This window comes from Bradyrhizobium niftali, assembly GCF_004571025.1.
In the GTDB taxonomy this organism is placed as follows: Bacteria; Pseudomonadota; Alphaproteobacteria; order Rhizobiales; family Xanthobacteraceae; genus Bradyrhizobium; species Bradyrhizobium niftali.
Genome location: NZ_SPQT01000040.1, coordinates 1 through 57671 on the forward strand (window position 1 = coordinate 1; position 57671 = coordinate 57671).

General features: G+C 64.0%; 49 protein-coding genes, 1 tRNA gene, 1 other RNA gene and 2 pseudogenes (1 of these 53 running past the window's edge). 23 read left to right on the forward strand and 30 right to left on the reverse strand.

Annotation, left to right across the window (positions count from 1 at the left end; genetic code table 11):
• Positions 1–494, forward strand: a pseudogene (locus E4K65_RS47915) (hypothetical protein); the annotation flags it as partial.
• 356 nt (positions 495–850) lie between these two features.
• On the forward strand, positions 851–1093 hold the full coding sequence (locus E4K65_RS41530) for a hypothetical protein (RefSeq protein WP_135179025.1): 243 nt from the start codon (positions 851–853) through the stop codon (positions 1091–1093).
• 370 nt (positions 1094–1463) lie between these two features.
• On the opposite strand, the gene E4K65_RS41540 is transcribed toward E4K65_RS41530, so the two are convergent.
• On the reverse strand, positions 1464–2579 hold the full coding sequence (locus E4K65_RS41540) for a hypothetical protein (protein WP_135179027.1): 1116 nt from the start codon (positions 2577–2579) through the stop codon (positions 1464–1466).
• Positions 2580–2597: 18 nt separating this feature from the next.
• Here E4K65_RS41540 and E4K65_RS49120 point away from each other — a divergent pair, with 18 nt between their 5' ends.
• Both E4K65_RS49120 and E4K65_RS41555 read left to right on the forward strand, forming a co-directional pair.
• A complete protein-coding gene (locus E4K65_RS49120; RefSeq protein WP_235885958.1) occupies positions 2598–2963 on the forward strand; it encodes a hypothetical protein in 366 nt (121 codons plus the stop codon).
• Between the two features lie 1929 nt (positions 2964–4892).
• Positions 4893–5306 (forward strand): hypothetical protein, encoded by a 414-nt coding sequence (locus E4K65_RS41555; RefSeq protein ID WP_135179028.1) that lies wholly within the window; start codon positions 4893–4895, stop codon positions 5304–5306.
• 878 nt (positions 5307–6184) lie between these two features.
• Here the strand turns inward: E4K65_RS41555 and E4K65_RS41560 are convergent.
• Positions 6185–7813 (reverse strand): glycoside hydrolase family 26 protein, encoded by a 1629-nt coding sequence (locus tag E4K65_RS41560; RefSeq protein ID WP_135179029.1) that lies wholly within the window; start codon positions 7811–7813, stop codon positions 6185–6187.
• Positions 7814–9102: 1289 nt separating this feature from the next.
• Between E4K65_RS41560 and E4K65_RS41570 the strand changes: the two genes are divergently transcribed.
• The 6 genes from E4K65_RS41570 to E4K65_RS41595 all read left to right on the forward strand — a co-directional run bounded on the left by E4K65_RS41570 (position 9103) and on the right by E4K65_RS41595 (position 18005).
• The gene (locus tag E4K65_RS41570) at positions 9103–10122 is read left to right on the forward strand and encodes an NAD-dependent epimerase (protein WP_135179031.1); all 1020 of its coding nucleotides are present in this window, start codon (positions 9103–9105) and stop codon (positions 10120–10122) included.
• 23 nt (positions 10123–10145) lie between these two features.
• A complete protein-coding gene (locus E4K65_RS41575) occupies positions 10146–11558 on the forward strand; it encodes a mannose-1-phosphate guanylyltransferase/mannose-6-phosphate isomerase (RefSeq protein ID WP_167771578.1) in 1413 nt (470 codons plus the stop codon).
• A 198-nt stretch (positions 11559–11756) separates the two neighbouring features.
• Positions 11757–13073, forward strand: a complete 1317-nt coding sequence (locus tag E4K65_RS41580) for a UDP-glucose dehydrogenase family protein (protein ID WP_135179033.1) — start codon at positions 11757–11759, stop codon at positions 13071–13073.
• Positions 13074–13196: 123 nt separating this feature from the next.
• Positions 13197–15671: an ATP-dependent helicase HrpB gene (gene hrpB, locus E4K65_RS41585; protein WP_167771579.1), complete on the forward strand. Its 2475-nt coding sequence runs from the start codon at positions 13197–13199 to the stop codon at positions 15669–15671.
• A 129-nt stretch (positions 15672–15800) separates the two neighbouring features.
• On the forward strand, positions 15801–16313 hold the full coding sequence (locus tag E4K65_RS41590; RefSeq protein WP_027547491.1) for a TIGR02281 family clan AA aspartic protease: 513 nt from the start codon (positions 15801–15803) through the stop codon (positions 16311–16313).
• A 192-nt stretch (positions 16314–16505) separates the two neighbouring features.
• The gene (locus E4K65_RS41595; RefSeq protein WP_135179034.1) at positions 16506–18005 is read left to right on the forward strand and encodes a phosphomannomutase/phosphoglucomutase; all 1500 of its coding nucleotides are present in this window, start codon (positions 16506–16508) and stop codon (positions 18003–18005) included.
• A 71-nt stretch (positions 18006–18076) separates the two neighbouring features.
• On the opposite strand, the gene E4K65_RS41600 is transcribed toward E4K65_RS41595, so the two are convergent.
• The 9 genes from E4K65_RS41600 to E4K65_RS41640 form a co-directional block, all read right to left on the reverse strand.
• Positions 18077–18586 carry an Lrp/AsnC family transcriptional regulator gene (locus tag E4K65_RS41600; protein ID WP_027547489.1) on the reverse strand — a complete coding sequence of 170 codons (510 nt, stop codon included), beginning with the start codon at positions 18584–18586 and terminating at the stop codon, positions 18077–18079.
• Positions 18587–18653: 67 nt separating this feature from the next.
• On the reverse strand, positions 18654–19601 hold the full coding sequence (locus E4K65_RS41605) for a sugar kinase (protein ID WP_135179035.1): 948 nt from the start codon (positions 19599–19601) through the stop codon (positions 18654–18656).
• A gap of 13 nt (positions 19602–19614) precedes the next feature.
• Positions 19615–20559 carry an NAD(+) diphosphatase gene (gene nudC / locus E4K65_RS41610; protein WP_027547487.1) on the reverse strand — a complete coding sequence of 315 codons (945 nt, stop codon included), beginning with the start codon at positions 20557–20559 and terminating at the stop codon, positions 19615–19617.
• Positions 20560–20570: 11 nt separating this feature from the next.
• The gene (locus E4K65_RS41615) at positions 20571–20990 is read right to left on the reverse strand and encodes an HIT domain-containing protein (protein ID WP_092187180.1); all 420 of its coding nucleotides are present in this window, start codon (positions 20988–20990) and stop codon (positions 20571–20573) included.
• Between the two features lie 267 nt (positions 20991–21257).
• On the reverse strand, positions 21258–22385 hold the full coding sequence (locus E4K65_RS41620; protein ID WP_135179036.1) for a muconate cycloisomerase family protein: 1128 nt from the start codon (positions 22383–22385) through the stop codon (positions 21258–21260).
• Complete coding sequence (locus E4K65_RS41625; RefSeq protein ID WP_135179037.1) at positions 22382–23137, reverse strand: SDR family NAD(P)-dependent oxidoreductase; 756 nt, start codon at positions 23135–23137, stop codon at positions 22382–22384. The genes E4K65_RS41620 and E4K65_RS41625 overlap by 4 nt, the downstream gene beginning before the upstream one ends.
• Positions 23137–23931: an amino acid ABC transporter ATP-binding protein gene (locus tag E4K65_RS41630; protein WP_135179038.1), complete on the reverse strand. Its 795-nt coding sequence runs from the start codon at positions 23929–23931 to the stop codon at positions 23137–23139. Before E4K65_RS41630 ends, E4K65_RS41625 begins: the two co-directional genes overlap by 1 nt.
• A complete protein-coding gene (locus tag E4K65_RS41635; protein WP_027547482.1) occupies positions 23928–24590 on the reverse strand; it encodes an amino acid ABC transporter permease in 663 nt (220 codons plus the stop codon). The genes E4K65_RS41630 and E4K65_RS41635 overlap by 4 nt, the downstream gene beginning before the upstream one ends.
• 125 nt (positions 24591–24715) lie before the next feature.
• Entirely contained in the window at positions 24716–25570 is an 855-nt protein-coding gene (locus E4K65_RS41640; RefSeq protein ID WP_135179039.1) for a transporter substrate-binding domain-containing protein, read from the reverse strand.
• Between the two features lie 184 nt (positions 25571–25754).
• Here E4K65_RS41640 and ffs point away from each other — a divergent pair.
• The 5 genes from ffs to E4K65_RS41665 all read left to right on the forward strand — a co-directional run bounded on the left by ffs (position 25755) and on the right by E4K65_RS41665 (position 29198).
• An RNA gene (gene ffs, locus E4K65_RS41645) (signal recognition particle sRNA small type) lies at positions 25755–25851 on the forward strand.
• Positions 25852–25945: 94 nt separating this feature from the next.
• Positions 25946–27778 carry a DNA polymerase III subunit gamma/tau gene (locus E4K65_RS41650; RefSeq protein ID WP_135179040.1) on the forward strand — a complete coding sequence of 611 codons (1833 nt, stop codon included), beginning with the start codon at positions 25946–25948 and terminating at the stop codon, positions 27776–27778.
• A gap of 27 nt (positions 27779–27805) precedes the next feature.
• Positions 27806–28126, forward strand: a complete 321-nt coding sequence (locus E4K65_RS41655; protein ID WP_011090837.1) for a YbaB/EbfC family nucleoid-associated protein — start codon at positions 27806–27808, stop codon at positions 28124–28126.
• A gap of 1 nt (position 28127) precedes the next feature.
• Complete coding sequence (gene recR, locus E4K65_RS41660) at positions 28128–28730, forward strand: recombination mediator RecR (RefSeq protein ID WP_025032504.1); 603 nt, start codon at positions 28128–28130, stop codon at positions 28728–28730.
• 30 nt (positions 28731–28760) lie between these two features.
• Positions 28761–29198, forward strand: a complete 438-nt coding sequence (locus E4K65_RS41665; protein ID WP_135179041.1) for a hypothetical protein — start codon at positions 28761–28763, stop codon at positions 29196–29198.
• Between the two features lie 116 nt (positions 29199–29314).
• On the opposite strand, the gene E4K65_RS41670 is transcribed toward E4K65_RS41665, so the two are convergent.
• The 3 genes from E4K65_RS41670 to E4K65_RS41680 all read right to left on the reverse strand — a co-directional run bounded on the left by E4K65_RS41670 (position 29315) and on the right by E4K65_RS41680 (position 32489).
• Positions 29315–30679: an AmpG family muropeptide MFS transporter gene (locus tag E4K65_RS41670; RefSeq protein ID WP_135179042.1), complete on the reverse strand. Its 1365-nt coding sequence runs from the start codon at positions 30677–30679 to the stop codon at positions 29315–29317.
• A gap of 170 nt (positions 30680–30849) precedes the next feature.
• Positions 30850–31152: a GIY-YIG nuclease family protein gene (locus tag E4K65_RS41675; RefSeq protein ID WP_167771584.1), complete on the reverse strand. Its 303-nt coding sequence runs from the start codon at positions 31150–31152 to the stop codon at positions 30850–30852.
• A 134-nt stretch (positions 31153–31286) separates the two neighbouring features.
• The gene (locus E4K65_RS41680) at positions 31287–32489 is read right to left on the reverse strand and encodes a DNA recombination protein RmuC (protein WP_167771580.1); all 1203 of its coding nucleotides are present in this window, start codon (positions 32487–32489) and stop codon (positions 31287–31289) included.
• 171 nt (positions 32490–32660) lie between these two features.
• Here E4K65_RS41680 and def point away from each other — a divergent pair, with 171 nt between their 5' ends.
• The 3 genes from def (at position 32661) to truA (ending at position 35112) form a co-directional block, all read left to right on the forward strand.
• On the forward strand, positions 32661–33185 hold the full coding sequence (gene def / locus E4K65_RS41685; RefSeq protein ID WP_135179045.1) for a peptide deformylase: 525 nt from the start codon (positions 32661–32663) through the stop codon (positions 33183–33185).
• A gap of 133 nt (positions 33186–33318) precedes the next feature.
• A complete protein-coding gene (gene fmt, locus E4K65_RS41695) occupies positions 33319–34254 on the forward strand; it encodes a methionyl-tRNA formyltransferase (protein ID WP_135179047.1) in 936 nt (311 codons plus the stop codon).
• 120 nt (positions 34255–34374) lie between these two features.
• A complete protein-coding gene (truA, locus tag E4K65_RS41700; RefSeq protein ID WP_167771581.1) occupies positions 34375–35112 on the forward strand; it encodes a tRNA pseudouridine(38-40) synthase TruA in 738 nt (245 codons plus the stop codon).
• Between the two features lie 206 nt (positions 35113–35318).
• Here truA and dapE read toward each other — a convergent pair whose 3' ends face one another.
• The 11 genes from dapE to rpmH form a co-directional block, all read right to left on the reverse strand.
• Positions 35319–36485 (reverse strand): succinyl-diaminopimelate desuccinylase, encoded by a 1167-nt coding sequence (gene dapE / locus E4K65_RS41705; protein ID WP_135179049.1) that lies wholly within the window; start codon positions 36483–36485, stop codon positions 35319–35321.
• Positions 36482–37120 carry a DUF805 domain-containing protein gene (locus E4K65_RS41710; RefSeq protein ID WP_135179050.1) on the reverse strand — a complete coding sequence of 213 codons (639 nt, stop codon included), beginning with the start codon at positions 37118–37120 and terminating at the stop codon, positions 36482–36484. Before E4K65_RS41710 ends, dapE begins: the two co-directional genes overlap by 4 nt.
• Before the next feature lie 223 nt (positions 37121–37343).
• Positions 37344–38189, reverse strand: a complete 846-nt coding sequence (gene dapD / locus E4K65_RS41715) for a 2,3,4,5-tetrahydropyridine-2,6-dicarboxylate N-succinyltransferase (protein ID WP_135179051.1) — start codon at positions 38187–38189, stop codon at positions 37344–37346.
• A 224-nt stretch (positions 38190–38413) separates the two neighbouring features.
• A complete protein-coding gene (locus E4K65_RS41720) occupies positions 38414–39106 on the reverse strand; it encodes a pyrimidine 5'-nucleotidase (RefSeq protein WP_135179052.1) in 693 nt (230 codons plus the stop codon).
• 187 nt (positions 39107–39293) lie between these two features.
• On the reverse strand, positions 39294–40280 hold the full coding sequence (locus E4K65_RS41725) for a DUF1036 domain-containing protein (RefSeq protein WP_167771585.1): 987 nt from the start codon (positions 40278–40280) through the stop codon (positions 39294–39296).
• Between the two features lie 221 nt (positions 40281–40501).
• Positions 40502–41389 (reverse strand): acetylglutamate kinase, encoded by an 888-nt coding sequence (gene argB / locus E4K65_RS41730; protein ID WP_011090823.1) that lies wholly within the window; start codon positions 41387–41389, stop codon positions 40502–40504.
• Between the two features lie 162 nt (positions 41390–41551).
• Positions 41552–41917 (reverse strand): DUF423 domain-containing protein, encoded by a 366-nt coding sequence (locus E4K65_RS41735; RefSeq protein ID WP_167771582.1) that lies wholly within the window; start codon positions 41915–41917, stop codon positions 41552–41554.
• A complete protein-coding gene (gene yihA, locus E4K65_RS41740) occupies positions 41917–42570 on the reverse strand; it encodes a ribosome biogenesis GTP-binding protein YihA/YsxC (protein ID WP_135179055.1) in 654 nt (217 codons plus the stop codon). Before yihA ends, E4K65_RS41735 begins: the two co-directional genes overlap by 1 nt.
• A gap of 153 nt (positions 42571–42723) precedes the next feature.
• Positions 42724–44571 carry a membrane protein insertase YidC gene (gene yidC, locus E4K65_RS41745; protein WP_167771586.1) on the reverse strand — a complete coding sequence of 616 codons (1848 nt, stop codon included), beginning with the start codon at positions 44569–44571 and terminating at the stop codon, positions 42724–42726.
• A 17-nt stretch (positions 44572–44588) separates the two neighbouring features.
• Positions 44589–45011, reverse strand: a complete 423-nt coding sequence (gene rnpA / locus E4K65_RS41750) for a ribonuclease P protein component (protein ID WP_135179057.1) — start codon at positions 45009–45011, stop codon at positions 44589–44591.
• A gap of 27 nt (positions 45012–45038) precedes the next feature.
• Entirely contained in the window at positions 45039–45173 is a 135-nt protein-coding gene (gene rpmH / locus E4K65_RS41755) for a 50S ribosomal protein L34 (protein ID WP_008542748.1), read from the reverse strand.
• Positions 45174–45551: 378 nt separating this feature from the next.
• On the opposite strand from rpmH, the gene E4K65_RS41760 reads away from it, so the two are divergent.
• From E4K65_RS41760 to E4K65_RS41775, 4 genes are all read left to right on the forward strand, one after another.
• Positions 45552–47051 carry a sensor histidine kinase gene (locus tag E4K65_RS41760; RefSeq protein WP_209312139.1) on the forward strand — a complete coding sequence of 500 codons (1500 nt, stop codon included), beginning with the start codon at positions 45552–45554 and terminating at the stop codon, positions 47049–47051.
• Between the two features lie 303 nt (positions 47052–47354).
• Positions 47355–47431, forward strand: a tRNA-Arg gene (locus E4K65_RS41765).
• 578 nt (positions 47432–48009) lie between these two features.
• Entirely contained in the window at positions 48010–49011 is a 1002-nt protein-coding gene (locus tag E4K65_RS41770) for an RNA polymerase subunit sigma-70 (protein ID WP_135179059.1), read from the forward strand.
• A gap of 92 nt (positions 49012–49103) precedes the next feature.
• The gene (locus E4K65_RS41775; protein ID WP_135179060.1) at positions 49104–49682 is read left to right on the forward strand and encodes a dihydrofolate reductase family protein; all 579 of its coding nucleotides are present in this window, start codon (positions 49104–49106) and stop codon (positions 49680–49682) included.
• A 224-nt stretch (positions 49683–49906) separates the two neighbouring features.
• Here E4K65_RS41775 and E4K65_RS41780 read toward each other — a convergent pair whose 3' ends face one another.
• On the reverse strand, positions 49907–52393 hold the full coding sequence (locus E4K65_RS41780; RefSeq protein ID WP_235885959.1) for a bifunctional diguanylate cyclase/phosphodiesterase: 2487 nt from the start codon (positions 52391–52393) through the stop codon (positions 49907–49909).
• A 375-nt stretch (positions 52394–52768) separates the two neighbouring features.
• Between E4K65_RS41780 and E4K65_RS41785 the strand changes: the two genes are divergently transcribed.
• On the forward strand, positions 52769–53572 hold the full coding sequence (locus tag E4K65_RS41785) for a substrate-binding domain-containing protein (protein ID WP_135179061.1): 804 nt from the start codon (positions 52769–52771) through the stop codon (positions 53570–53572).
• Between the two features lie 47 nt (positions 53573–53619).
• On the opposite strand, the gene E4K65_RS41790 is transcribed toward E4K65_RS41785, so the two are convergent.
• The 4 genes and pseudogenes from E4K65_RS41790 to E4K65_RS41805 all read right to left on the reverse strand — a co-directional run.
• The gene (locus E4K65_RS41790; RefSeq protein WP_135179062.1) at positions 53620–54630 is read right to left on the reverse strand and encodes a 2Fe-2S iron-sulfur cluster-binding protein; all 1011 of its coding nucleotides are present in this window, start codon (positions 54628–54630) and stop codon (positions 53620–53622) included.
• A gap of 147 nt (positions 54631–54777) precedes the next feature.
• Positions 54778–56484 (reverse strand): ethylbenzene dehydrogenase-related protein, encoded by a 1707-nt coding sequence (locus E4K65_RS41795; RefSeq protein ID WP_235885960.1) that lies wholly within the window; start codon positions 56482–56484, stop codon positions 54778–54780.
• Positions 56485–56759: 275 nt separating this feature from the next.
• Positions 56760–56971, reverse strand: a pseudogene (locus E4K65_RS41800) (transposase); the annotation flags it as partial.
• A 264-nt stretch (positions 56972–57235) separates the two neighbouring features.
• On the reverse strand, positions 57236–57671 hold the 3' portion of the coding sequence (locus E4K65_RS41805; protein WP_135179064.1) for a caspase family protein. 1448 nt of this gene lie beyond the right edge of the window; only the last 436 of its 1884 coding nucleotides appear in the window; the start codon falls outside the window, past its right edge; its stop codon occupies positions 57236–57238.

The following is a 57671-nucleotide window of genomic DNA, read 5'->3' on the forward strand; positions in this document are numbered from 1 at the left end:
GCGTCACCGGTACCTTCACTCTCGATCATTCCACGCAATTTACTGGCACGATTTACGGCCTTTCCGGCAACGGTGATCCGTCCAGCTCGGATATTCTCGATCTCAAGGACATCTCGTTCGGATCAGGCACGAAGTTCGCCTATTCAGGTGACACATCGGGCGGGGTACTCACCGTCTCGGACGCCCAGAACCATACCGCGCACATCACGCTAGCCGGCGACTACACCCATTCAACGTTCAATCTCTCAAGCGATGGAAACGGCGGCACCCTCGTCATCGATCCGCCAGTTGACGGATTCAACTTCTCCGCTGCCACTTCGCAATTCGGATCTACTGCGACCCCTCTGGGGCACGAACTAGTGCCCCGCTCGCAGGTGCTCGCGCAGGCATTGCACGACCTCCACGTTGACAGCAACGTTCAGCACGGCATAGAGAGTACGCATTTCACCCTGTCCCACGCCCCGCCGACTGATCTATTTCTGTTGCAGGTTTGAACGATGATTGCTCTTGGAAGAGGCTGTAATAGACTATTCGTCCGCGCGTGGCCGCGGTATCGGCGTCGGCGATTGCGGCCAACGGCGTGAGACGCTAGCGAGCGCATGCGGGATCGGAGCAGTGTTGGTAAGCGAGGTTTCACTGGTACCAAGCGGGTCAGACTAGTTTGGTTTTCACAAAAGAGCGTTGTCTGTAAGCAAGCAGGACCGTTGGGGGCCAGAGGCTTATGCGAAATCTTATAATCGCTGCGTTGTTGGTTCAAATTCTTGCGTGCTATCCGTTACCGGTGTCAGCCGGGGGCACTTGCATCCTGCATCCGCAACCCTTCAAGCTGCGATCGGACACCATTCAGTGGTTGATCAAAATCAAGCCCGGCGCTGAATGTATTCAGGGACTACGCTGGTCGACGATCATGATTGACGCGATCGCGGTTGTAGACCCGCCGAAATCGGGCCGCCTTGTCTTGCAAGGCCCTTCATTCCGCTATTTTTCGGATCCGGCCGCACAGGGGGCCGACCATTTCAAGATTGTGATCAAGGGAACCTCGCTGCATATAGGCGGAACCTCGGCGATTGAGGTAGACGTCGCCTCACAGTAAATTGCGGTCGGTGGCGACGAAGGCCCGTTCACAAATCCTAGCGAGGCGCAAAGGTACGATTGCTGTTGAGAGCGGGGTTGGCCGAGGCCGCCGGGGGCACGCCTTGCCCGATGGGGTTCTGGAATGGATTGTTGCTAGGTTGGGTCGCTACGGGGGAACGCGAACTCCGCACGTAATTCTGGGACGTATTACTCTGCTGTCGGCCATTCGCATTCTGCTGCGTGCCTTGAGCAAACGCTGGAACAGTCAGGAGCGAAATCAGAGCAGAGGTTAGCAACAGTTTAGCGGCACTCATAAGAGCCTCCACACGGGGCCGTATCAACCTAACGCCACCACTGGAGGTAGGTTGCATCCATTGCTTGGCAAGGGGTCATGGTTTCTTGCAGGCTGAATAAAAAGTGCCGCTGGTGATGATGACCCGCTCGATGCACTGCCGAGGATCCACAATGGCGCCTTCGACGCTGAAGTAATAGGACTGGCTTTTGAGGATCAGCGCGTACTGGCCGGGTGGAAGCTGCAGTGTCGGGTCCTCGCTATGGAGTCTGTACATCTCTGGACTATCTGGCACGGGAGAAGCCCGATATGGATAAGAGAAATTTCTGATGACCCAGGAGTCGTTATCGTCGAGCCGCTTGCCTGCCGACTCAGCCGAGAATTCGCGAGCAATCCTGGCGATTACGCGCACCTCGGCATGCTCCAATATGTTGGTAGTGGTTTCTCGCCGAAAGACAATGAACTCGGGATGTCCGTTTGGCAGGCTCACTTTGCCAGGCAGTCTGAATGCGGCAGAGACCGCGACCCTCGCATCTGGTGGCCGGCCGGGCAGCAGCCGAAGTTCGGTCAAGGAATCGTCTCCGAGCGCATAGACGCCGTAGTCGGTCGGCCGCGGGAATGAAGGAGGCGGTGGGGACCGGTTCAAGGCCGTATTGGCCGTTGCGGAGGCGGGTGTCCCGACTGCTTTATGGGTAACCGCCTGTCCCCCCTGACTCTGGAGGGGCTGTCCCAGCGTCCTCAGGCTTTCGCGTTGCAGCGCAACGGTAAAGACGGTTCCAACGATCAGCAGGACCACAGCGGTCCACGTCATGACAGTCCACAAGCGATGGCGGTCGGCTCCATTTGCCGGATGGCTCAGCCCGACGCCCGATTCGGGACCGGTTTCTCCTAGCGGCGGATTACGCGGCAAAGCCGAACTCAGCTGTGGTACCGGAGATGGTGCAGGCGGGCCGACTTGCTGCCGTGACAATTCCTCTACGCCGTGGATCGCAGTCTCAAGCGTACGTTTGGCGCGCTGGGTATCTGTCGGATTTGAATCAACGAGTTGTTCCTGAAGCTTATGGCGCGCCAGATCATAGACCGCCTGGCGCATAAGCTCAGGATCGGCCTTCACCGTTTCTATTATCCGAGCGATCACCAGCGCGAATTGAACCTCGTTAGAGGCCTGATTGGCGTCTTCTTCCTCGCGCTCCCGCAGCTCTTGCGAACTCATGCCGATTTGGGCGCTCCCGTGGCGGTTGGCCGCAACCTTATTTCAGTGTTCAAAATACCCCAAAAGAAACTAAAGTATTCGTCGGCGGCTTCAAGGAGCGGCTGTCTGTTCGGCAAGGAGAAGATGGTGACGTTCATACCGAGACGCGAAATCGCGGTGCTGGGCTTGGCTTACCTTGTCCTCGCTGCGACCGGAATTCCAGCATTTGCCGTCACCGCCGAGGTAGCCCGAAAGTGCAGCGCACTCATGGCCAAGCAGTTTCCGCCCCGCGAATCCGGCAACCCCGCAGCTGGAAGTACAAAGGGAAGCGGCCGCGATCAGCAAGCCTTTTTCAACAAGTGCGTTGCTAACGGGGGCAAGATCGACGATAGCAACGCGAAGTAAAGGGTATCCATTGGGAGCCGCTCGTTGCCCCTGGCAATAGCGCACTCACCCGTTCGGCGGTGGTGGCTCCGGGACGTTACCATCCTTTGCCATACATTCCCTGAAGTATGTTTGACGATCACCGCTTCCACGGACTGATCCCGGCCGCTTGTATGGATAGACAAGATAGGAATAGCGCATGCACTTCCTAGCAGTCTCGGCACTTGGGCTTGCAAACGCGTATTTACCCGGCAGGTCGAGAGTGACGGCGAGGCCTATCCCCGCTAGGAGCCAAATCAGTTTCAGGGAATACATGTTTGCCATATCGCAGCCTGGAGAAGTGTCGGTCAATTTGAGGACTACGTGCTAGTGTGGAATCAGGACATTTCCGGTCAAGTGGGTGTACTTCGAGGTGATATCGGAATTGAGCCAGAAGGACCCTACGCGATAGTGCTCGCAACGAGCGCGAAGCAGGGGACACCAAGAGATCTAAGTCAGACAATGTCGTCGCGTGACGACGAGTTAGTCCAACTCCGCCAACGTCGTCGACGCGACAAGTGCTCGCGCAATGCAAACATTCTTGTTCTGCAGCAATTCGATAGCCGCTCCAGAAAAACATGGACCACTGAGATTTCAAGAAACTCTTGCGCATGGAAAACGCCAAGGCGCTCAGCGCCCTGTACCTATATCGCCAAGCTACGGAGCCCTCAGTGTGGTGAGCAAGTTTAGGAAATCGCTCAACCTTAAGGCCCTGAGCGACGATACCCGCGGTACGGTCAAAAGGATTTTTGCGTAACGGCGGGCTCTCACCCGGATGACCTCGCGCGATCGCCTGAAACATCAATCTGGATCAACGAAACGCAAAACCAGCAAGACAGCCGCGCCGCCTGCAATAGCGGCCAGTACGACTAGCGGTAGAAATCTTTGTAGCCTTCGGAAGCTCGCGCGACTACCGCCGCCCGAACTACCGTACGTCAGGCGTAGCGCCAAGGTACCCAACCCTAGCGCCAAGCGGTCGAGCATGGATATGGAAGGCATTGCACGTCGCTCTTGAGGAGCGCTAGAATTTCGATTCGCTCAACCACAAGCTACGCAGGCTTCGACAATGTTCAACCCCAAATCTAAACCAACCTGCTCATTTTTTATCCATGCAAAGGCCACGCAATAGTCCGCGACCGGCCGTGTGGCCAAAGGCCTCAGCCTAACGCATTGTTTGCGGCTTGAGTCGCGCACTCTCTGACAGAGAATTGGAAGGCCTCACTGCGTCGCCCTCAGAGAGGCTCTTTTGTGGAGGCTGACCACCAGCCCCCCGGGACGAGCGGTCGTCGGAATTGTCTGAGGGCGCAGAGGCAGAGAGAGTGTTGCCGCGGATGAGAAAAGCTGGTGGCCGGGTCATTCGCGGAGCGCCGAGATAGGGCTCATACTTGAGGTACTCAGTGTACCGCTTTCGCGAGACTGCTGCACGCGTGGCATAGCCCGCTCCGAAAAACAATGCGGCCACCACAAACAGTATCAAGAGACCGAGCACAGAGCACTCCAATCGGGTGTTGGCCATCCGTCGAATTCAGCGACAGCAAATTTCGCGCCACCAATCGGAAAAGTTCAAGCGGCGCCGCACCAGCGTCACTCGCTTGGGCCGCGCTGCATAGCCAATCGTTATATGCCCCATATGTCAATTCTGCTAACCAATGAGGCGGCACCGCGAAGGTCCCAATCTGCGTGCCGAATACGACCAATTAGCGTTTGGTCTTGGCGTTTCGGCGTCCTCTCGAATATCAATGCTGGAAGTTCAAGAGCGCAGCTTGTGGTAGAGTTATATTTCTGGCGCTTCCGGAGGGCGATCCGCCTCTCCTTAATGCGAGATTCACCAACGAGCAAGCCGGCCCCTGCTCCCTAACATATCGTTTAGCGGCATCGTCCATAGTGACGCCTCATGAAAAGGGGGCGACCATGTCACGAATTTCATTTAGTGCAGCTATCGCTGCGATGCTGATGTTGCTCGCATCAGCGTCTGAAACCAAAGCCACACCTAATTGCTTGCGCGATAATAAGCCGTACAGGCTTGCGGGCGACACCATGGAATGGTCGATGACGATCGCGCCGGGGGTAGATTGCATCCAGGGACTTCGCTGGTCGACGATGCAGATCTACAACGTTGAGGTGACGGAGAAGCCGAAGAGCGGCGAGATCGTCCTCGTCGGCCCTGGGTTCCGCTACTTCGCAAAACCGAACTTTTCGGGGACGGACAGATTCACCCTCCTCGTGGTGGGCAAGAACCGGCATGACGAAGGCACCTCGACGGTTGAGGTCACGGTGTCCCGGCCGAATGGCCCGCTGCTTGTCAGCGCCGTCGACCATCCGTAATGAGGCTGAGGCCCGTCGCCCAGTTGGTGCCCCACGCCAACGAACGGCGCGTTTCAGGCCGCGACGTGCTTGCCTTCTCCACCCGGCTTGGGGGCATGGGCTCAAGAGGCATCGGATCTGAATGCACAGGCCTTTGTCCGGGGTGACCGGTCGACCGATACGGCCAGGAAGGGCCGGTCGGTGGCGGCCTCTTCGGCCGTCGATGTTGGACCGCAGGGGCGCGAGGCTCCCGCCATGATTAATTGGCGACAAGGCTTCAGCCATGCCAGATTACCCGTGTGCTAGCAGCTGCTGCCCACGATCTGTCAGCGCAGATTTGTCCGGAGCTGTGATAGCTGTCTTCGTGGTCGGTGGCTCCCCCAGGGTGATGCGCTCTCAAGCTCGATCATGGTCGGGTCTGTTACGCCAGAAACGTCGTGTCCTAAGAGAGTGTGGCTCCGGACGGCGGGGTAGAGAATTTGGTTGCAGCGATCGGACCTGGCCTATGGCATCAGATCGCGCCGGAATCCATGACGCGCCTCGCGCGTTGTAAGCTGAAGCTGTTGCGCATTCGCTACGTTCGTCTGGAGATGTTGGCCGCGATTTGGGAGTGCCCCGTCTCGGTGCGTCTGCAACACCTCGCAGCCTTGAGCGCTATGAGCGAGCCGCCCTGGCGAAACAGAAGCGGTCGCTTCGACCCCTCAGACGCGAGGGCGGCTGAAGCACGAAGACAGATTGGCTTCGTTGCGGAATTTTCCGGCTGATGACGGTCATGATATCAAACTCGCCCGCGAAGCGGCACTCGAATCGGTCGAGGTTACCTTGTGCTGATCGCTCTGGACGTTGGTGATGGCTGCCGCACCCAGTGACCGCATGGAGTGGCTGGGCGCGGCAGTGGATCAATGCTGCGGTCTGGTCAAAATTGAGTCCTGTGCCCAAGTGGCGCTATTCGACCCAGTTGACACTATCTGACCGGGCTCGACCCGACCGGCGTTACCGGCCAGATGTTGATTCAGAAGCGCAAAGCCGTGACTTGCCAGGAACGCTGCGGTCGAGCCGTCTACATGTGATGCCTCCGCCGCGGTGATCGGTGCTGTTACAGCGTTCAAACCGCCCCTCGCGGCGACCAAGTGCTCGATCTGACTCAACAAGGCAGAACTCTGGGCTGCCAGCCTCATGCTTGTGTGGGTCGCAGGCGTCGTCATTCCACCATTCGCGATCGAGTCGTGATGCTCGCTCCACCATCCATGTTCCGGGCCGGTGCCGGTCGCATGATCGGTCACATTAGTCTGCGGCGGTGACGTTGGAGTCGGCACGGCCGCAGGAAGAGTGTCCGCAACAGCAACAACCGGTGCGTGCGATGAATCAGTAGCCACCAGTGCCGATTTGGATGTGGACGGAGATGTAGATGGAGACGGGTCGCCGAAATACCTCGCCCACGCTGCGGCCTCCAGCGGCTTGTTGTCGGCGGCACTGGTGAAACGATATTGTCCATCGGAGTTCGAATCCCAGATGTTCACAAAGCTGACGTGGACCCCCGATTGATGCAGCGTGTCCGCCAGCCACTTCACGAATGTCGGATTGTCGCTGAGACGCGCGCCATCATTCGTGTTACCGGCACCAGTTTCGGCAATCGCGAACGGCTTGCCGGTTGATTTGGCGAGATTGATCAGCTCCTGAAGGGTCGTCGCATGGCCCACGCTGCCATCGAGTGACCATTGGTTGGCGGCCGGGTAGGTGTAGTAATGTTGGAGGTTGACTGGATCCGACGCCCATTGCTGGACGCTAGAATCGTAGACCGGGTGGGACGAGTTGAGGACTTGCCCGCTCTTGTCCCAGTCATAGAGGTGCGTCGGCGAGCCGTAGGGAAAGACATCGCCATAGACGTCGGCGGCGATGATATCCACATACTGGTTCCCAGGGTAAGCAGTCTGGATGACGTTGCCGGCGGGGCTGTAGTTGACCACGCTCGGATTCCACGCCACCTGGACGCTCACTCCTTCGGCCTTGCCCGCGGCGTGCAAGACCGTGGAGATGTGCTGGAACGCCTTGACCCAATCGGCGCGTGTCGCGGCGTCGTTGCCGGCGTAGGACGGCATGGTGTCGATATTCATCTCCCAACCGGGCCGCCAGATCTGTGTCGCAAAACCGTGGTCAGCCCAGGTCTTGACCATGCCTTTCAGAACGGAATCGTATTTTCCGGCCGCGAAGTCCTTGTAAAACTGATCGGGAGTTCCCGAGCCTGGCGCGGTCGAAGTCATCGGCAACCCGATCACCGGCGTAACGCCTTTAAGCACGGGCGACTGGGCCATTGAGGCTGCATTCCAACTCGCCTGACCAACCCAACCTGAGATGGGCAGGCGCTGATCGCTATATTGGTCGAGGAATTGCGGCTTCGTTTTCATCAGGTCCGAGAAGGCGTTGAAGTTTGCTTCGAAACTCGCCTCCTCGGTCGAATCATAATAGTTCGGATTCCCGACAAAGACGCCGAGAGGAAAAGGCGTGGCACCGGTTGCGTTCTGAGCCATGTCTCTTGCTTGCTCCCCTTCTCTTTGCTTGATACCCGGCTGTTGACTCGTGTCTAATCAGCAAATGCGGGTTTCTGATGTCGTTACTGAACGCCCATCATCGCAACCGTCACCGGCTATAAGCTCGTGATCATTGCGCGGCTCTAGGAAGACGCACGAGAGAGTGGCAGCAAAGCCAGCCCGTCGGCCAAGGGGTCGTACTCAATAAGGATTCTCACGTGGGCTCAATCGTGCATCAAGGTCTCTGAGGAGACCCTGATGCGTGAGCAACTTTAGACGCGGAGTGGAAGCGCCTTCTGGGCGGCCAACAGTGGGGGCACTGGGGCAGGGCGCGCGCGTCTCGCTCGGTGTGACCTCATCGGCCACACCGGGTAGGGGGCTGCTTTGTCGGTGGATAGGTCTGCCCAGCTGCTACCCAAGCGGCCGCGCCACCACCCCGCAAACTTTCGGTTCCTCGCGGCTCGGCACTGCGGATTACGCTCTTCGTAGATATCGATGCATCAGAGAATTCGAAATCGCCGAGGGCGCGAGGCTTCGATCCCGACAAGATCGCAACCCGCATATTCCATTCGAAGGCCACGTAAGATCTGTTACCCTGATAGACGGGATAAATAATCCTGGTGCAGGCAGCTCGGTCTTGCGCCGCCATCAAACAACACTGTAATGCGGTGCTGCGAAGGCTAACTTCGACGACCGTACCGGTCTTGTCAGCCAGGTTTGGGCACCGAAGGGCACCAAGCTCGCTTAACTTGCAGCGGGTGCCGACGACAAACTAAGCAAACATGCTAGAATACATTCCATCCGGAATATTTGCAACTTGCGGTAAATGCCACAAGTCCGTGACGCCTGGCAATCTGATCGGCCTGGTGCAGCAGATCCGACCGACCGAGATCTACAACCTTGCGGAGCCTCGCGTCGCTCGCGAGCAAGCGCTCCATTGCTTTGATCAATTCGGCGGCGGAACGCCGAACGTCCGTGAGCGACTGTGACAGGAATCTGCCGTTGATGGAGAGTTTCGAAGCCGATCTTTTTTCTAAGCGGGTATTTCGCGCGAACGATGCCTCAAGAGTGGGCAATCGCGCCGAATATACGATCTATGAGGTGTGCACATGTGACGCTATGGTCCGAGCGTCCTGGCAGGCGGATAGCATGCGACAATGCATGACGCCATCATGTTTCCTACACATTTCGATGCGCTTACAGAGACCCGCTTGGTTTGATGATTGTCTTGGTCGTCATGTCCTTGCCTCTCATGTCTTGGTCTGGCATTGCTTCGCTGAATGAATGAGATGACAAGTTTTCGGCCAGTGATCGTGACCGGCGCCGCCGGCTTCATCGGAATGCACGTTTGTGAACGGCTGTTGGCGCGTGGAGAACGGGTCGTTGGTATCGACTCGTTCACGCCATATTACGATCCGGCATTGAAACGTGCGCGACTCGAAGCGCTCAACCACCGTCCCGATTTCAGCTTCTACGAGATCGACCTCGCAGACTTTGCCGCGGTGACGCGTGTGTTCGACGAGGTCTCGCCCGATCGCGTCGTTCACCTGGCGGCTCAGCCGGGGGTGCGTGCCTCGATCGACGATCCCATCACCAGCATCCGCGCCAATTGTGACGGCTTTGTCACTGTGCTCGAAGCCGGCCGCCGCCATGGTGTGGCGCATCTTGTCTACGCCTCGTCGAGTTCCGTATATGGCGCCAATCGCACCTTGCCGTACTCAACCGAGCATTCGGTGAATCATCCGGTCAGCCTTTATGCCGCGAGCAAGAAGGCCAACGAACTGATGGCGCATACGTTCGCGCATGTTCACGGACTGCCGGTGACCGGTCTCCGATTCTTCACGGTCTACGGTCCGTGGGGACGGCCCGACATGGCCGCCTATCTGTTCACGCGTGCGATCTTCGCCAATGAGCCGATCAAGATTTTCAATAATGGCAACATGTGGCGTGACTTCACCTATGTCGACGACATCGTCGAGGGGGTGATCCGCACGCTCGACCGGCCCGCGGTCCCGAATCTCGCGTGGAACGCAGAGCAGCCGGAATGCTCGACGAGTTACGCGCCGTATCGCGTCTACAACATCGGCAACAACAGGTCGGTCAATCTGATCGAATTCGTCGAGACGCTGGAAAAGATCATCGGCAAGCCCGCGATCCGCCAGCTTCTGCCGATGCAAGCCGGCGACGTCCTGGAGACACGCGCCGACATTTCGGCCTTGCAACGCGACGTCGGCTTCGCGCCTTCGACGCTGCTGGCGGATGGCTTGGGCCGCTTTGTCGAATGGTATCGACAGTATCACCGTGTATAACCCCTCACATGAGTAGCTCGCACGTGTCTCAAAAAATTATCCCCCTGATCATGTGCGGCGGTGCCGGCACGCGGCTGTGGCCGGCCTCGCGCGAGGTGCGCCCCAAGCAATTCCTGCCGCTGTTCGGCACCCGCTCGATCTTCCAGGACACGCTGCTGCGGGTCTCGGACGGCGCGCTGTTCGATCGTCCGATCGTCATCACCAACGCGTCCTACCGTTTCATGGTGCTGGAGCAGCTCGCCGAGATCGGCATCGAGGCCGATGTGATCCTGGAGCCGATACGGCGCGACTCCGGGCCTGCGATCGCCGCGGGCGCGGCGTTCGCGCAGAACCGCGCCAGCGACGCCATCGTGCTGGCGCTCGCCGCCGACCATGTGGTGCAGGACAAGGTCGCCTTTGTCGCGGCGTGCCGCGAAGGCCTCACCGCCGCGAGCGCCGGGCGCATCGTCACCTTCGGCGTCAAGCCGGAGCGGCCGGCGACCGAATACGGCTATATCAGCCCGGGCGAGGTGATCTCCGGCGAGGTGCACGCGGTCGCGCGCTTCGTCGAGAAGCCGGACGCGGTGAAGGCGGCCGACTACGTCAATTCGGGCTATCTCTGGAACAGCGGCAACTTCATGTTCCCGGCGACCGTCCTACTCGACGAATACCGCAAGGTCGATGCGGCCAGCGTGGAGGCGGTCGCCAATGCAGTCAACAACGCCGGCCGCGATCTCGGCTTCGTGACGCTGGAGCCGGAGGCGTTCGGCGCGGCGAAGGCGATCTCGATCGACTATGCGGTGATGGAGAAGACATCGCGCGCCGCCGTGGTGCCGGTGTCCTGCGGCTGGTCCGATGTCGGCTCCTGGCACGCGGTGTGGGAGCTGTCAGACAAGGACGCGCAAGGCAACGCCGCGGACGGCGCCGCGGTGTTCGAGAATTCCCGCAACTGCAACGTCACCACCGATTCCGCGCTGGTCGCGCTCGAAGGCGTCGACGATCTCGTCGTGGTCGCGACCGCTGATGCGGTCCTCGTGTCGCGCCAGAAGGATGCCAACGGCCTGAAGCGCCTAGTGACCAAGCTCAAGGCAGTCGCCCCCAAGGTCACCGAGGAGCATCTCAAGGTGCACCGGCCCTGGGGCAGCTACCAGTCGGTCGACAATGGCGAGCGTCACCAGGTCAAGCGCATCGTGGTCAAGCCCGGCGGGCGGCTGTCGCTGCAAAAGCACCATCATCGTGCCGAGCACTGGATCGTGGTGCGTGGTGCCGCCCGGGTCACCGTCAACGAGACCGTGAAGACGGTGCACGAGAACGAGTCGATCTACATCCCGATGGGCGCGGTGCACCGGATGGAGAATCCCGGTAAGATCATGCTGGAGCTCATCGAGGTCCAGACCGGCAGCTATCTCGGGGAAGACGACATCATCCGGATTGAAGACGACTATCAGCGATCCTGACCGAGGCGTTTGAGCCGGGCTCTCGACAGCGCGGGGAGGGGCGTATCCCTCATCCGGGTCCGCCGTTGTTTCGGCGCAGAGCGGTCAAGATTTATTCGGCCCGCGCAGCAACTTGCCCTAATGTTGGGCGTGCGGCCGGATAGAGAAATGGTCTAGGGTGTTCAGTGGAACATCCGTCGTCAACGGAAAGAGTTTTTCATGCGAATCGCGATGATCGGAACGGGCTATGTGGGACTGGTGTCCGGAGCCTGCTTTGCGGATTTCGGTCACGACGTCACCTGCGTCGACAAGGACGAGAAGAAGATCGCAGCGCTCCATCGCGGCGAGATCCCGATCTACGAGCCCGGCCTTGACGAGCTGGTCGCAAGCAACGTCAAGGCCAAGCGGCTCGACTTCACCACCGACCTGTCGAAGCCGGTGGCGGATGCCGATGCCGTCTTCATCGCGGTCGGCACGCCGTCGCGCCGCGGCGACGGGCACGCCGATCTGTCCTATGTCTACGCCGCCGCGCGCGAGATCGCGCAGTCGCTGTCGGGCTTCACCGTCGTGGTGACGAAATCGACCGTGCCGGTCGGCACCGGCGACGAGGTCGAGCGCATCATCCGCGAGACCAATCCGTTAGCCGACGTCGTCGTCGCCTCAAACCCCGAATTCCTGCGCGAGGGCGCGGCGATCCGCGACTTCAAGTATCCCGACCGTGTCGTGGTCGGCACCTCCGACGAGCGCGGCCGCAAGGTGATGGGCGACATCTATCGCCCGCTGTCGCTGAACCAGGCGCCGCTGATGTTCACGGAACGCCGCACCGCCGAGATGATCAAATACGCTGCCAACGCATTCCTCGCGACCAAGATCACCTTCATCAACGAGATCGCGGACCTTTCCGAAAAGGTCGGCGCCAACGTGCAGGAGGTCGCGCGCGGCATTGGCCTGGACAACCGCATCGGCACCAAGTTCCTGCACGCAGGTCCCGGCTTCGGCGGCTCGTGCTTTCCGAAGGACACCAAGGCGCTGATCAAGATCGCGCAGGACTACGACGTGTCCCTGCGCATCGTCGAATCCGTGCTCGCCGTCAACGAGAACCGCAAGCGCGCGATGGCGCGCAAGGTGAGCCAGGCGCTCGGCGGCTCGCTGCGCGGCAAGACCATCGCCGTGCTTGGTCTCACCTTCAAGCCCGACACCGACGACATGCGCGATGCGCCGTCGATCCCGCTGGTAACCGGCCTGATCGACATGGGCGCCAAGGTCAAGGCCTTCGATCCCGTCGGGATGGAGCAGGCGAAGAGCGAGCTGCCCAGCATCATTTATTGCGAAGACGCCTATTCCTGCGCGGAAGGCGCCGATGCGCTCGTCATCGTCACCGAATGGGTGCAGTTCCGCGCTCTCGATCTCGACCGGCTGAAGGCGACCATGGCGCAGGCCGTCATCGTCGATCTCCGCAACATCTATCGCCCCGAAGAGATGGAAGCGGCCGGCTTCACCTACGAGAGCATCGGCCGGCCGTCGGCGCAGGGCTGATAGCTACACATTGTTGTCATACCCCGCGAAGGCGGGGTATCCAGTAATCCGCGATCTTCGTGACAACCGGGATCCGAGTTTACTGGATCACCCGCATGCGCGGGTGATGACGGAAGCGAGATTTTGCCCCGCAACTTCGACACGCCCCTCCCGATCGATGCCGTGCTCGGCGATTTGTCGCGCACGCTCGAGGCACACAATGCGGCCGTGCTGGTGGCGCCGCCCGGCGCCGGCAAGACCACGCGCGTGCCGCTGGCGCTGCTCGATGCGCCCTGGGCCAAGGCTAAGAAGATCATCGTGCTGGAGCCGCGGCGCATCGCGGCGCGCGCCAGCGCCGACCGCATGGCCAAGTCGCTCGGCGAGCGGGCAGGTGAGACCGTCGGTTATCGCGTCCGTTTCGGCTCGAAAATCTCGCGCGCGACACGCATCGAGGTCGTGACCGAAGGCATCTTCACCCGCCAGATCATGGACGATCCCGAGCTCTCCGGCGTTGCCGCCGTCCTGTTCGACGAATTCCACGAGCGTTCGCTCGACGCCGATCTCGGCCTTGCACTGGCGCGCGACGCGCAAACCGGCCTGCGCGAGGATCTGCGCATTCTCGTGATGTCGGCAACGCTCGACGGCGCCCGCGTCGCAAGGCTGCTCGGCGAGGCGCCCGTCGTCGAAAGCGAGGGCCGCGCCTTTCCGGTCGAGACGCGCTATCTCGGCCGCAAGGCGGATGCGCCGATCGAGCGGCAGATGGCGGATGCGATCGCGTCTGCGCTGCGCGCCGACAGCGGTTCGGTGCTGGCGTTCCTGCCCGGCGCCGCCGAAATCCGCCGCACCCAGAATTTTCTGGCCGAGCGCGTGCAGGACGCCAGTATCGAGATCGTGCCGCTGTTCGGCGCGCTCGATGCCGCCGTGCAGGATCGCGCCATTGCGCCGGCGCCGAAGGGCACGCGCAAGGTGGTGCTGGCGACCTCGATCGCGGAGACCTCGCTCACCATCGAAGGCGTGCGCATCGTGGTCGATTCAGGTCTTGCCCGCGTGCCGCGCTACGAGCCCGATATCGGCCTGACGCGGCTCGAGACCGTGCGCGCCTCGCGCGCGGCGGTCGACCAGCGCCGCGGCCGCGCTGGCCGCACCGAGCCCGGCGTCTGCTACCGGCTCTGGGACGAGCCGCAGACGGCCTCGCTTGCGCCCTACACCCAGCCGGAAATCCTCAGCGCCGATCTGTCCTCGCTGGTGCTCGATCTGGCGCAGTGGGGCGTCGCCGATCCCGCCGCGCTGTCGTTCCTCGACCCGCCGCCGCAGCCGGCCTGGAAGGAAGCCAAGAGCCTTCTCAGCGAGCTCAACGCGCTGGACGGCGACGGCCGCATCACCGCGGAAGGAAGGAGCCTGCGCGCGCTGGCATTGCCGCCGCGGCTGGCGCGCATGATCGTGGATTCGCACCGCGCAGGCAGCGGCGAGGCCGCCGCCGAGATCGCTGCCATCCTCACCGAGCGCGGGCTCGGCGGCGACAGCGCCGATCTCGAGTACCGGCGCGACCAGTTCCGCCGCGACCGCTCGCCGCGCGCGTCGAGTGCGCGCGACCTCGCCCGGCGCTGGGCCTCGCAGGTCGCGGCGTCGGAGAAGGCGGGGCAGCAGGAAGATCTCTCGACCGGCCTGATGCTCGCCTATGCCTTTCCGGACCGCGTTGCCCGCAATCGCGGCAATGGCAGCTTCGTGCTTGCCAACGGCCGCGGCGCCGCCGTCGAGCAAACCTCGTCGCTCGCCCGCGCGCCCTATATCGCGATCGGCGAAATGACGGGAACGGCCGCGAGCGGGCGCATCTTGCTCGCCGCGCAAATCACTGAGGACGACATCGAGCGGCATTTCGCCGAGCATATCGAGACCGTCGACGAGACCTCGTTCGACCGCGGCGCGATGGCGCTGCGCGCGCGGCGCAAGCGCGCGCTGCATGCGATCACGCTCTCTGAAGCGACGCTGGCCGTGTCGCCGTCGGAGGAGACTCCACGCATCCTCGCCGATGGGCTGATCGCCGCCGGCCTCGACCGGTTGCCCTGGTCGAAGGCGGCCAAACAATGGCGCGACCGCGTGATGTTCCTGCGCAAGGCCGAAGGCGACAGCTGGCCCGATCTGTCCGACGACGGGCTGATCGCGCGGCGCGACGATTGGCTGGTGCCCGCGCTCTACGACAAGATTGCGCTCAAGGATATCTCCGCCGGCGATCTCTCCGATGCGCTGATGGCGCTGTTGCCGTGGGAGATGCGCGCGCGGCTCGACCGCGAAGCGCCGACGCATTTCGAGGCGCCGACCGGCACCGTGCTCGCGATCGACTACGAGGCCGAGCAGGGCCCGACCATCGCGGTGCGGCTCCAGGAGTTGTTCGGGCTCAACACCCATCCGTCGATTGCGGCCGGCAAGGTGCCGCTGGTGCTGGAATTGCTGTCGCCGGCGCAACGCCCGGTGCAGGTGACGCGGGATCTCCCGGGCTTCTGGCGCGGCAGCTACGCCGCGGTGCGCTCCGACCTGCGCGGCCGCTACCCGCGCCATCCCTGGCCGGAAGATCCGGCGAACGCACTGCCGACCCGGCGGGTCAAACCGCGCGGCACCTGAGAAATCACGAACCCGCATTAACCGTCCGCTCATCCTTTTCGTCAAAATGGCAATGGTCCGGCCGCAGCGTCGCTCGCGGGCGGTCGTGTCGCGTGGTGAAATCGAGCTTTCCGGCTCGGAAGTGGTGTGATGCGTAACATAATGATCTTCGCGGCCATCATGATCGGCCTCGGCACCTTCATGGCGCAGATGGCGGACAGGATGAGCTCCGCTTCCGCCACGTCAGCGCCGCGCACGACGGTGGCGGTCGCAGCCACCGCGCCGGCCGGTGGCCGCAGCCTCGCCATTGGCCGCGACGGCCGCGGCCATTTCCAGACCGAGGGCCGGATCGATGGTCAGCGCATCGGCTTCATGGTCGACACCGGCGCCTCCGTGGTTGCGCTGAACGAGACCTCGGCCGCCCGCTTCGGCCTGCGTCCCTCGCGCAGCGAATACAACGCCACCGTCTCCACCGCCAACGGCACGATCAAGGCCGCGCGCACCCGCATCGCCATGCTGGAGGTCGGCGGCCTCGTCGTGCGCGACGTCGAGGCCATGGTGCTGCCGGACGAGGCGCTATCGGAAAACCTGCTCGGCCTCTCCTTCCTGTCCCGCCTGAAGCGTTTTGAGTACGCCAACGGCCAGATGGTGCTGGAGCAGTAAGGGTCTCCCAAGGGCGCCTGCGACCGTATATTTCAAAAAACGCCTCTGTTTCGACCGCTGTCGCGGTCAGGTTTTCCCTGTTACCAAACTGCCGCAATTATAAGCCACAAGCTGCCAATCCCGCCTTCCGCGGCGGCCTGGCATTCGCTAAGGCTGCATCAGATCCTGCCCCCCTTTCACGAGACCGTCTCAATGTTTCCCAAGCCGAAATCCGTCTTGTTGCCCAACACCTACGCCTTCGAATCCGAGCCGATGGTGAAACCCACGGGTTTTCGCGAATACGACGCGCGCTGGCTGTTCCAGAAGGAAATCAACCTGATGGGAATCCAGGCGCTCGGCATGGGGCTAGGCGCGCTGATCGCGGAACTCGGCGTCAAGCAGGAGATCGTCACCGGCCATGATTTCCGCGGCTATTCGGCCTCGATCAAATACGCGCTGATCTCCGGCCTGATGGCCGCGGGATGTAAGGTGCACGACATCGGGCTGGCGGTGACGCCGATGGCCTATTTCGCGCAGTTCGACCTCGACGTGCCCTGCTGCGCGATGGTCACGGCCTCGCACAACGACAATGGCTGGACCGGCGTGAAGATGGGCGCCAACCGTCCGCTGACGTTCGGCCCGGACGAGATGACACGGCTCAAGGAGATCGTGCTGGGCGCCGAGTTCAAGAACAAGGTCGGCGGCTCCTATCAGTTCCACGAGAATTATCCGGCGCGCTACATCGCCGATCTCACCAGCCGTCCGAAGCTGACGCGCAAGCTCAAGGTTGTCGCGGCCTGCGGCAACGGCACCGCCGGCGCGTTCGCGCCGCAGGTGCTGGAGGCGATCGGCTGCGACGTGATCCCGCTCGACACCGAGCTCGACCACACTTTCCCGAAATACAATCCGAATCCTGAAGACATGGAGATGCTGCACGCGATCCGCGACGCCGTGCTGCAGCACAAGGCCGATGTCGGGCTCGGCTTCGACGGCGACGGCGACCGCTGCGGCGTCGTCGACAACACCGGCGAGGAGATCTTTGCCGACAAGGTCGGCGTGATGCTCGCCCGCGACATGTCGGCGATCCACAAGGACGCGCAGTTCGTCGTCGACGTGAAGTCGACCGGCCTGTTCGTCACCGATCCTGTTCTCCAGAAGCAGGGCGCGAAGGTCGCCTATTGGAAGACCGGCCATTCCTACATGAAGCGCCGCACCAACGAGATGGGCGCGCTCGCGGGCTTCGAGAAATCCGGCCACTTCTTCTTCAACAAGCCGTACGGGCGCGGCTATGACGACGGCCTGGTGTCGGCGATCGCGATCTGCGACATGCTCGACCGCGCGCCCGGCAAATCGATGGCTGATCTGAAGAACGCACTGCCAAAAACCTGGTCGTCGCCGACCATGTCGCCGCATTGCGGCGACGAGGTCAAATACGGCGTCATCGACAAGGTCGTGAAGCATTTCGAAGGCCTGCAGGCGAAGGGCGCCAAGATCGGCGGCCAGGCGATCCGCGACCTCGTCACCGTCAACGGCGTGCGCGTCACGGTCGAGGACGGCAGCTGGGGCCTGGTGCGCGCCTCCTCCAACAAGCCCGAGCTCGTCGTCGTGGTCGAGAGCCCGGTCTCCGAGCAGCGCATGCACGACATGTTCGAGATGGTGAACAGCGTGCTGCGCACGCATCCCGAAGTCGGCGAGTACAATCAGAAGATCTGAGAGGGCCGGTATCACCGAATACTGGATCGCCCGGTCAAGCCGGGCGATGACACTTTTCGTGTGGTGAGCTCTTACGCCGCCACCACCGCCGGGATCGGCAGCGCGGTGACCGACTTGATCTTCTCCATCGCGAAGCGCGAGGTGACGTTCTTCAGCGGCACGGCGCTGATCAGCTTCTTGTAGAACACGTCATAGGCCTGCATGTCCGCGACCACGACGCGCAGCATGTAGTCGACGTCGCCGGCCATCCGGTAGAACTCCATCACCTCGGGCATGGCGCTGACGGCTTCGGCGAACTTCTTGAGCCAGGCGTCGGAATGGTCGGCACTCTCCACCGAGACGAACACGGAGATGCCGAGCCCGATCTTGTTCTGGTCGACCAGGGCGACCCGCTTCAGGATCACGCCGTCGGCCTCCAGCCGCTGGATGCGCTTCCAGCAGGGGGTCGAGGACAGGCCGACACGGTCGCCGATCTCGGCGACGGAGAGGGAGGCATCCTCCTGGAGTACCATCAGGATCTTGCGGTCGATGGCGTCGAGGCGGCGGCTGGTCTCGGGGATCTGGACAGCGAGGTCAGTCATTTGAAGAACTTTGTTCCATTTCATGGGCAGATTCCCCTGATATAGAGAAAATCATTCCACGGCAAGCCTATAATCGCGCCGGCCGGCTGCGCGCCGCCGCAGGCGGCATGTGCAAAAGCTGTTCAACTTCAAGGCGTTGTGGGGCTGCCAGACCGCCACCATGGCGGGTACATTTCAGCGCTGCAGCCGCCGCGGCGAATCGCAGCGCCTCGCGCACCCCCTCTCCCTCGGCGAGGCGGAGCGTGAAGGCGCCATGGAAGACATCGCCTGCGCCAAGCGTATCGACCGCCTGGACCGGGAAGGCCGGCGTCTCCTCCAACTCGCCCGTCTCGTTCAGCCAGATCGTACCGAGGGGACCGCGGGTGGCGGCGAGGAAGGCCGGCGTCAGCTTCGCCAGGTGCCTCAATGCCTCGCCGTCGTCGGCGATACCGGCACTCTCCTGCACCTGTTCACTGGCGAACAGCAGGTGCGAGGCGGCCGTGAGCAGGCTGTCCTGCAAAGACATCGCGCGGTCGACGCCGACGACGACGGGGATGCCGCGCCGGCGCGCCTCGGTGCAGAGGGAGGTCGCGAACGCAGCACAGCGGCTTTCGACGAGGACCGCCCGACAATCTGCGAGCAGGACGTCGGCGTCCGGCAGCTCCACGCTCCACAGGCCGGGATCGCGATAGATCGTGAGTGTCCGCTCGCCGGAGGGCTCGATCATGATCGCGGAGACGGGCGTGGTCACATCAGGCATGCGCACGACATGGCTTGTGTCGATGCCTTCCTTCGCCATCCGTTCGAGAATGAAACCGCTCGACGTCTCCCGCGCATCGCCCATGGGACCTGCGAACGCGACGCGGCCACCAAGCCGTGCCATCGCGATCGCGGCATTGAGCGCGTTGCCGCCGCAGATCTCGGCAAGATGCGTGGCGTTCGCCTTGCTGCCGCGCGCGGGCACGGCCTCCACGCGAAAGGTCAGGTCGCGTACGGGGATGCCGATGCAGAGGATGCGCGGTGCGATCCCGGCCATCGCTGGCCTCAGCTCAAGCGCCGCTCTTGTCGTGCACCCAGCGGCCGAGCAGATGATGGGCGATGGCGAAGGGATGCGGGCCGGCGAGCCCGTCGGGATGCGTCCGCGTCAGCATCAGGGCCGCCTCCTCGCGCGTGAACCAGCGCGCATCCTCCAGCTCGGAGTGGTCGACGACAATGTCCTCGTTCAGCGCCCGCGCGCTGCAGCCGATCATCAGCGACGACGGATAAGGCCACGGCTGCGTCATGTAATACTGCACGTCGGTGCAGCGGATGCCGGACTCCTCGAGGATCTCGCGGCGCACCGCGTCCTCGATGGTCTCGGCGGCCTCGACGAAGCCGGCAAGGCACGAAAACATGCCTGGCGGAAACTGCTTCTGGCGGCCGAGCAGGCATTTTTCTCCGGAGGCGACCAGCATGATCACGACCGGATCGGTGCGCGGAAAATGCTCCGCCTTGCAGGCAGGGCAATCGCGCTTCCAGCCGCCTTCCTTCATCGCGCTGCGCGTGCCGCAATTGGCGCAATAGCCGTGGCGCTGGTGCCAGCTCACCATCGACTTCGCCATCGCGACCGCCGAGAGCTCGTCGGGGCGAATCGCCCCCTGCATGGCCATGCCGCGCAGCTCGGTGAGGCTGTAGTCCTCGCGGCCGACCAGCTTCTCGGCGGCGGCTTGCGACAGGCCCATGCCGAATACAGCGGCGCCGTCGCGCAGCCCTAGGAAGATCGTGCCGGGATTGGCACCGCATTTCAGCGCCTCGTCGATTCCCAGCAGCGCGCGCACCTTTTCGCCCTCGCGCTTCACCAGCAGCGAGTCGCGATGGACCACATAGGCGCGCGAGGTCGGCTTCTGCTCCAGCGCGAACAGCTTTTCGTCGTCGCGGCGCAGATGCGCGGCGCGGTCGAGGACGTTGGTGACGAAGGCCGGCTGCCCCAGCGGAAATGCGTCGAATGCTGACATTTCTTGTTCTTTCAACCCAACCAGATTTTTCGGCGAAGCGCGCTGATGAAATTCTGCACCTCGGTGGCGTCGTGCGCCAAGGGCTGCATCACGCCCCAGACCGGCCGCGGCCAGGCGGCGTCACCGGTGCGGCGGGCGATGATGTGGACGTGAAGCTGCGGCACGAGGTTGCCGAGCGCCGCGATATTGAGCTTGTCGCATTTGGTGATCTCCTTCAGCGCGCGCGAGACGCGGGAGATCTCGGTCATCAGCTGCGCCTGCTGCACCTCGTCGAGATCGATGATCTCGACCGCATCGGGGCGCCGCGGCACCAGCAGCAGCCAGGGATAATGCGCGTCCTTGATGACCAGCACCTTCGACAACGGCAGGTCGCCGATGTCGATGGTGTCCTCTTTCAGGCGGGAGTGCAGCGACCAGGCGGGTTCGGGCATGAAGGTTTTCCGGATGGCCCGGCGGGGCGGGCTTGTTGGGGCCGACCATACGATACCGATTCCGATAGGGGAAGGATTCGGCCCCGCTGTCACCGCATACGCGGTCGTCGTCCCGGACAAGCGCGCCCCAAGCGCGCGCAGATCCGGGACCTATAACCACAGGGAGTGGTTATTGCGCGAGCTGGCAACCCGGAATCTTCGTCAAACTCGATCCTGTGGTTATGGGTCCCGCCTTCGCCGGGACGACAGCGAATTTGTGGCGACGTCTTACGCCTCCGCGAGCACCCGCGCATTGGCGCGGACCGAGGCTTCGCTGACGCGGATGCCGAGGCCGGGGCCGTCCGGCACCACGACTTGGCCGGCGCGGTTGGCGACGCGCTCTTCCAGCACGTCCTCGGTTAGCACATGATGCGGCATGTAGAATTCGCAGCCGAGCGAGATGCCGGGCGTGGCCGCGATCAGCTGCGTGCCGGCGGCAAGGCCGATGCCGCCCTCCCACAGCGTGCCGCCATAGCCGGGCAGGCCGGCGATGTCGGCGATCGCCATGATCGCCTGCGCCTCGAACAGGCCGCCGGCCTTCATCAGCTTGATCGAGACGGCATCGGCCGCCTCGCGGCGCACCACCTCCATCATGTCGCGGCGGTCGAAACAGCTTTCGTCGGCGAGCACGGGCGTTTCCAGCGCCGCGGTCAGATGCGCCATGACGTCGAGATATTTGCGCGGCACCGGCTGCTCGATGAAGGTCGGCGCGAACTGTTCGACATCGCGCAGGATCTTGATGGCGCCGAACGGCGCCAGCGCCTGGTTGTAGTCCACGCGCAGATCGACCTTGTCGCCGAATTCTTTCCGGATCGCCTCGAGGTGATCGAGATCCTCGCGATGCGGCTTCACGCCGGTCTTGACCTTGTAGATGACATTGCCGTCCGGAACCATTTTTCGCATGCGTTCGAGATCGGCGGAAAAGTCCGGATCGGCGATCGAGAAGGAGAGCGGGATGGTGTCGCGCACCCGGCCGCCGAGCAGGTCGGCGACCGACAGCCCCGACGATTTGCCGACGATGTCGAGCAGCGCCATCTCGATTGCGACCTTGGCCTCGGCATGGCCGACCAGTGCGCGGTCGAGCTCCGCCATCAGCGCGCGGATGCGGCGGACCGGCTTGCCGAGCAGGATCGGCCGCAGATAGATGTCGAGCGCGGAGAACGCCGCCTCCGGCGTTCCCGTGAACACCTCCCACGGCGCCGCCTCGCCCCAGCCGACCACGCCGTCGCTCGCAGTGAGCTCGAGGAGCACGCGCTTCACCGTGCCCTTGACGTTGCCGACGCCTTGCAGGCGCGCCATCTTGATCGGGCTTTCGATCAGGAACAGCCTGATGCGTGCGACGGTCGCTTCGGTCATGTCAGGCCTCCATTGACGTGCCAGACCTGGCCGGTGACGTAGGATGCTTTGGGCGACGCCAGGAAGGCGATGATCTCGGCCACTTCCTCCGGCCGCCCGCGGCGGCGCATCGGGATCAGCGCCTCGGTTGCGGCGATCTGCTCGGGTGACAGCCGGCTTTCGCTTGGCTTGTCCTTGACGATGAGGCCCGGCGCCACCGCGTTGACGGTGATGCCGTCGCTGGCCAGTTCAACTGCGGTGAGCCGCACCAAGGCTTCCAGCGCGGAACGGCTCGCAGCCGTCGCTGCGAACGGCGCGAATTCGGGGCGGATCGCGTGGGCCACGAAGGACGACACCGCCACGATCCGTGCGTCGCGGCCAGCGCGCAGCAGCGGCAGCGCGGCGTCGACCAGACGCGTAAAGGCCAGCGCGGATTCGTCCATCGCCTGGCGGAATTGATCCGCCGGCGTGCCGATCGCGCTGCCGCGGCGGGCGTGGCCGCCCACCAGGATCAATCCATCCAGCCGACCGAAAGCGTTTTGTGTAGCGGCGATTGCATCGGTGGCCGCGACTTCCTCGGCGAGGTCGCCGAGGCATTTTGCAACAACAGCGCCTTTCGCTTCGGCTTCCACCGCGGTGGCATCGAGGCCGGCCGCGTTGGAGCGCGTGTGCAGCAGCAGCGCGGTGCCGGGCGCCGCGAGCAGTCTTGCGGTGGCGCGGCCGATGCCGCTGGCGGCACCGGTGACGAGATAGGCGCGATCGATATTGGGCATCACGATGTAGCGTTGGCCGGCGGCAATGCGCCGGTGCGGTGGAAATGGCTGAGGAAGGCACGCGTTGCGGCTTCCTGCGGATTGTCGATCACCTGCCGCGCCGGGCCTTCCTCGACGACGACACCGTCGCGCATGAAGATCAGGCGGTCGGCGACCTCGCGGGCGAAAGCGATCTCATGGGTCACGATCACCATGGTCATGCCTTCCGACGCCAGCCGCTGCATCACGGCGAGCACCTCGCCGACGAGTTCAGGGTCGAGCGCCGAGGTGGCTTCGTCGAACAGCATCACGTCCGGCTCCATCGCGAGCGCACGGGCGATCGCGACGCGCTGCTTCTGTCCGCCCGAGAGCGTCGCCGGATACTGGTCGGCCTTTTCCGCAAGCCCGACCTTGGCGAGCTGCGCGCGCGCGAGGGTCTCGGCATCCGCCCTGGCCATGCGCCGCACCGTGACCGGTCCCTCCATCACGTTCTGGAGCGTGGTCATGTGCGGGAACAGGTTGAAGTGCTGGAACACCATGCCGGTGGTGGCGCGGAATTTCGCCAGCGTCTTCACGTCGGGCAGCTTCGAGCCATCGCCGAACGAAAAGCGCGTATCCCCGACACGGACGCTGCCGCCGTCGGGCACGACCAGCAGATTGATGCAGCGGAGCAGGGTGGACTTGCCTGAGCCTGATGGCCCGATCAGCGCCACCACGCCGCCCTTGGCGACGTCGAGACTGATGTTCTTCAGGACCTCGTTGCTGCCGAAGCTCTTGCGCAAGGCCCGGATCTCGATCTTCGAAATGTCGTTCATTCGCCGACCGCCAGTCGCTTCTCGCCGCGCCGGACGATGATGGTGAGCGGGATCAGGATCGCAGCATAGGCGACCGCGACCGCGGTGTAGGTCTCCAGCGGCCGGTAGCTGTCATGGGCTGCGACCTGGCTTTGATAGACCAGGTCGGGCACCGCCAGCACCGAGACCAGCGAGGTGTTCTTGAACTGGATGATCGACTGGTTCATCAGCGCCGGGATCATGCGCTTGATCGCCTGCGGCAGCACGATGCGCCGCATCGCCTGGCCAGGGGTCATGCCGAGCGCGGCACCCGCTTCGGACTGGCCCTTGTCGATCGAGACGATGCCGCCGCGGATGATCTCCGAATAGAACGAGCCGCCATAGAGCGAGAGCGCCAGCGCCGAGGCCGTGATCGGCGTCATCTCGACGCCGGCGAGGATCGGCAGCGCGTAATAGAACCAGATCAGCTGCACCAGGATCGGCGTGCAGCGGAACGCCTCGATGAAGGTGAGCGCGACGAGGCGCACCGCCTTGAAGCGCGACAGGCTGCCGAACGCCCCGAACAGGCCGAAGACGAGGCCGAGCACCACGATGACCACGGTGAAGCCGACGGTGACGCCGAGCCCGTTGAGAAAGAGCCAGCGATAGCTCCAGAGGATGCCGAAGTCCCAATGATACATGCGTGCGTTTACTCGTCGTGCGGCTAACCGCTTACACCGTCATTCCGGGGCGCCCGAAGGGCGAACCCGGAATCTCGAGATTCCGGGTTCGATGCTTCGCATCGCCCCGGAATGACAGTGGAAGCTTACAGCGAAACGCCCGGCGGAATGTCCGCTTCGGTCACGCCCACCAGCTCCATGTTGGTGATGATCGCGTTGCGGATGAAGCCGAGGCCCTTGTTGAAGTCGATCCAGGTGTTGACGTAGTCGCGCCAGGTCTTGTCGGCCTCGCGGCGGAAGCCGGCGTTCGACGTGGTGGCGAAGATCGGGGTCGGCAGCACGAACTGGCCGAGCGAGGGGTTCTTCTTCAGCACGGTCAGCGACAGCATGGTGATCAGGCACTGGGCGTCGACGCGGCCGGTCTGGAGCGCGGCGGTGGCGTCGTCCGCGGTCTTCAGGCGCGAGATCTGCGCCTTCGGCGTCAGGCGGCTGACGACCTGATCGTGCGAGGAGCCCTGGTCGACCGCGATCTTGACGTCGGGCGAGTTCAGCTCGGCCCAGCTCTTCGGCTTGAAGTCCTTCTTGCAGAGGATGCCGAAGGCGTTGTTGAAGACCGGCACCGAGAAATCGACCACCAGCGCGCGCTTCGGGGTCGGGTTCAGGCCGAAGAAAATGTCGATCTTGTTGGACTGCAGGTCCAGCACCGAGTTGCCCCAGGTGGTCTCGGTGATCTCGAGCTCGGCTTCCATGTCGTCGGCGAGCGCCTTGGCGATGTCGACGTAAAAGCCCTTCCACTGGCCGCTGGCGAGATCCTTCATGTAATAGGGCGCGCCGCCGGCGACCGCGCCGATCCGCATCTTCTTGCTGCGGCGGATACGGGCGAAGGTTGATTCGTTCGGATCGGCGGCCTGGGCAACAGCCGGGGACGCCAGTGCGCCCGCGGCCATCGCGCCAACGGCGCCAAGTCCGACAATCGATGCAACATCACGACGTGTAACCATTGGGATCAATCGCTTTTCTGGTTGAAGGGGAGTTCCGGCAGCGTTCTTAGCAAGGTGGTCTCATCAGCGAAAGCACAGCCTGTCGGCTGGGCAGATCCGGATTTGCCCGGATGCTGGGCAAACCCAACCCGTTCAGGCTGATACCCGCTTGCTTTCCGCTTCCTTTGGCCCCAAATAGGGACCGGGAGATTGGCGGTGGACGAGCCACTCGCCAACCGGGTCAGGTCCGGAAGGAAGCAGCCCTAACGAGGTCCGGATCGGGTCGCTCGTCAGTCTCCTACCTGTTTTTCCGAGCGAATTGCGCCGGCGGCCCTGCCGCCAGCGCGCTCCTTTCCGCAAGAGCCGGCCGAGAGAGATTTCATTGCGGATCGACCGATGACCGACGCTGGCGCCCCTCCCAATTCCAATAGCGCCAGCCAGGCTGGCACGCCCTACCGGGTGCTGGCGCGCAAATACCGCCCCTCCTCTTTCGACGATCTGATCGGCCAGGAGGCCGTGGTCCGCACCGTCTCCAACGCGTTCGAGACCGGGCGCATCCCGCAGGCCTGGATCCTCACCGGCGTCCGCGGCGTCGGCAAGACCACCACTGCGCGCATCCTGGCCCGTGCACTCAACTACGAGATGCCGGATGGCTCGGTGAAGGGCCCGACCATCCACATGCCGACACTCGGCGTGCATTGCCAGGCGATCATGGAAAGCCGGCACATGGACGTGCTGGAGATGGACGCGGCCTCGCATACCGGCGTCGACGACGTCCGCCAGATCAATGACAGCGTGCGCTACGCGCCAGCCAGCGCCCGCTACAAGGTCTACATCATCGACGAAGTCCACATGCTGTCGACGGCGGCGTTCAACGCCTTCCTGAAGACGCTGGAGGAACCGCCGGAGCACGCCAAGTTCGTGTTCGCGACGACGGAGATCCGCAAGGTTCCCGTCACGGTGCTGTCGCGCTGCCAGCGCTTCGATCTGCGCCGGGTCGAGGCCGACGTGCTGATGAAGCACCTTGCCAGCATCGCCGCGAAGGAAAGCGTCGAGATCGAGCCCGAGGCGCTCGGCATCATCGCGCGCGCCGCGGAAGGCTCCGTGCGCGATTCGCTGTCGCTGCTCGACCAGGCGATCGCGCATGCGGCAGGCACGGTGAAAGCCGATGCGGTCAGGCAGATGCTGGGGCTCGCCGATCGGACGCGTGTGATCGACCTGTTCGATTCGCTGGCGCGCGGCGACATCGCCGCCGCCTTCAAGGAGTTCCGCGACCAGTACGACGTCGGCGCCGATCCGATCGTCGTGCTCTCGGACCTCGCCGAGTTCGTCAATTTCGTCACCCGCGTGAAGATCGTGCCGGCGACCGCCGACAACGTCGCCTATGGCGAGACCGAGCGGGTGCGCGCGCGGGATTTCGCCTCGAAAATCTCCATGCGCGTGCTGTCGCGGATGTGGCAGATGCTGCTCAAGGGCATCACCGAGGTGCAGGCCGCGACGCGGCCGGCCGCGGCCGCCGAGATGGTGCTGGTGCGCATCGCCTATGTCGCCGACCTGCCGACGCCGGACGAGGCGATCCGGATGCTGGAGCAGAACGGCGGCGGCTCGCCGGTCGTGAGCGGCGGCAGTGCGGCACGCAGTGCGCCGGCTGCGCCGATGGCTTCCGCAGCGCCTGTTGCCCAGGCGGCGCCCATGCGCGCGCCGAGTTCGCCGTCATCGTTCGGCGGCGGCGCCCGGCCGCAGATGGCGGCGCCTGCGCCCGATCCGCAAGCCGCAGCACCCCAGCTGCGCATCACCAGCTTCACCCAGCTCGTCGCGCTCGCGGGGCAGAAGCGCGACCTCCTGACCAAGGGTGCGCTCGAAGCCGACATGCGTCTCGTCCGTTTCGAGGAGGGCCGGCTGGAGGTCGCGCTCGAGCCCAACGCCTCCAAGACCATGATCACCGAGCTCGCGCGCAAGTTCGAGCTCTGGACCGGCCGGCGCTGGACCGTGATCTTCTCCAACGAGCAGGGCCAGCCGACATTGCGTTCGGTGAACCAGGCCGCCAAGCAGGAGCATGCGCGTACCGCTGAGGCCGATCCGCGCGTGCAGGAGGTGCTGTCGCGCTTCCCCGGATCGAAGGTTGTCGAGGTCCGCAGGCTTGCCCCCGAGACGCCGGAATCCAATATTAACGCCGACTATGGCAGTGACGATCCGCCCGACGGTTCCGATACCGACGACGATCTCTGAGCCTATCTTTCCAAGGACACCCGACCTATGGCTGATTTTCTCGGCATGATGAAGCAGGCGGCGCAGCTGCAATCCAAGATGCAGGAGATGCAGGACGCGCTCGGCAATGTGGAGGTCGAAGGCATCTCCGGCGGCGGCCTCGTCGTGGTGCGCATGACCGCGAAGATGGACGTCAAGGGCGTGAAGATCGATCCCTCGCTGATGAAGGCGGAAGAGCGCGAGGTGCTCGAGGACCTGCTCGTGACCGCGCTCGGTGATGCCCGCCGCAAGGCGGAGGCCGCCGTGCAGGAGAAGATGCAGTCGCTCACCGGCGGGCTCGGCCTGCCGCCGGGGCTGTTCGGCCAGTAACATGGGCGCGGTTGCAGGTCCTGAAATCGAGCGGCTGGTGCAGCTTCTCGCACGGCTGCCGGGCCTCGGTCCGCGCTCGGCGCGGCGCGCCGCGCTGCATCTGATCAAGAAGCGCGAAGCGCTGATGATGCCGCTGTCCTCGGCCCTCCAGGTCGCGCTCGACAAGGTCCAGGTCTGCAAGACCTGCGGCAACATCGACACGCAAAATCCCTGCACCGTCTGCACCGATCCGAAGCGCGATCCCTCGATCATCGTGGTCGTCGCCGACGTCGCCGACCTCTGGGCGCTGGAGCGGGCCAATGCGACTCAAGGGCGCTATCATGTGCTCGGTGCGACATTGTCGCCGCTCGACGGCGTCGGTCCGCAGGACCTCACCATCGACGCGCTGGTCGCGCGCGCGCATGCTGCCGAGGTGCACGAGATCATCCTGGCGCTGAACGCGACGGTGGACGGCCAGACCACGGCGCACTACATCACCGACCTGCTTCAGGACGCCAACGTAAAAGTAACGCGTCTCGCCCATGGTGTGCCGGTCGGCGGCGAGCTTGATTATCTCGATGAAGGTACGCTATCGGCCGCGATGCGGCAGCGAACCCTGTTCTAGCAATCCTACAGACCTTACGGAACGGACGACATGACGAAACTTTTCGCCACTCGATTAGCTTTGGTCGCGACGATGATGCTGCTGGTGACGCCGGCCATCTCCGCGCAGCAGGAGGACGCGGCGCCGCCGCCGCCCAAGCCCGGCAAGCCGATCAACACCGGCGACGTGCTCTCGGGCGAGCTGAACGCGATGAAGGTGCGCGACGTCAAGAATGCCGGCAAGCGGATCGCGATGTATCAGATCACCTCAGAGCCGCGCCGCCTGCCGGCGCCGAACGGGCTGTGCAATCTCGAGACCGGCCCCGAGACCTTCCAGCTCGTCACATCCAGCGACGCGCAGGCCACGCAGCTGAAGTCGTTCGTCGGCAAGGAGATCTCGGTCAAGGTCGACGAAGTCGCCTGCGCCAGCGATCCCGGCCAGATGAGCGAAGCCGTGGTCACGAAGTGGAGCATCATCAAGAAGCAGTAGGAGCATCAGATCGAGATGCCGTAGGGTGGGTTAGCCGAAGGCGTAACCCACCACTGTTTATCTCCGCGGTGACAGAAATGGTGGGTTACGCTGCGCTAACCCGCCCTACGAGAGCGTCACACCCGCACCGGCCCCAGCTCTTCGAAATGCCCGCGCTTCTGCAGCCATGTCAGCAGGACCAGGCTCGGGATCGCCACCAGCACGCAGATCACGAAGAACAGCGGCCAGCCGGTGGCCTTGGCGACATAGCCCGCCACCGACGAGAGATAGGTCCGTCCCACCGCGGCGAGCGCGGTCAGCAGCGCGTATTGGGTCGCCGTGTGCAGCGGGTTCTGGCACAGCGCGGAGAGATAGGCGACGAAGATCACGGTGCCGATGGCGCTGGTGAAGTTTTCGCAGGTGATGGCGAAGGCGAGCGCCCATTGGCTGGTGCCGACGAAGGCCAGCCAGGAGAACGACAGGTTGGCGAGCGCCTGCACCACGCCGCCGATCCACAAGCTCGTCGCCAGTGAATAGCGCCGCGCGACGAAGCCGCCGGCAAAGCCGCCGATCAGCGTGGCGGCGAGGCCGACGCCCTTCACGATCGCCGCATAGTCGTTGCGGGAGAAGCCGAGGTCGATCACGAACGGCGCCGTCATGGTGCCGGAGAAGGCGTCGGTGAACTTGAACAGCACGACGAAGGCAAGCGCAGCGAGCGCGTCCTTGCGCGCCAGGAATTCCGAGAAGGCGCCGATCGCCGCGTGCAGCACGCGCGCGAACGCCGTCTCGGCCTGCGTCGCGGCTTTCGCCCGCACCGACTGCTCGGGCTCGGTCGCGGCCAGCGCGGTGATCGTGCCGATCAGCACCATCGCCGCCATCACCACATAGCTCCACATCCAGGCCGATGTGCGCGAAATGCCGGTGCTCTCGAACCCGGAGACGATGAACAGCGCGCCCGCGGTCGAGACCAGCATGCCGATGCGATAGGCCGCGACATAGGACGCCATGCCGGCGGCCTGCTCGCTCTCCGGCAGGCTCTCGACGCGGAAGGCGTCGACCACGATGTCCTGCGTCGAGGACGTCGTCGCCACCAGCAGCGCGCCGAGCGCGACGTAGAACGGTGAGCGTGCGGGATCGGTCAGCGCCAGCAGCAGGATGGCGACGATCAGCAGCAGCTGCGAGAACAGCAGCCAGCCGCGCCGCCGTCCGAACGCGTGCGTGAACAGCGGCACGTGCAGCGCATCCACCAGCGGCGCCCACAGGAATTTCAGCGTGTAGGGCGTGCCGACCAGCGCAAACAGCCCGATGGTTCCGAGATCGACCCCGGCCTCGCGCATCCACACCAGCAGCGTCGAGCCCGACAGCGCCAGCGGCAGCCCGGACGAGAAGCCGAGGAACAGCACGATCAGCACCCGCGGTTGCAGGTACACGGCAAGGCTGTCACGCCAGGAGGCGGCCGGGGCGGAAGTCGCGGCGGGGGAGGTCGCGTCGGGTGCGGTCATGGGGAGGTGTTAGCAGATTCTGGGGGCCACAAGGGAGCTGTCGTCGCCCTCTCCGCTGTCATCGTCCGCGAAGGCGGACGATCCAGTAACCACCAGCGTCTCGGTTCAATCACACCCGCCGCAGCGTACTGGATACCCCGCCTTCGCGGGGTATGACAGCGTCGACAGTGTCATGATGGTCCGGCTATCCCGGGATAGAGATCATCCCAATTCGGGTTGTGCTGCTCGATCAAGCGGGCCTTCCAGGCCCTGTTCCACTTCTTGAGCCGCTTCTCCCGTTTGATCGCATTCTCGGGGTCATCGAATTGCTCGAAATAGACTAGCTTCACCACGCCGTATTCCCTCGTGAAGCTCTCGACCAACTGCAATTTGTGCTCGGCTACGCGGCGGATGAGGTCATTCGTAACGCCGATATACAGCGTGCCCCCAATCTTGCTGGCGACGATGTACACGTAGTAGCAGCGTGCGCCCATCTGCCGCATTTCCCTCCGCCGTCATCGTCCGCGAAGGCGGACGATCCAGTACTCCGCGGCGTTCCGGATCAATAACGACTGCCGCGGCGTACTGGATGCCCCGCCTTCGCGGGGCATGACAGTGTGCCTTAAACTCACTCCCCCGCCTGGAGCTTCCTCGGGAACAGTTCGGGCGCGCCGGTTGCCACCAGGTGCGGGCCCTCCGCCGGCGCATCGGCCTTGCTGAAATCGAGCTCCTCGATCCGTCCGGCGCGCTTCTCGATCTTGTCGGCGGAGATCAGCACCTGGCGGACGTCCTCGTTCGCGTCGGCAAAGTGCTTCTGCAGCTTCAGCACGCGGTCGCGCAGGCGGCCGAGATCGTCGCCGAGCTTGATGACCTCGGTGCGGATCTGGTCGGCCGCATCGCGCATGCGCGCGTCCTTCATGATCTGCTGCATCACCTGGATCGCCAGCATCAGGAGCGAGGGCGACACCAGCACGACTCGCGCGCGGTAGGCCTTCTGGATCACGTCGTCGAAGCCGTCATGGATCTCGGCATAGACCGATTCCGACGGCACGAACATCAGCGCCATCTCCTGGGTCTCGCCGGTGACGAGATATTTTTCCGCGATGTCGCTGACATGCTTCATCACGTCGCCGCGCAGCCGCTGCGTGGCGATGCGCTTCTCCTCGTCGGTACGGGCGTCGTGCAGCGCGGTCATCGCTTCGAGCGGAAACTTCGCGTCGATGCAGAGCGGGCGCTGGTCGGGCAGGAACACGACGCAGTCCGGCCGCTTTCCGGTCGAAAGCGTGAACTGGAACTCGTAGGCGCCCTTCGGCAAGCCGTCCTGGACGATCGCCTCCATCCGCGCCTGGCCGAAGGCGCCGCGCGACTGCTTGTTGGCGAGCACGTCGCGCAAGGTCGTCACCTGCGTGGTGAGGTCGGTGAGGTTCTTGTGCGCGTTGTCGATGATGCCGAGCCGCTCGTGCAGGGCGTGCAGGCTCTCCATGGTGTTGCGGGTCGAGTGCTCCATCGACTGGCCGACGCGATGGGTGACCGAATCCAGCCGTTCATTGACCGCGCGAGCCATCTCGGCCTGGCGGCCGGCCAGCGCCTGGGTCATGGCGTCGACCCGGCCCGCGGACTCGCTCTGGGCATGCAGCATCTGGCTGATGCGCTCCTCGAGCTCGTCGGCGCGGATCGCATTGGCCATCGCGAGTTCCGCCCCGCGCCGCCCCGAGCGGGCAATCACCACGGCGATCACAACCAGCAGGATGAGGACCAGGACGCCGAAGCCGATCAGCGCGTCGATCGTGCGCACCGGCCAGTCGCCGGCCACGAAAATGATCTCGTTCATGCCTGCCCTTCTAGCCGATTCGGCCGTCTCCACGAACGAATAGCGAACATTTATGGTAAATGCCCCGTTAATTTTTATGGTTAACGAAACCTGAAGCTTTATGGTTAGCGGAGGGTTAACAGGGTTCCTGGCCGCATTGACCGCGTCCGGCGCCCGGCTTAAATCGCCGCCATGGCCCTCAGAGAAATCATCATCCTGCCCGACAAGCAGCTGCGTCTGGTCTCCAAGCCGATCGAGAAGGTCACGACGGAGATCCGCAAGCTTGCCGACGACATGTTCGAGACCATGTACGACGCGCCCGGCATTGGCCTCGCGGCGATCCAGATCGCGCAGCCGTTGCGGCTGATCACCATGGACCTCGCCAAGCGCGACGAGAACGGCGAGACCAAGCCGGAGCCGCGCGTCTTCATCAATCCGGAAGTCATCGCCTCGTCCGAGGAGCTGTCGGTCTACGAGGAAGGCTGCCTGTCGATCCCCGAATATTACGAGGAGGTCGAACGTCCCGCGAAGGTGCGCGTGCGCTTCACCGATCTCGACGGCAAGATGCACGAGGAGGACGCCGAAGGCCTCTACGCCACCTGCATCCAGCACGAGATCGACCATCTCAACGGCGTCTTGTTCGTCGACTATCTGTCGAAGCTCAAGCGCGACCGCGTGATCAAGAAGTTCGAGAAAGCCGCCAAGCGCGCGGAGTAAGGTTCTCTCTCTGTCGTCATGGCCGGGCTTGACCCGGCCATCCACGCCTTGCTTGCTTTGTCGCGAAGACCGTGGATGCCCGGGTCAAGCCCGGGCATGACGGAGAACCAGAACTCTCACCGAACGCAGTCACATGCCCCTTCGCCTCATCTTCATGGGCACGCCCGATTTCTCCGTGCCGACGCTGCTCGAGCTCGTCGCCCATGGCCATGAGATCGTGGCTGTCTATACGCGCGCGCCGAAGCCGGGCGGGCGGCGCGGCCTGCAATTGCAGCCGACGCCGGTGGAGGAAGCCGCGCGAAAACTCGGCGTGCCCGTGCTGACGCCGAAGTCGCTGAAGACAGAGGAAGCGCTGGAGCAGTTTCGCGCCTTTGACGCCGACGCCGCCGTGGTCGTCGCCTACGGCATGATTCTGCCGCAGGCCATTCTCGATGCGCCAAAGCTCGGCTGCTACAATCTGCACGCTTCGCTGCTGCCGCGCTGGCGCGGTGCCGCGCCGATCAACCGCGCGATCATGGCTGATGATGCCGAGAGCGGCGTCATGGTGATGAAGATGGACGTCGGCCTCGACACCGGCGACGTCGCCATGGCCGAGCGCCTCGCGATCACCGACAACATGACCGCGGCCGACCTGCACGATCGCCTGTCCCGGCTCGGCGCCGACCTGATGGTGCGGGCCATGGCGGCGCTCGGCCGCGGCGGGCTCCAGCTCAAGAAGCAGAGCGAGGACGGCGTCACCTATGCGGCCAAGATCGACAAGGCCGAGGCGCGCATCGACTGGAGCAAGCCCGCGCGCGCCGTGCTGCGCCACATCCACGGCCTGGCGCCGTTCCCCGGCGCCTGGGCCGAGCTCGCAGGCGTCAGTGAGAACGCACGCGTGAAAATCCTGCGCTGCGAGCTCGCCAAGGGCTCGGGCGCGCCGGGCGAGGTGCTCGACGACCAGCTCACCATCGCCTGCGGCGAGGGCGCGATCCGCATCGTCGAGCTCCAGCGCGAAGGCAAGGCGCGGATGCAGGCGGTCGACTTCCTGCGCGGTGTGCCGATGAAGGCGGGCGCGAAATTCACCTGACACTGTCATACCCCGCGAAGGCGGGGTATCCAGTACGCCGAGGCTTCTCGGTTGAACGGAGGGGCCGCGGCGTACTGGATCGCCCGGTCAAGCCGGGCGATGACGGCAGAATTGGAAACGATGCCCCGCTACAAGCTCACCATCGAATATGACGGCGCGCCGTTCTTCGGCTGGCAGGTGCAGGACACGCTGCCGTCGGTGCAGGGCGCATTGGAAGCGGCGGTGAAGGCGATGACCGGCGCGGATCTGCGGGTGCATGGCGCCGGCCGCACCGATGCCGGCGTGCATGCGCGCGGCCAGGTCGCTCATGTCGACATCGAGAAGCAGTTTCCGCCGGGCCGTTTTCGCGACGGTCTCAATGCGCATCTGCGCCCGCATCCGATTGCGGTGCTCGAGGCCGAGATCGTGCCAGATACCTTCGAGGCGCGCTTCTCCGCCGTAAAGCGCCACTATCGCTACCGCATCGTCAACACCCGCGCCAACCTCGCGCTCGACGTCGGCCACGCCTGGCGCGTCCCACGCCGGCTCGATGCCGAGGCGATGCATGCGGCCGCGCAACGCCTGCTCGGCAAGCACGATTTCACGACCTTCCGCGACACCGAGTGCCAGGCCAAATCGCCGGAGAAGACGCTCGACCAGCTCGACGTGATGCGCGACGGCCGCGAGATCACCATTGTCACCTCGGCGCGCTCGTTCCTGCACAGCCAGGTGCGCTCGATGGTCGGATCGCTGGTCTGGGTCGGCGAGGGACGCTGGACCGCGGACGATTTGTCCGCAGCGCTGGAAGCCCGCAACCGCGCGGCGTGCGGCATCGTCGCGCCGCCGGACGGGCTGTATCTGGTGAAGGTGGATTATTAGGGCGGGAGGCACAGAGAGCGCATTCTCTCGCCCCATCATCGGTGTCATGCCCCGCCACCGGGTCTCGCCTTCGGCGAGCCCGATGACAGGCTCCGGCGGGGCATCCAGTACGCCGCAGCCTCTCGGCTCAATCACTGCTGTCTCTGGAATACTGGATCGCCCGCCTTCGCGGGCGATGACAGCGGAGGACTTGGCGATAGTTGGAGCTACCCAAAATACCGCGCCAAAATCCCCCGATACACCTTCGTCAGCTTCTCCAGGTCCACCACCGGCACACGCTCGTTGACCTGGTGCATGGTCTGGCCGACCAGGCCGAACTCGATCACGGGGCAATAGCTGGAGATGAAGCGTGCGTCCGAGGTGCCGCCTGAGGTCGACAGCTCCGGCTTGCGGCCCGTCACCTCCTCGATCGCCGACACCGCGAGATCGGTGAACGGACCGGGCTTGGTGACGAACACGTTCGAGTTCGACGGCTCCCAGATGATGCGGGCGCGGATGCGGTTGCCGCAGGCCTTTGTCAGCCGCGTCTCGACCAGCTCGCGCAAGGATGCCTGGGTGTGGTTGTCGTTGTAGCGGATGTTGAATTTTGCGCGGGCCTCGCCGGGGATGACGTTGTTGGCCTTGTTGCCGACGTCGACCGAGGTGAACTCGAGATTGGACGCCTGGAACTGCGCGCTGCCATGATCGAGCGGCTCGTCGGAGATCGCCACGATCAACCGCGAAATGTCCGGCACGGGATTGGAGGCGCGGTGCGGATAGGCGACATGGCCCTGCACGCCGTCGACATACAGCGTGCCGGATTGCGAGCCGCGGCGGCCGACCTTGATGGTGTCGCCGAGCGTCTCGACATTGGAGGGCTCGCCCAGCACGCAATGATCGAATTTTTCGCCGCGCTCGGCGGCCCATTTCAGGAGCTTGATGGTGCCGTTGATGGAGACGTCTTCCTCGTCGCCGGTGATCAGGAACGAGATCGAACCCGTGCCGTCGGCGCGCGGCTTGCCGCCATTGGCGGCGAGATGTTCCAGCACCGCGGCGACCGAGCAGGCGATGCCGCCCTTCATGTCGACCGCGCCACGGCCGTGCAGGAAGCCGTCCTTCACCTCGCCGGAGAACGCGCCGACGCTCCAGGCGCTCTCGTCGCCCGGCGGCACCACGTCGGTGTGGCCGGCGAAGGTGATGTGCGGGCCTTCGCTGCCGATCCGCGCATAGAGATTGTCGACGTCGGCAGTGCCGGGCTCGCTGAACGTCACGCGGTGGCAGGTGAAGCCGGCTGCGTTGAGCGCGTTTTCAAGCACCCCGAGCGCGCCGGCATCGGCCGGGGTTACCGAGGGGCAGCGGATGAGATCGCGGGCAATCGAGAGAGCATCGGTCATGCGCCCCGCTTAACATGCATGCCGCCGGGTGGGCTAGCGCTGGGCGGGACAAATTCGATCTCGCTCTGCTGGTCCCAGCTTTTCGCAGGGGAAGGGCCGTCCTCGGTCTTGGCCAATGGATCAGGACCGAACCTGCTATTGCCGACGCTGCCGGGCATAATGAACATCTCGACAAATCCCCACAGCCACAGGATGGACGCGACCAGCCAGAACGGAAGCATCCAGTAGGAGTTCGGCAGCAGGTCCGAGAACTGGCTGTATAGGCCGGGCAGGAAGAAGAACAGAACGAGCCACCAGCCGCGCCTGTCGCGATCATGCAGCCGCTTGATCGCCGTCGCGAGATAGATCCAGAGGAACAGCGACAAGCCGAACGCCTTCAGGATCAGGTTCGTGCGATCAAGGGACGAAAGCGGGCGATAGGCCCGGGGATCGACCAGCTTGAAGAGGTCGTCGAGGCCGAAGTCGAAATCGAGCTTCAGCGATAACTTCAATGCCCCCTCGGCGTCGATGAGATGGATCACCTGACCGATCACGCCGAGCAGGGCCGCCAGCAGCGCGACAATGAGCAGCGCCTGCCACAGCAGAGCGCGGTTGATGCGGCCGTCGAAGCGGAAGAGGTACCAGGTCCAGTCCATGGCGAAGGTTCCAGGCGGTAGTGGCCGCCTGGTGATTGGTCGCGATGGAAGGAGGGTGGGTTCGATTGGCCCTCCGGCGTCGTCCCGGCGAAGGCCGGGACCCATAACCACAAAACGCAGTTGGTTGTGAAGCTACTAACTCGGAGTCTTCGCCAAACCACTCCCTGGGAGCATGGGTCCCGGCCTTCGCCGGGACGACGATGGATAGGCAGCGTAGCCGAACTTAATCCCGCAGCAGCTCGTTGATGCTGGTCTTGGACCGCGTGCGCTCGTCGACGCGCTTGACGATCACGGCGCAGGCGGTGCTCGGGCCGATATGGCCGTTCTTCATGGGCTTGCCGGGCAGCGCGCCGGGCACCACCACCGAATATTCGGGCACTTCGCCGATGAAGACCTCGCCGGTCTCGCGGTCGACGATCTTGGTCGAGGCGCCCAGGAACACGCCCATGGCCAGCACCGCGCCCTTGCGCACGATCACGCCTTCGGCGACCTCGGAGCGCGCGCCGATGAAGCAATCGTCCTCGATGATCACGGGCTCGGCCTGGAGCGGCTCGAGCACGCCGCCGATTCCGGCGCCGCCCGAGATGTGCACGCGCTTGCCGATCTGCGCGCAGGAGCCGACGGTGGCCCAGGTATCGACCATGGTGCTCTCATCGACATAAGCGCCGAGATTGACGAAGGATGGCATCAGCACGACGTTCTTGGCGATGAAGGCCGAGCGGCGCACCACCGCGCCGGGCACCGCGCGAAAACCGGCATCGCGAAAACGGTTCTCGCCCCAGCCTTCGAACTTCGAGGGCACCTTGTCCCACCAGGTCGCCTTGCCGGGACCGCCGGGAATGACGCCCATGTCGTTGAGGCGGAAGGACAGCAGCACGGCCTTCTTCAGCCACTGATTGACCTTCCACTTGCCGTCGGCCCCGCGCTCGGCAACGCGCGCCTCGCCCTTGTCCAGAGTCTCCAGCACCTGGTCCACGGCCTCGCGCACCTCGCCCTTGGTCGAGGTCGAGATGCCGTCACGCGCGTCGAAGGCGCTGTTGATGGTGGATTCGAGGGCGGACAGGGACATCGGGATTTCCTCTAGGGAATGGGAATTTTGATGGATTGGAGCGCTTTTTCGGGATTTGGCGGGGCGGAGTCAAGGCATACTCATCCGTCGTCCCGGACAAGCGGGCATGAGTCCCGTAGCCCGGATGGAGCGCAGCGCAAGCCGGGACGGTCGCTCCGCGGCGAGAGGCCCCGGATTACGCTGCGCTCCATCCGGGCTACGGACTTTCGCCGGGACGACAGCGGTTATTTCGGCGACAGCCCCGCCAAAAACCCCGCCAGATCGTCCGTGACATGGTCCACATGGGCGGCATCGCGGCCTTCCAGTTCCCAGTCCTCGCGCACCACTTCCTTGGTGCCGTCGGGCACCACCAGCACCGTGGTCATGCCGAGCTCGTGGGGAACGGTGAGGTTGCGGGCGAGGTCCTCGAACATGGCGGCCCGGGTCGGATCGACGGCATGATCGCCGAGGAATTTCCGGTAGGTCTGCGCCGCCGGCTTGGGCTCGAAGCCGGCGGCAATGATGTCGAACACGCCGTCGAAATGGGTGGCGAGGCCGAGCCGCGCCAGCACCGCCTCGACATGGTCGACCGAGCCGTTGGTCAGGATCAGCTTGCGTCCCGGCAGTTTTGCGATGGCCGCGCCGAGCGCCGGATTCGGCTCCAGCGGCGAGTGGTCGATCTTGTGGACGTAGGCGAGATAGTCGTCGGCGTGCACGCCATGCAGGGTCATCATGCCGCGCATGGTGGTGCCGAAGCGCCGGTAATAGTCCTTCTGGATATTGCGCGCTTCCTCTGGCCCGACGTTCAGCCAGTTGCAGACGAACTCCCCGATCCGCGCATCGACCTGCTGCCACAGATTGACGTGATGCGGATACAGCGTGTTGTCGAGGTCGAATACCCAGGTATCGACATGGGTGAAGGTGCGGGGTGGGTTCATCTCAATTCTCTATCTGCTACACGGCAAACGCCGCCCATTATCCGCTGTCGTCCCGGCGAAGGCCGGGACCCATACCCCCAGGGAGTGGTTAGACTCGGAGTTGGCAGCTTCGCGCGACAACTTGCTCTTGTGGTTATGGGTCCCGGCCTTCGCCGGGACGACACCGGTGTTTGTGGCGTCGTCATACTCACGGCATCGCAAACCGCAGCGTCCTGCCGCCGCTCGACATGTCGACCACGCCAAAACCCATCGCTGCAAACCCGCGCGCGCCGCAATCGGTCTGCTCAACGGTCTCGAACTTGGTCTCGCGCGTGCAGAGCTGCTTCTCGCCGCCCCAGTTCAGCGGCTTGTCCTTCAGCTTGATGGCGCGGTTGTCGGCATCGACGGCTTCCGCGAAGCTGAAGGTCTGCTTCGGCTGGCCGCTCACGTCGGGGTGCAGGCATTTGCCGGGGTCGATGCGGTACCAGCCGCGGCTCGTCACCGACTTGCCGTCGTCGGTGGCGATCGCCGCCATCACCTTGTGCGGGGTGTCGTTGCACCAGGTCAGACCGCTCGGCGACGGCGTCTGCGTCGCATCGACCATGGTCTTGAAGAAATTCGGCGACGACACGGCGTCGGACGAAAGCCCGCGGCTCTTCAGGAACGCAGCCAGCGCGCCCTGCGTCTTCGGTCCGTCGACACCGTCGATGGCGCCGACGTCATAACCGATGATCACCAGCAGCCGCTGGATGCCGGCGAGGCGCGCCTGCTCGTCGTCATATTCGGAATCCTCGGCGAGATACGTCACCAGATTGCCGTCGTCGCCTTGCGTCGGTGTCACTTGCGTGAAGGCGGCCTGGGTCTGGCCGCTGCGGCATTGCCGTGCAGCCGCGATGACGAAATTATCCTGGGCGACGCACAGCATGTCGCTGCCGTTCTGCGGGATCGGCGAGGCGCCATAGACGCCGAGCGCGCGGGCATTGAGCAGGATACGGTCGGCGGTCAGCGTGCCCTGCACCACCACGCGGCAGGTGGCGGGATCGATCCTGAACCAGCCGCGCGTCGCGGTCGCCGCCTTGTCGTCGATGCCGATCGCGGCCTCGACGACATAGGACATGCGGTTGCAGATCTTGAGGTCGGCGAAGGCAGGGGCCGAGGAGAACAGGAACGAGACGGCCGCGGCAGGCAGCGTCATCAGGAAGCGGGTGAGGGGGGAGCGGCGCGGTCTCGCCCCTGTCATTCCGGGGCGATGCGAAGCATCGAACCCGGAATCTCGAGATTCCGGGTTCGCCCTGCGGGCGCCCCGGAATGACTCTGCGAGGCGAGAGCCGTGGATGCCCGGGTCATTTGAGCGAAGACGCGCTTCGCGCTCTTGCCCGGGCATGACGACCTTCTTCCGCTGCTCGCGTTCGCCCGTCACTTGTGGATCAGCGTCCCCGTGCCCTGGTTGGTGAACAGCTCGAGCAGCACCGCGTGCTGCATCTTGCCGTCGATGATGACGACGCCCTCCACGCCCTGTTCGAGCGCGTAGATGCAGGTCTCGACCTTCGGAATCATGCCGCCGGAAATGGTGCCGTCGGCGATCAGTTTTCGCGCGTCCTTCACCGAAAGCTGCGGAATCAGCTTCTTCGACTTGTCGAGCACGCCGGGCACGTCGGTGAGCAGCAGCAGGCGCTTTGCCTTCAGCGCGCCGGCGACCGCACCGGCAAAGGTGTCGGCGTTGACGTTCAGCGTCTGGCCTTCCTTGGAGGTCGCGAGCGGCGCCAGCACCGGGATCAGCTCGTAGCCGATCAGCTGGTTGAGCAGCGTGAGGTCAACCTTCTCGGGGTCGCCGACGAAGCCGAGATCAATCGCCTTCTCGATGTTCGAGCCCGGATCGACGATGGTGCGCGTCGTCTTCGACGCCTTCACCATGTTGGCGTCCTTGCCCGATAGTCCCACGGCCTTGCCGCCGGCTTCGTTGATGTAGCCGACGATCTGCTTGTTGACGGAGCCGGCCAGCACCATCTCGACGATCTCGATGGTCGCGGCATCGGTGATGCGCAGGCCTGCTGCGAACTCCGACTGGATGCCGAGGCGCTTGAGCATGGTCGCGATCTGCGGCCCGCCGCCATGCACGACCACCGGGTTGATCGCGGTCTGCTCCAGCAGCACGATGTCGCGGGCAAAGTTCTTCGCCGTCTCCTCGTCGCCCATGGCATGGCCGCCATATTTGATGACGATGGTTTCCTCGTCATACTGCTGCATGTGCGGCAGCGCTTCGGACAGGATGCGGGCCTGGTCGAGCGGGGAGATGTCGGTCATGAGGCGGATCTCGCTGGCGGGACTGTCGGGCCGCGTTCTATCCGATTGGCGGGGTCAGCGCAAAGTATGCCTGACATGTAGCCCGGATGGAGCGAAGCGTAATCCGGGTTCGTGCCGCAGACGCAGGCCCCGGATTACGCTGCGCTCCATCCGGGCTACGGGTCAGCGCTTGGCCACCACCGCCGCCAGCGTCACCGCCAGCCAGCTCAAGATCATCACCGTTCCGCCGGTCGGGGCCGCATAGGGAAACAGCGAGTGCCCGGCATATTGCCGCAAGGTGAGATCGCCGGCGAACAGCGCGGCGCCGCTTGCGAAGCCGGCCGCGGCGATGAAGCCAATTCCGCCGTGCAGAAGGCCGCGCGCGAGCAATCCGATCACCGCGAGTATGGCAGTTGCATGAAACAGCAGCATGGCGCTCGCCGAGGCAAGCCGGCTGGCGTCGCCGCCATGGGCGGAGGCGGCGGCCAGCGCGACGCCGGCGGCGCCCATCAAACCGGCAAGCCCGATCAACAGGCGGTGCGCGGCCATCACGTGCTCCGCTCTTCCAGCAGCTTCGCCATCGCGGCGCGCAGCTCGGCCATGCCCGTCGCGCTCCGCGACGAGGTCGCGAGCACGTTCGGGAACGCGGCCGGATGCTTGGCGAGCGCGGCCTCGGTCTCGGCAATACGCGAGGCAAGCTCGGAGGGCTTCACCTGGTCGGCCTTGGTCAGCACGATCTGGTAGCTCACGGCGGAGCGGTCGAGCGTCCCGAGGATCTCGAGATCGACGTCCTTCAGCCCGTGCCGCGCGTCGATCAGCACATAGACGCGCGCGAGGCTGGCGCGGCCCAGCAGGAATTTGTGAATGAGCTCGGTCCAGGACGCGACCTGGCTCTTCGGCGCCTTGGCATAGCCATAGCCGGGCATGTCGACGAGGCGCAGGTCGGTTTTCCCGGGGACCTCGAAGAAGATCAGCTCTTGCGTGCGGCCCGGCGTATGCGAGGTGCGCGCCAGCGCGTTGCGGCCGGTGAGCGCGTTGATCAGGCTCGACTTGCCGACATTGGAGCGGCCGGCAAAGGCGATCTCCAGCCCGTCCATCGGCGGCAGCGTCTGGATCGAGGGCGAGGCCCAGATGAACTGCCAGTCGCGCGCGAACAGCTTTCGCCCGGCCTCGATCAGTCGCTCGTCGGTCTTGTCGTTCATGCGAGCGGTCTATCCTCTCGTCATGGCCGGGCTTGTCCCGGCCATCCACGTCTAGCCACGGAGCACGCTCCCAAAACGTGGATGCCCGGGACAAGCCCGGGCATGACGACTTGGAAGCATTGTGCCCGCATGACTGGGGCACTTGCCGGACGGCTACGTCGCCTTCTTCGCGAACGTTGCCTTGAGATTGTCGAACAGCTCCACCTTCACGCCATTGCGGCGCATGATGAAGCTCTGCTGGAGCACCGAGAGCGTGTTGTTCCAGGCCCAGTAGATCACGAGGCCCGCCGGGAAGCCCGCCAGCATGAAGGTGAAGATCAGCGGCATCCAGTTGAAGATCAGCTGCTGGGTCGGATCCGGCGGCGTCGGGTTCAGCTTCATCTGGAACCACATCGTGATGCCCATGATGATCGGCCAGATGCCGAGCGCGAGGTAGTGGCCGAAGACGGGAATCGTGGTCGGATCGAGCGGGATCAGCCCGAACAGGTTGAACAGATTGGTCGGGTCCGGCGCGGAGAGGTCCTTGATCCAGCCGTAGAACGGCGCATGCCGCATCTCGATGGTGACGAACAGCACCTTGTAGAGCGAGAAGAACACCGGGATCTGGATCACGACGGGAAGACAGCCGGCGACCGGATTGATCTTCTCCTTGCGGTAGATCTCCATCATCTCCTGCTGCTGCTTCACCTTGTCATCGGGGTAGCGCTCTTTCAGCGCCTGAAGCTGCGGCTGGATCGACTTCATCTTCGCCATCGAGGCATAGGACTTGTTCGCCAGCGGGAAGAACAACAGCTTCACGATCACGGTCACGAGCAGGATCGAGATGCCGAAATTGCCGAAGAAGCGGTAGAAGAAGTCGAGGCCGAGGAACATCGGCTTGGTGATGAAATAGAACCAGCCCCAGTCGATCAACAGGTCGAAATGGTTGAGGCTGAGTTCCTTGTTGTAGCCGCCGTGGCCGGCGAGCGGGAAGTTGATGCCGACGACGCCGGCTTCCTTGGCGCCGGCAAACAGCCGCGCGTTCGCCGTCGCACTGCCGCCGATCGCGACGGTGACGGGATCGAGCAGATAGTCGGTCTGGTAGGTGTGGACGTTGCCGCTCGGGTTCGACGAGAAACGCGCCTGAAGCTGGGCGCTGGTGTCCGGCAGCAGCGCCGAGGCCCAGTACTTGTCGGTCATGCCGAGCCAGCCATTGGTGGCCTTGAAGTTCACCGACTTGGCTTCGTCGATCTTCTTGTAGGCGTATTCCTGCAGGCCATCGAGATAGCCGATCAGGCCTTCATGCAGGATGTAGTAGCCGGAGACCTGCGGGGTGCCGTGGCGCGAGATCAGCGCGAACGGATAGAGCGTCACCGGCGCGTTGCCGACATTGCTCACCTCGTCCTTGATGGTGAAGAGATAGTGGTCGTCGACCGAGATGGTGCGGCGGAAGGTGAGGCCCTCGCCGTTGTCCCATTTCAGCACCGCCGGCGTCGTCGGCGTCAGGCTGCCGCTGCCGTCCTGCTGCCAGACGGTCTGCGCGTCCGGCAGCTTGGCCGTCACGCCCGTTGCGGGCACCCAGCCGAACTCGGCGTAATAGGGCTCCGCGGTGCCCGAGGGCGAATACAGGATGATCGGCGGCGACTTCGGATCGACCGTCTCGCGATACTGCACCAGCGCGATATCGTCGATGCGGCCGCCCTTCAACGAGATGCTGCCGGCGATCCGCGGCGTGTCGATCTTCACGCGCGGGCTGGCCGCCATCGCGGTGTCGCGGGCGACGACCGGCTGTGCCTGCTGGTTCGCTGCCGGCGTCGACGGCTGCGCGGCGCCGCCGGATTGCGGCGTGGCGCCCGGCGTTGCGGAGGCCGTCGGCTGCGGCGTGGTCTTCTGAAGCTCGGCCTGCGCCTGCTGCTGGGCGCGCTGTTTCTCCATCGCCGGCACGTTGTAGAAATACTGCCAGGCGATCAGCACGAGGCCCGATAGAATGACGGCGAGGATGGTATTGCGATTGTCGGTCATCATCTAATGTCTCGTCATCAATCCGGTTTGCGGCTGGCAGCAGGAGCGGTGCCGGGCCTATGGCCGCGTCCCTTTGACTGTCCCTTGTGAGATCCCGTGTGAGATCCCTTGGCCGTATGCCGCGCGGGCTTCGAGAACGCTATGCGCAGATCGTCGAGCATGGCGGCGAAGGGGCGCGAGAGCGCGTCCCTTCGGCCGACCAGTACATAGTCATGATGGGGCTGCATTGACACCGGATCGAGCCGCTTCACCAGTTCGCGAAGCCGGCGCCGGATGCGATTGCGCTCGGGGGCGTTGCCGTTCTTTTTGGTGACGGTGAAGCCTACTCGGATCGGGCCGCCGTCGTCGCGAGAGCGGCTTTGCAGGACGAACGCGGGACTATTCACCCGCGCGCCATTGGCAACGGCGAGGAAATCCGCCCGCTGCCTCAGCCGATCCATGATGAAATCCCAAAAAGGGGGTCTGGCTCAGGCGCTCAGACGCTTGCGGCCGCGGGCGCGGCGGGCGGCGAGAACCTTGCGGCCGCCGGCAGTGGCGAGACGGGCACGGAAACCGTGACGGCGCTTGCGCACCAGTTTGCTGGGTTGATAAGTCCGCTTCACGGGTTTTTCTCCGCTGACCGGGCAATTTGCCTGTAGAATTGATGGTAAAGTCCGGAAGATGCGGCCCAAAACGGGCCCTTTTTCGGCCCCAAGAGAGCCGCTCCCGGCGTTACACCGGGTCATCGCGGACAATTCGCGCGGCTTATATGCGAGCGCCCCCTTTTCGTCAACGCCACAAGAGCGCAGGATTGCGGTGAATATCGCTGTTTGTGCGGGGTTTTTAATCGGTGAGGTAGCGACTCGCCGTATCAGCGCTTACATCCCACATTGGGAGATTAGCGATCCGTAATTTGACCGGACCGGGGGCGGGCCGCATCCTTCCTCCGCCAGATCGTTCACCGGCTAAGCAGTCCGGCCAAATCAGTGAGGACGAATTTCGTGGCAGCGACAGACCTCCAGCCGATCCAGGATACGGATCAGGGGGACCCGCCGGCGATCCGGCCGCGTGGGCCTGCCGGGCTTGGGCTGTCGGGCAAGCTGCTGCTGCTCACCGTCCCCCTGGTGATGATCGCGGCCATCCTGCTCTATGTGCCTGCCATCGCCAACTTCTGGGTCAACCGGCTGAACGACCGCGTGGCCGCCGCCAACACGGCGGCGCTGGTGCTCGACGCCGCGCCGCTCGGCATGGTTCCCGATTCGCTGTCGCGCGAGATCCTGAAAAGCATCAATGCCCGCGCCGTCGCCATCAAGATGGGCCAGCAGCGCCGGCTGCTCGCCAGCGACAATCTGCCGACCGCGATCGAGCACGACGTTGACCTCCGCGACATGACCGTGTGGGAGGCGATCACGGGCTCGATCCAGATGATGCTGGAGACCGGCAACCAGGCCATCCGCATCGTCGGCCCCGGCGTCGGCAATGCCCAGTTCGTCGAGATCGTGACCGACGAATTGCCGCTGCGGCAGTCGATGTACCGATTCTCCCGCAATGTCGTCGTGGTCGCGCTGATCATCGGGGTGCTGACCGCGGGCCTCGTCTATCTCGCGCTCCACTATCTCTTCGTGCGGCCGATGCGGCGGCTGACCGCGAGCCTGGTCGGCTTCCACGAAAACCCCGAGAGCTCGGCGCGGATCATCGTGCCGAGCCAGCGCAGCGACGAGATCGGGGTGGCCGAACGCGAATTGTCCGACATGCAGCGCGATTTGATGTCGATGCTGCATCAGAAGAGCCGGCTTGCCGCGCTCGGCCTCGCCGTCTCCAAGATCAACCACGATCTGCGCAATTTGCTCGCGTCGGCGCAGCTTCTGTCGGACCAGCTCGCCAGCGTGCCGGATCCGCGGGTGCAGCGCTTTGCGCCCAAGCTCGTGCGCTCGCTCGAGCGCGCCATCGCCTTCTGCCAGTCGACGCTGTCCTACGGCCGCGCCCAGGAGGCCTCACCCGACCGCCGCATGATCCTGATCGAGCCTGTCGTGCTGGAGGTGCGCGAGACCGCGGGCCTTGCCAGCGATGCCTCGATTGCCTGGGTCGCCGCGATCGAGCGCGGGCTCGCGATCGATGCCGACCCCGACCAGCTGTTCCGCGTGCTGCTCAACCTCGTCCGCAACGCCGCCCAGGCGCTGGAAAGCCATTCCTCCGGCGACGGCGGCGCGCAGCAGATCCGGATCACCGGCAAGCGCGAGGGCGCCGTCGCCATCCTGGAGGTCTCCGACACCGGCCCCGGCGTCCCCCAGAAGACGAGGGACCATCTGTTCGAGGCGTTCCAGACCTCGGGGCGCCCCGGCGGCAGCGGGCTCGGCCTCGCCATCGCCGCCGAGCTTGTCCGCGCTCATGGCGGCGACATCCACCTGGTCGAAGGCACCATCGGCGCCACCTTCCGGATCGTCATCCCCGACCGCCCCGTGGAACTGCTCTCCATCCGCAACGAGCGGGCGCGGGCGTAAGTCGGCCAGCGGGCCGAATGAGCGGCGTTTGTTTCCAAGGGCTTTACCACCCATCTCTCCGTCATTCCGGGGCGCGCGTAGCGCGAGCCCGGAATCCATAACCACCAGCTAGGGTTATGGATTCCGGGCCTGACCCTTCGGGTCCTCCCGGAATGACGGAAAAACCGTCATCGCTCTGCAAAATCTCCCCATCCCGGACCTTGCCAATCAGGGCAAGAGCGGTTAGTCAGAGCGCTCTTTCGCACCCCTCCGGCGCTGTCCGGAGGCTGCCTGCGGGCCCAGCCCGCACTGTTCGCGAAAAACGCGCCCGTAGCTCAGCTGGATAGAGCATCAGACTACGAATCTGAGGGTCGGACGTTCGAATCGTTCCGGGCGCGCCATTTCGGTATACGCTATAGCCGCCAAAATCGGCCGATTCTTCGATTAAACTCGTCAAGTCGAATTGAGTGCACCCGTCATCGGAATGCCCGATGGGACGCATCGAATCTTCCCGCTTTCTAGGGGGCGCACCAGCTTGTTGCATGCGGGCGCCCTAGCTTTGCTGGCGGCGCTTTGAGCGCTCCGCCGTTGGGCCTCAGCCGGTCCATCGCCCAACAGGAAAGCCGTCCCGCCTTTGTCATTGTTGAGCGGACAGAGCGGCGCAAAGTTTCGAATCATCGCAATCGAAGGCCTGCCGGACCCAAAATAGCGATAGGGCTCGCCGGCCGGCTAGGCCGCCAGGCTGTCGCGAGCGCTTCTCTCGCGGTCGAAGCGGCGCTGGCCTTCGATATCGCTTGTGTGTCCTTTGGCGGTGCCGGACCATCCGGGCCGCCGGTTTGGACACAGCACCGGGGCAATCCGGACGCGCCCGCCCCCGAAAGAATTTTTCCAGTTGGCTGCCCAGTTCGCGGCGCCCGCGGTGTCTTTACGATCTCGAAACGCCGTCAGGCGGACGCCAAATAGCAAAGCGGAAGACATCATGACTGCCGACCTGATCTCGAAAGCCCGGGCCGGGGACCACGGCGCCTTCCGAGAGCTGACCGATCCCTATCGCCGCGCGCTTCAATTGCACTGTTATCGCATGCTGGGCTCCTATCACGACGCCGAGGAGATCCTGCAGGACACCTTGCTGGCCGCTTGGCGCGGGTTGGGCGGCTTCGAAGAACGCGCCTCACTAGGCAACTGGCTCTACAAGATCGCCACCAACCGCTGCCTCAACGCGCGGCGCGCCGCCAGCCGGCGCCCGACGAAGGCCTGGGACATCCCCGGGGTCGAATTCCTCGAGCCGACCCGGCTGGAGGAAGAGGTCTGGCTCGATCCGTTTCCGGACGCACTCATGGGAGGTGTAGTTTCTTGGCCGCCGGCGCCGGACGCGCGGGTCGAGCGGACCGACACCATCGCCCTAGCCTTCGTGACGGGCCTGCAACGCCTGCCGCCGCGCCAACTGGCCGTGCTCATCCTGCGCGACGTCGTTGGGTTCAGCGCTGAGGAGGTTGCAGGCATGTTGGACGCCAGCCTCGACGCGGTCAACAGCGCGCTCAAGCGCGCGCGTGCCACCCTTCAACAGCGGCAGGCGGCCGGTGGCCACGAACCTCCTCCGGCCGCCCAATCCCCGGCCGAGACTGCGATCGTCACCCGGTTTGTCGAAGCATGGGAAAGGGCGGACGTCGATGCTTTGGTCAGCCTGCTCACAGACGACGTGTTCATGGCCATGCCGCCCATGCCGTTCGAATACCATGGCCGGGACATCGTGCTGCGCCTGAGCGCCAGCATCTTCGGGGCTGGGCGGCGCTTCGATCTCGTGCCGTCGCGCGCCAACGGTCAGCCGGCCTTCGGCGTCTATCTGCGCACCCCGGCGGGGCGGCCCGGCGTGGGGTTCTATGTCCTGACCATGGCGGGCGGTCGAATTCGTGGCATGACGCGGTTCGAAAGCTTCGTGTTGCCGTGGTTCGGCCTGCCGACATCGCTTCCGGCTCTCTAAACCTTCAACGCGGAGCGCCCAGTATCCCGAGACCCCGGTGTCTTCACGGCTGGCGGACGATTTCGCCGACCGATAGCCAAAGGAGAACGGACGTGGGAAAAATTGTCATCAGCGAAAACGCCTCGCTCGACGGCGTCGTACAGGACCCGACGGGGGAGGAGGGCTTCCGCTTCGGCGGCTGGTTCGCCAAGGTCGGCGACAATGACCGGCAGGCCTGGGCCCGACTCGGGGCGGAGGAGGCCATCAGCGCCAAGGCCCTCCTGCTCGGCCGCCTCAGCGACGAATGGTTCGCCAGGCGTTGGCTGGGCCGCACGGGCCCGTGGGCGGATCGACTGAACTCCATGCCAAAATACATCCTGTCCTCGACGCTAGGGACGCCGAAATGGGGCAACTCGACGATGCTGCGGGGCGAGTTGGCCGGCGAGATCAAGCGGCTGAAACGCGAGGTCAACGGCGACATCGTGGTGATCGGCAGCGTCGAGTTGGTGCACGCCCTTTGGGCGCAGGACTTGGCCGACGAATTGCGCCTGAAGGTCTTCCCGGTCGTGCTGGGCGGAGGCCGGCGCCTGTTCGGTGAGGCCGCCGACATGAAGGGGATGGTGCGCGTCAAGGTCGAGGCACTGGGCGATAGCTTGTCCTATCTCGTCTACGAGCGGGTTCGCGACGCTTGATGTCGTGGGAAATCGCAGCCCGTCGCAGACTTGCCAATTGGACCGCGTAGCGGGCTGCTGCATCATAGCGCCACGGCGAAGCAATAGTGCCCCTCTTCATCAGCCGTGGCGCGCCATTTTCCCACCATTCAGTACAAAACCGCGCTCTATCGCAGAGCTCCCGTACGAATCGGTGCCGATTTGATCCCCGATCGGCATCTAAGGTTGATGTCGACGCCGACGCCTCAGCGGATCGCAGCTTGCCGCTCCGCTCCGTCGCGCCTGGGCACCACTTCGACCGCCGCCAAACGGCGCGGCTGGAGCAGGACGGCGAACTCTTCGAGCGGTAGCGGCGGAGAAAAAAGATAACCTTGCGCCATGGTCGCGCCGTTTTCGGCCGCGAACCGAAGGTCTTCTGCCGTTTCAACGCCTTCTACGACCGTTTCGAACCCCAATTCGTCCGCAAGTCCGAGCGCCAGGCGAAGGATCGTCTGCTTTTCGCGGTCTTCCGCGACACCCGCCACGAGCGTGCGATCGAGCTTCACGGCGTCGAAGGGGAGCCTCGCCATCGTCGAAAGATTCGAATAGCCGGCCCCGAAATCGTCCATTGCGAAGCGTATGCCCAATTGCCTGAGCAGGCTTATTCTCTCGCGCACGACGTCAGGATTGCGCATCGCGACCGACTCTGTGATCTCGATCTCGAGCTTGGGAGGCGGGAAGTCGGCCTCGCGAACGGTCGTGATGATATCCCTGATGAACAGCGGGTCTTCGATTTCCGACGCCGCGACATTTACGGCGAGCACGAGGTTCGAGCCGGCCCGGATCAAGCCCCCGATTTCGGCGAGCGCGCGCCTGAGCACGAAGCGGTCGATCTCCATGATGAGGCCGATCTCTTCCGCGATCTTGATGAAGCGCTGAGGAGGAATGTCGCCCTCCTTCGGGTGATGCCAGCGCGCCAGCGCCTCCACCCCTAGGATGCGGCCATCCATGCAGGACACCTTGGGCTGGTAATGGACGACGAGCTCTTCATTGCGGATCGCCAGGGCGAGGTCGGTTTCGAGCGCATGGCGGGCACGGGCGATCTCTGCGAGATCCGGAGTGAAGAACGCGTAGGTATTGCGTCCCGAGCTCTTCGCGACGTACATCGCAAGGTCGGCACGGATCAGGAGATCGTCATAGGTTGTGCCGTGGGTGGGCCAGATCGCAATGCCGATGCTGACGCCGATGGTCGCATGGTTGCTCTGGAGCTTGAAGGAAACCTGCAGCGTCTCGATCATCTCGCGGGCACTGAGGCTCGCGGCCTCGATCGTCTTCACCCCGGCGATGATGGCGACGAACTCGTCGCCCCCGACCCGGGCGAGCAGATATTTGCCGGCAGCGCCCTTGGACGTCAGCAAATTGCTCAAGCGCTCGGCCACCATCCTGAGCAGCTCGTCGCCAGCCTTGTGCCCGAAAGTGTCGTTGATGGATTTGAAGCCATCCAGGTCGAGGAAGAACAGCGCTCCGCCCTCTTCCGCGCCGATGAGCGCCGGCGCATCGATGCGCATCTTCTCCCGATTGGGAATGCGGCTCACCGTGTCGTAGAAAGCGAGCTGACGAATTCTTCGAGTGCTGGCCCGCAAATGCGTCAGCATTCGCTCGAATGCGAGGCCGAGGCCGCGGACCTCGCCGATGCCCGTTGCGCGGAATTGAACGTCAAGATCGCCACCCGCGATTTCCTGGGCGGTCTTGGCGAGCGCTGAAAGTCCTTTCGTGAGGTGCCTCACGGCGGCCAATAGCGCGACGACCAAGGCACCGAGCGCCAGCGCCGCGGATGCCAGGAACTGCCACATCAGCGAACGCGTATGGGAGGCGCCGATCTGGAACATCTGATCGCGTGTCGTCGTCACCAGCGATGCGCTCGCGAACGTACACACCTTGAGCGTCGCCTCGTAATCGACACAGCGCGCGACGTAGTTGCCGTCATCCGAGCGCTGCAGCCCGGCCGAACGCGTCCCGGCGCCGCTGAATCTCACCCCTTCGGGCCCCGCGGAAGACACGATCTCGTTGTCACCCGTGATGATGACCACGCCGGCATTGGCTAGCGAAGTGAAGTTCTCGAGAGTCCGTTCCGTGCGGCCGAGCGGTCGGACGGCGGCAAGCGCGCCGATGAGGTCGCCGAAGTCGTCGAACACGGGCTCGATCGCGGTGTGCGCTATGGTGTGGCGCTGCGGCAGGCCGAGCGCTGACAATTCACGCAATTTGAGCTCATAGGTGCCTTCCTCACCCCGCGGGTGCGAGCGGCTATTGTCCTTGAGGATCGCGCTGAGACTGACAGAGAGAGCGGTACCCTCGAACGCCCGGTTCAGCGCGAGGAGGTCGAGGGGCGTGTTGGCGCCGATCACGCGACCGGTTCCGTCGAAGGCGATCAGCCTTTCGAAGCCGGAGGTCGAAGCAACGACGCTGAGCAGCTCGCGGATAGTCACATCGTTGTTCGAGGCGACCGCCTTTGCGACATCGGCGCGCTGAGCGATCTGACGCAGGCCAGATGCGGTTTCTGCGCCCAGGACCTCGATTCGCGCTCGCGCCAACTGCGCCTCGCCGTCGAGGCGATGAGCGAGCTGGTCTTCCGAGAGTTCACCCAGTGCCGCAGCCTGATGCCTCAGTTGCTGCTGCAGGCGTAGCACCGTCAAGCCACCGATGACGCCGAGCCCGAGGACGCCGGTCGCGAGCACGACGGCAACGAGGCGCATGGCGATAGACGAGGGGAAACTCGGAATCCCGGACGCAACGGCCCAACGACGCCAGCGGGGCGGCGCCCTCGATGCCTCTGTCATATCCGGGTCAGTCGCCACCACCGCCAGCACCTTGAGCTTACGGGGGCCGGTCAATGTCGCTCATTGAGGCCCCTTCCAGGCGCCAACCTTAGGCGAGCGAAATACCCAAAATCGTCAATTTGATCGTCTATTTGTGGCCGGTTAATTAGCAAATGGTTTCTCAGAACCATCAGATTTTGTGCTTTTCACTTTCTGTCCGCCACAGATGACTCCAAAAGGCACGGCGTTGCGACAACAGATGGTTTAGGTTTCTTTGCCAGATTGGCACCTCGTCGTTCGAAGGGGTTTGCCATGGCATTTTCGAGGATAGCGGCGGTAATTTTGGGCCTCTGGCTTGCGGGGGTGAATGCCGCTAGCGCCGAAACACGCAGGCTCGACATCGTCGGGACCGGAGACGGCATCGATGTCCTGCGCGTCGTCGCCGCGAGCTTCATGCAGCAGGAAGGATCGGCACGGATCGAGGTCCCGCCGAGCATCGGTTCTGGCGGAGGCATCGCGGCCGTGGGGTCCGGCAAGGCGATCTTAGGGCGCATCGCACGCCGCCTGACCGACGCCGAAGCGGCTTCCGGCATCGTCTACAAGGCGATCGCCCGCCTGCCCTCGGCTTTCATCGTCCATCCCGGCTGTGGAGTGAGTGCCGTCACGAGCGATCAGCTCGTTGCGATCTATTCGGGCCGACTCGCGAATTGGAAGGAGCTGGGCGGCGCCGATATGCGCATCCGCGTCGTGCGGCGCGAGGACCAGGACAGCACTCTCACCGTGCTCCGGGCCAGCATGCCCGGCTGGCATGATCTCGAGATCACCGAGAAATCGAAGACGGCGACGACCACACAGGAAGCGATCGAGACGGTTCGCGATGTTCAAGGCGCGATCGGCTTCGGTCCCTTCTCGCGGCCATTGGAACAAGGGCTCACCGTGCTTCGCGTGGACGGCCACTACCCGACCGATCCGGATTATCCCTCGAGCGTGGTGCTGGCGCTGATCTATTTAAGCACGTTGCAGGATCCGGACGCCTTGGCCTTTCTACGTTTTGCCGATACGCAGAAGGCGGCCGACGTCATCACCAGCCTCGGTAGTCTGCCCGTCAAGCCGTGAGCCGCCGGGGCTCGCTGGCCGCCGGCGCTGCCGAGCTCGGCATCGGCTCACAGGCCGGGGCGATGAGGCTGCTCCCGGCTTCGCCATAGACGGGTGACCTTGTCCATCAGCGATGAGGTTTGAGAGCTCGGCAGGAAAGGATCGGCGTAGCATTGTGCATTGGCCGAGCGCGCCTTGTTCTGCACGATATCGACGAGACCAGCGGGGCCGGCGACGTAGACCGTGTCCTCCAGCCCGAGCAGGGGCAGGTAGTGCGATGGGCGCCCGGGCCTGATCGGCAGGGTAGATCCGATCTCCGTCGTCGCGATGACGTCGCGGACACCGTCGTCGATCAGCCACTGCAGCGAGGGAAGCATATAGAGGTTATCGGCATCCCGGCTGCCGGCGAGGATCACCATCTCGCGGTTGCGCTGGGTCGAGCGCGCCGAGCGGGCCAGCGCCCAGATCGGGGCCCAGCCTGCTCCGCCGGCGACCAGCACCAGCGGCCCCTGGCCCTGTCGTAGATAGGCTTGTCCGAAGGGGCCTTGCACATGCGCCGCATGGCCGGGCCTGATGGCCTTGCCGAACTGCCCCGACACGGTGCCGTCATGCAGGCGCCGGATGTGGAAGACGAGTTCGACTTGCTTGAAGGAACCATCGAGTCTGAAGGTCGGGCTGAACTCGCGCGCAGGATAGCCGGAAAACTTGACGCGCACATATTGGCCCGGCCGAAACTCGAGCGGCGCCGAGGTCGTCAGCACGACTTCGGCGATCTCCGGCGAGAGCTCGTTGATCTCGGTAACGGCGCCCGCCCGCTTCATCGGTAGCGGCAATTCTTCGAATTCGATCTCGGCATCGCCTGCGACCGCGGCCTGGCAGGCGAGCACAGTGCGGCCATGACCCGAGCCGCCGTCATCGACCGAGCCCGAAACGACCGTCACCCGGCAGCTCTGACATTGTCCCGATCTGCAGTCGTGTGGAATGAGGATCGAGCCGCCGAGCGCCGCGTCGATCAGGCCTTCGCCGGCGCGGGCTTCGACGGGCTTGCCGTTGAGGACGAGCCGACAATGCGTCTTCATCGCGAGGCCTCTGGGCGCCGCGAATTCCTGCGAGCAGGCCGCTGCTCGCCGCGCCGGAATGCGATGCGCGGATGAGGGCGAAGCCATGCTTCAGCGCAGCTGCGCCGTAGTGGCCTCCGGTCGAGCACCTCGCCCCCCATGAGACGCCTAGTCCTGCGTGACGACACGCACCGGGCGGTTATGGGTCGCATGCCGCGTCTGTGCATGGTCGAAGACAGCGACCCACATGTAGAGATCGCGGGCTGGCACGAAGGCTTTGTCATATCTGCCATCGCTTTTCATGTTGCGCGTCAGCTCGAGCGTCCAATGTCCGTTGCTCCATTTTGAAACCCCCGTGACATTGGCCCGCTCTCCTTCGGTGTCGCCGGCAATAATCACGCCGGGCAGGGTCGTGCCAACGGGAATCCTCGCGTCGGCCTCTGGAGTGTAGGGTTCGCTCTCCCAGTCGAACATGTACCAGCGGCCGTTCTCGTCGTCGCTGCTGTCGGGATTAAGATCGAATTTGCTGAGGGCTGCGACCTGCGCCTTCCAGTCCTTGGGAAGCCGCAGAACCGTGACGGGCCCCTTGTCGTTCCTGCGGATGAACTTGAAATTATACGAATAAAGAGAGCGACCAGGCTTGTTCCAATAGCCGCCCTGGTAGCGGGCATCGTAATTTTGCTCGTCCAGGGTCGGAGCGTAGGGCGGGCCGATATACTGGCTATCGACACGCCCGAGCATGCCCCCGCGCGACGCCTTCCACTGCCACATGTCTATGTAGCTGCCATCCGTCGTGAAGTGGAAGCCCCGGCCGTTGATCGGCATCGGTTTGCCGGGCAGCGGGTTGGTGCCGAGATCGGTCGCGCCTGCGCCGCCGAGCGATGGGTTATCCGAGAAAATGACCGAAAGTTTATCCTCGTAGAAGTCGACGGCGTCCTGCAGGCCCGCACGCTCGTCGAGGACGTGCCAGCCATCCTCTTTCTTGATGATCGGAATGCGGCGCAGGGAGCGCGTGGGATCTTCCCAGCGGAAGGCGAAATAGATCTTCTGCCCGTCGTGCAGGGCGCGCACCTCCACGAGCGATTCGCCCGATCCGCCGAGATTGGCACCCTGCTGCGTGCGGATGAAGACGGGGCGCGCGCGCGACCAGGCGGGATCGCCCATGGCGCCGTCCAGCTTGGGCGCGTCGCTCACCCGCGCGACGACGAGCGTATCGCGCGTCGCCCAGTCGACCCCGGCGACGCCGCACGCGACTGCCACCCCGATTGCAGCGGCGACGAGAAGAGGCCTCGGCCGCACGGCCTTCGCGATCGCGAGCGGGGCCGGCCGAAACACGCGGAAAATCTGCAGCCAGCCGCCATAGAGATAATGCGCGGCGACATGCGCGAAGATATAGACGAGCGCAACATAGGCGGCGGTCGAGTGGAGATAAGCCCACCAGCCACCATAGCCGAGATACATCATGACGCCCGTCGCCGTGAGGAAGATCACGAGCGCATAGACGAACCAGTGCAGGATGACGTTGACGGCCCCCCACTTGAGGCGAGCCGGAGCGCGCATCGCGAGGATCCGCGTCTTCTTGGGGCTGTTGCGCTCGACGAGGCCGCTGCGCGCGAGGTAGGCGACGTAGGCCGACCCGCAGAAGAAGACCGCGAGTCCGGCGAGGAAATGCCAGGAAAAGATCTCGCCCTGCGGCAGGACCGGAGCGAGCCATTTCGAGAAGGGGGCGCGCAGCGCGTCTGCTGCGATGCGTAGGCCGGTAACGAGGCTTACGACGAACGCGAGCGCGGTCGCCCAATGGAGCGTTATCGTCCCGACATCCGTGCGTGGCGGGCCTTCGTGAGGCTTTGTTTGAGCGAGGCTTCTCTCGGTCAAGGCGTCGGCGTTCGTTCGAGCGGTGTCATTTTTCATTGCATAAAGCTTACCCATGGTAAACCGGCAGAGCCATAGCGTCCGCTTTTCGCTTCTCCCGGAAAAGCGGACAGCTGCGAACAGGCTACCTCCGCGATATCATAAGCAAGTTATCAAGTCTGGCGAGATTGCTCGTTTCGCGACAATTCGTCCCCGGTCGGCCGTCCCTGGACATTCGAGAAGGCGCGAGCGTCACGAGGTTTCCGTGGGATTTCCGGTGGGCCGTTTTGCTCCCCCTTGGTGACACCCTGCTGGTCGAAGGCGATCAGGCGGCTGCTGGCGATGGCAACGCGGTGGGTGTAGCGCGACAGATAGACGAGCATGGCCTCGAGCCCGCCGAACGGCCGCTTTGCGTAGACGACCCACTCCGCTTGCGCAGTGGCGCCAGAAAGGCTGCGAATCAATGGGATTTGGCGAGATGGGCGTGGTCGCCGAAGAAGCTAAGGCGGCCGGCAACGATCATTGTCCCAGTCAAAGCGGTCGGCCAACGAGCCGCCCTTGGGGCATACGCCGTCGGGGGCGTAGCTAGCCTTCAGTGAGTCGATCCTTCCAGGATCTTGAATTTATATAACAATTTCAACTACATATGAGTTCGCGGTTTCGTTCTGAACGGCGCGCCAGTTTCCGAATGGCTTGCGCTTCCGCCGATCGACATTTTCGTGTCGCTTTGGAGAAGAATCCTCGATGCAGCTCGGGTGATGAGCCTGCAGCAACGCTAGTTCGCCGCGATACATCGCTTTTGACGACGGATCCCGTGAGCCTGTGATCCTCCGATCAGTTCGAGGACTTGTCCCCGCGGGCAGGCGCTGCTTTGGACGGTCATTCGCTGGCCGGTCGGAATTGATCCATCGGGCGGCTCACCCGGCAATCGGCGATTGGGAGAAAATTCGGTCGGCGGCAGAGACCTCTGCGGCTTCGAACCACCCGCTGATGATTCGTCCGGAGCTCTCGAAGATATGTTCTTCCTGGGACGCGCACAGTTTCCGTCATCCTGCAGCTCGAGGCCGCTCTTGCAGGTGATCTTCGTGCAAGCGTCTCCCTCTGCCCGGTAACCATGGTCACAGACAAGCGGGCATACCCTCGGCGCACGAGCCTTGATCGCATCGATGGTGTCGATGGATACGGCCTGCACGTCGAACTCGGTACCGGCA

Bases quoted from the DNA above. Each gene is read 5' to 3' on its own strand.
- E4K65_RS41710 (WP_135179050.1), bottom strand. From the start codon at position 37,120: ATGGACTGGACCTGGTACCTCTTCCGCTTCGACGGCCGCATCAACCGC.
- yidC (WP_167771586.1), bottom strand. From the start codon at position 44,571: ATGACCGACAATCGCAATACCATCCTCGCCGTCATTCTATCGGGCCTC.
- dapD (WP_135179051.1), bottom strand. From the start codon at position 38,189: ATGTCCCTGTCCGCCCTCGAATCCACCATCAACAGCGCCTTCGACGCG.
- E4K65_RS41650 (WP_135179040.1), top strand. From the start codon at position 25,946: ATGACCGACGCTGGCGCCCCTCCCAATTCCAATAGCGCCAGCCAGGCT.
- E4K65_RS41540 (WP_135179027.1), bottom strand. From the start codon at position 2,579: ATGAGTTCGCAAGAGCTGCGGGAGCGCGAGGAAGAAGACGCCAATCAG.
- E4K65_RS41670 (WP_135179042.1), bottom strand. From the start codon at position 30,679: ATGACCGCACCCGACGCGACCTCCCCCGCCGCGACTTCCGCCCCGGCC.
- rnpA (WP_135179057.1), bottom strand. From the start codon at position 45,011: ATGGATCGGCTGAGGCAGCGGGCGGATTTCCTCGCCGTTGCCAATGGC.
- nudC (WP_027547487.1), bottom strand. From the start codon at position 20,559: ATGTCAGCATTCGACGCATTTCCGCTGGGGCAGCCGGCCTTCGTCACC.
- yihA (WP_135179055.1), bottom strand. From the start codon at position 42,570: ATGAACGACAAGACCGACGAGCGACTGATCGAGGCCGGGCGAAAGCTG.
- E4K65_RS41640 (WP_135179039.1), bottom strand. From the start codon at position 25,570: ATGGTTACACGTCGTGATGTTGCATCGATTGTCGGACTTGGCGCCGTT.
- truA (WP_167771581.1), top strand. From the start codon at position 34,375: ATGCCCCGCTACAAGCTCACCATCGAATATGACGGCGCGCCGTTCTTC.
- E4K65_RS41590 (WP_027547491.1), top strand. From the start codon at position 15,801: ATGCGTAACATAATGATCTTCGCGGCCATCATGATCGGCCTCGGCACC.
- E4K65_RS41785 (WP_135179061.1), top strand. From the start codon at position 52,769: ATGGCATTTTCGAGGATAGCGGCGGTAATTTTGGGCCTCTGGCTTGCG.
- E4K65_RS41680 (WP_167771580.1), bottom strand. From the start codon at position 32,489: ATGAACGAGATCATTTTCGTGGCCGGCGACTGGCCGGTGCGCACGATC.
- E4K65_RS41720 (WP_135179052.1), bottom strand. From the start codon at position 39,106: ATGAACCCACCCCGCACCTTCACCCATGTCGATACCTGGGTATTCGAC.
- E4K65_RS41770 (WP_135179059.1), top strand. From the start codon at position 48,010: ATGACTGCCGACCTGATCTCGAAAGCCCGGGCCGGGGACCACGGCGCC.
- E4K65_RS41570 (WP_135179031.1), top strand. From the start codon at position 9,103: ATGACAAGTTTTCGGCCAGTGATCGTGACCGGCGCCGCCGGCTTCATC.
- E4K65_RS41675 (WP_167771584.1), bottom strand. From the start codon at position 31,152: ATGGGCGCACGCTGCTACTACGTGTACATCGTCGCCAGCAAGATTGGG.
- E4K65_RS41655 (WP_011090837.1), top strand. From the start codon at position 27,806: ATGGCTGATTTTCTCGGCATGATGAAGCAGGCGGCGCAGCTGCAATCC.
- fmt (WP_135179047.1), top strand. From the start codon at position 33,319: ATGCCCCTTCGCCTCATCTTCATGGGCACGCCCGATTTCTCCGTGCCG.
- E4K65_RS41790 (WP_135179062.1), bottom strand. From the start codon at position 54,630: ATGAAGACGCATTGTCGGCTCGTCCTCAACGGCAAGCCCGTCGAAGCC.
- E4K65_RS41615 (WP_092187180.1), bottom strand. From the start codon at position 20,990: ATGCCCGAACCCGCCTGGTCGCTGCACTCCCGCCTGAAAGAGGACACC.
- recR (WP_025032504.1), top strand. From the start codon at position 28,128: ATGGGCGCGGTTGCAGGTCCTGAAATCGAGCGGCTGGTGCAGCTTCTC.
- E4K65_RS41635 (WP_027547482.1), bottom strand. From the start codon at position 24,590: ATGTATCATTGGGACTTCGGCATCCTCTGGAGCTATCGCTGGCTCTTT.
- E4K65_RS41555 (WP_135179028.1), top strand. From the start codon at position 4,893: ATGTCACGAATTTCATTTAGTGCAGCTATCGCTGCGATGCTGATGTTG.
- E4K65_RS41560 (WP_135179029.1), bottom strand. From the start codon at position 7,813: ATGGCTCAGAACGCAACCGGTGCCACGCCTTTTCCTCTCGGCGTCTTT.
- def (WP_135179045.1), top strand. From the start codon at position 32,661: ATGGCCCTCAGAGAAATCATCATCCTGCCCGACAAGCAGCTGCGTCTG.
- E4K65_RS41600 (WP_027547489.1), bottom strand. From the start codon at position 18,586: ATGACTGACCTCGCTGTCCAGATCCCCGAGACCAGCCGCCGCCTCGAC.
- E4K65_RS41620 (WP_135179036.1), bottom strand. From the start codon at position 22,385: ATGACCGAAGCGACCGTCGCACGCATCAGGCTGTTCCTGATCGAAAGC.
- dapE (WP_135179049.1), bottom strand. From the start codon at position 36,485: ATGACCGATGCTCTCTCGATTGCCCGCGATCTCATCCGCTGCCCCTCG.
- E4K65_RS41725 (WP_167771585.1), bottom strand. From the start codon at position 40,280: ATGACGCTGCCTGCCGCGGCCGTCTCGTTCCTGTTCTCCTCGGCCCCT.
- E4K65_RS41625 (WP_135179037.1), bottom strand. From the start codon at position 23,137: ATGCCCAATATCGATCGCGCCTATCTCGTCACCGGTGCCGCCAGCGGC.
- E4K65_RS41595 (WP_135179034.1), top strand. From the start codon at position 16,506: ATGTTTCCCAAGCCGAAATCCGTCTTGTTGCCCAACACCTACGCCTTC.
- E4K65_RS41630 (WP_135179038.1), bottom strand. From the start codon at position 23,931: ATGAACGACATTTCGAAGATCGAGATCCGGGCCTTGCGCAAGAGCTTC.
- E4K65_RS41735 (WP_167771582.1), bottom strand. From the start codon at position 41,917: ATGGCCGCGCACCGCCTGTTGATCGGGCTTGCCGGTTTGATGGGCGCC.
- E4K65_RS41580 (WP_135179033.1), top strand. From the start codon at position 11,757: ATGCGAATCGCGATGATCGGAACGGGCTATGTGGGACTGGTGTCCGGA.
- E4K65_RS41665 (WP_135179041.1), top strand. From the start codon at position 28,761: ATGACGAAACTTTTCGCCACTCGATTAGCTTTGGTCGCGACGATGATG.
- argB (WP_011090823.1), bottom strand. From the start codon at position 41,389: ATGACCGACATCTCCCCGCTCGACCAGGCCCGCATCCTGTCCGAAGCG.
- E4K65_RS41605 (WP_135179035.1), bottom strand. From the start codon at position 19,601: ATGGCCGGGATCGCACCGCGCATCCTCTGCATCGGCATCCCCGTACGC.
- E4K65_RS41780 (WP_235885959.1), bottom strand. From the start codon at position 52,393: ATGCGCCTCGTTGCCGTCGTGCTCGCGACCGGCGTCCTCGGGCTCGGC.